Origin of the sequence: Paenibacillus sp. YIM B09110 (assembly GCF_037167145.1) — a bacterium.
Classification (GTDB): Bacteria; Bacillota; Bacilli; order Paenibacillales; family Paenibacillaceae; genus Pristimantibacillus.
Genome location: NZ_JBANSP010000001.1, coordinates 344,089 through 401,759, shown reverse-complemented (window position 1 = coordinate 401,759; position 57,671 = coordinate 344,089). Strand labels below are relative to the sequence as shown.

The window sequence follows — 57,671 nt, the reverse complement described above, 5'->3', positions numbered from 1 at the left end:
TATGGGCTGCAGAAGGATGGAGACTATCATGTTGGAGAGTGCCGCAGAGCTTAAGGCACAGAGAGGGTTAGGCAGCACGTTCGAGAACGCGGCGCTTGCAGAAGAAACAACCCCGTTTAAGTTTTTGTTATCGTTATACAAAGGGAACTTTGGCAATTTGTTTATTTCGTTTGTTTTTTTGCTTGTGAAAAGCGCGCCGATCTATGTGCTGCCGATCGTTACGGCGAATATCATCAATATCGCGACGAATCCTTCGGCACATTCCATGCGCGGTATGTGGATCAACTTTATCGTTGTAGTCATCGTCATTTTGCAAAATATACCGACACACGCTGCATACATATCGTTCCTCAGCCGTGCTGTCCGGCATGTAGAGGCGGGACTTCGCAGCGCAATGGTGCGCAAGCTGCAGCAGCTGTCGATCAATTCGCATCGCGAGCTTCCGGCGGGCAAGCTGCAGTCGAAGGTGCTTCGCGATGTCGAAGCGGTCGAGGCGATGTCGAAGCAGTTCATGCTCGCGCTCGCTCCGGCAGTTGTCAACATCGTGGTCTCGTTCATCATTACGGTGCAGAGCAGCTGGATCGTGTCGCTGTTCTTCGTGCTTACGATTCCGATGTCAATCACCATCGTGACGGTGTTCCGCCGAAAAATACGACGCTCGAACAGCGAGTTCCGCAAGGAGATCGAGCAAATGTCGTCGCGCGTATCGGAGATGGTCGAGATGATTCCGGTGACGCGTGCGCATGGACTAGAAAAAGTAGAAATTGCGCGCATCGATTCCACGCTGCGCAACATTCAGGGCAAAGGCTATAGACTTGACCTCGTTGAAGCGTACTTCGGTGCTTCGAACTGGGTAACATTCCAAATCTTCCAGGTGTTCTGCTTAATGTTCACTGCTTATCTTGCTTACAAGGGCGATATCCAGGTAGGCGACGTTGTGATGTACCAAGGCTTCTTCTCGATGATCTTGGCTTCGGTTACCGGTCTGATTAATATTTATCCGCAGATTGCGAAGGGACTTGAGTCGATTCGCTCGATCAAAGAAATATTAGTGTCTACGGACATTGAGAACAATAGCGGCAAGCAGAAAATGGCGGATGTGAGAGGCGCATTCTCCTTTGAGAACGTCGAGCTCTCCTACCCGGGCAGCGAGCATCATGTGCTTGAGGACGTCACGCTTGAGGTGAAGGCGGGCGAATGTATCGCGTTCGTCGGTGCGTCCGGCGCAGGCAAGTCGACGGTGCTTAATCTCGTCATTGGTTTCCTGCAGGCGACCGGAGGCAAGGTGCGCGTCGATGGCATCGATATGAACGACATCGACCTGCGCAGCTACCGCAAGCATCTGGCCGTCGTGCCGCAGACGAATATCTTATTCTCCGGTACGATACGCGATAATATTACGTACGGATTGAAAGAGATTAACGAGGCGGACATTGCCCGCGTCGTAGAGATGGCGAACTTGTCCGAGTTCATTCAGAAGCTTCCGAAAGGGCTCGATACGATGGTCGGCGAGCATGGCGGCAAGCTGTCCGGCGGCCAACGTCAGCGGATTGCGATAGCGCGCGCATTAATTCGCGATCCGAAGGTAATCGTGCTCGACGAAGCGACATCGGCTCTCGACAACGAGTCGGAGTTCCATGTGCAGAAGGCGATGCAGGAACTCATCAAGGATCGGACTACGTTTATTGTTGCGCATAGGCTGTCCACGATTCGCGATGCGGACAGAATCGTCGTCATGAAGAACGGCCGTGTAGCCGAGATCGGCACATTCGACGAGTTAATGGCAGGCAAAGGCGAGTTTTATAGCTTAAGGCAGCTGTCGTTGTAGCGGGGATGCGCGAGGGTTAAGTTATGAAGAGGCTCACTAATTAATGAACCAAATCTCACTTATTACGGCGTATTTCGGGATATATGGAATTAGAATGAGGCAAACCTCACTGCGCGTGAACCTAGGTTCATGGCGAGTGAGGTTTGCCTCATTCCTTGTTAGTAGGGATTTTATTACATTTAAATTTGTGAGATTAGCCTCACTATTGAGTGAGCAGCTTCACAACTCCCACCACTTCAAGTACAGGAACGGATCGATGGCGGCATATACTGGCGTACGCTTGTAAATGCCAAAGTGCAGATGAGGCAGAAACTTTCCTTCTGTTCCTTCGGGACCGTACCCCGTGCTGCCGACATAGCCGATTAGCTGCCCTGCGGTTACGGTAATGCCTTCCTTGATGCCGGTCGCATACTTGGATAGATGCGCATAATAAAACTCAGTCGATTCATCGACGCGCACCGTGACGCGCCAGCCCCCGTATTCGTTCCATGCGGCTTTGACGATCGTGCCTCCAAGCGCGCTGTATACGGGAGTGCCTTTGTCCGCGAATATATCGACGCCTTCGTGCGAACGAGCAGCCGCTCCTTCAGGCGACCACGTACGTGAGTCCGCGTAAGTATTGGTGAACGGCGTATAGCTTTCTTTTGCAAGCGGAAATACGCCCGTTAAGTAGTTGTCTGGCTTCTTAGGTATGCGAATCTCTAGTCCCATCCATATGTTATTTGGATTCGATAATTGTGGATTGGCATTTATGAGCTTAATAAGCGGGATATTGTAACGCTGCGCTATCTTCCACATCGTGTCGTTCTGCTGAACCTTGACCTGGGTATATTCCGGCGGGTTTGGCACTTGAAGCGTCTGTCCAATCGTCAGATCGTCGGTTGTCAGGCTGTCTCAACCTCTCTCATGTGGAATGATCTTCTATTCCATATTAGTAGAGAAAGCGCTTCATATTTAGCGGTAAATACTGGGCTGCAGCGAAGGGACAGGGTTTACTAGAGGTTTGTTAATGTTCAAATTTTGATATGATATATGAATATTGTACAAGGAATACTGAAATCCAATTGTTTTATAATGTGAATATAGTTCTACTACTACGAAGTGAGGAGTCGACATAAATGCGTAAAAAATTCATTTATTCCCCTCCGGCGAACGGTTATCCCGAATGGAATAACAATCCGGATATTTTTCAGTTAAATCGAATGGATGCTCATGCTTCGTTAATGCCGTTCGACACGGTAGAGGAAGCGCTGAAAGGGGATCATGCGTCATCCGCGAATCGTTTGTTGCTGAACGGTAAATGGAAGTTCGCTTTCGCAACGAATGCAGAGGCTCGTATCGCTGACTTTTACGAGGCTGATTACGATCATAGCGGCTGGGATGAGATTGCCGTGCCCGGTCATTGGCAGTTGCAGGGTTATGATTACCCGCAATATACGAATGTGACTTACCCTTGGCATGGCAACGAGGATGTGAAGGCGCCGTTCGCGCCGACTGAATATAATCCCGTCGGCTCGTATGTACGCTCTTTCATCGTGCCGGACAATTGGCAAGGAAAACCCGTCTTCATTAGCTTCCAAGGCGTTGAGTCAGCGTTCTACGTGTGGTTGAATGGTGAACTGGTCGGCTTTAGTCAAGATACGTTCACGCCATCGGAATTCGATCTGACGCCTTATCTGAACGAGGGTGAGAACAAGCTTGCGGTTGAAGTATACCGCTGGAGCGATGCAAGCTGGCTGGAGGACCAAGACTTCTGGCGGATGAGCGGGATATTCCGCGATGTGTATTTGTACACGACGCCGGATGTACATATCTACGACTTCTTCGTAAGGACACAGCTCGATGAGCAGTATCGCGATGCGGAGCTGGTCATTGATGCGAAGCTGCTCGATTATTATGCACGCGATGCGGCTAACGTGACCGTCGAGGCCGTTCTGTATGACGCTGCCGGCCAGCCTGTTCTGGCAGAGCCGTTAACCGTTAGTATTTCGACCATTGGCGAACAACTTAAGGAAATTCAGCTCGGAGCAAGCCTATCCAATCCGCTCAAATGGAGCGCCGAGCAGCCGAACTTATATACGCTTTTGCTGTGCTTGAAGAATGAGGTCGGCGAGCTGCTTGAGGCAGTAAGCTGCAAGGTGGGCTTCCGGAGCTTCGAGCTGAAGGATGGCCTTATGGTGATAAATGGTAAGCGAATTATGTTCAAAGGTGTTAATCGCCATGAGTTCAACTGCGATACAGGACGCTCGATTACAGAAGCGGATATGCGCAAGGATATTGAGCTCATGAAGCTTCACAATATTAATTCCGTCCGAACATCGCACTATCCGAATGACTCGCTCTGGTATAAGCTTTGCGACGAATATGGGCTGTACGTCATTGATGAGACGAATTTGGAGACGCATGGCTCGTGGACTTACGGGCAGCAGGAGCTGCTCGAGACCGTGCCGGGCAGCCGCCCCGAATGGACGGCGGCGGTGCTTGACCGCTGCAACACGATGTTCCAGCGCGACAAGAACCATCCGTCTATTGTCATCTGGTCGCTCGGCAACGAAGCTTTCGGCGGCGACAACTTCATTAAGATGCATGATTACTTACGCCAAGTTGATCCTACGCGGATCGTTCATTACGAAGGAGTCTTCCATTATCGGGCGTCTGAGGCAGCTTCTGACATCGAGAGTCAGATGTATACGTCGCCTGAAGGTGTGGAGCGCTATGCGCAGAGCAATCCGAAGAAACCTTACATTCTTTGCGAATACAGCCACGCGATGGGCAACTCTTGCGGCGGTCTGCACTTGTATTGGGATGTGTTCGAACGATACCCTGTGCTTCAAGGGGGCTTTATCTGGGATTGGATCGATCAGTCGATCCGAATTGTAGATGCGGACGGCACGGTAAAGATGCAATACGGCGGCGACTTCGGCGAATCGCCGCATGACGGCAACTTCTGCGGCAACGGCCTTATTTTCGCGGATCGGACGGTCTCGCCTAAGCTGCAGGAAGTGAAGAAGGTATATCAGAATGTGAAGTTCGAAGCGGTCGACTTGGCTGCGGGTACGATTAAAGTAACGAACCGTCATCTGTTTAACGCGCTTGATCAGTATGCGTTTGTGTGGAGCGTAGCGGTCGATGGATGCAAGGTGGAAGAGGGAACCGTGCCTGCTGCGGTCGCTCCTGAATCGCAAGAGACGATCACGATCGGCTACCAATTACCTATTCTCGCTAGCGCATCCGAGCAAGCGGTGCTGACCGTTCAGTTGCTGCTTAAGGAAGATACGGTTTGGGCAACGGAAGGCCACGAGATCGCGTTCGAGCAGTTCGTGCTGCCGGCGCAAGCCATCGTTCGCGTCGGTCCTGCCGCTGAGAAACCAAACGTCACGTTGAAGGAGACAGCCGAGTTGTTGACGATTACAGGCGAGTCATTCGCGGCAAGCTTCAACAAGGCGAATGGCAGCTTGGCCGCTTATGCTTGGAGAGGCAAGGAACGTCTGCGGACGGCGCTAACGCCGAACTTCTGGCGCGCTTACACGGATAATGACCGCGGTAATAAGCATCATGAACGCTGTGCGACATGGCGCGAAGCGGGAGCCGAACGCTCATTGATAGCGCTGGAGTGGGAAGCGACGGGCAGCATTGCTATCGTTCGGGCGAAGTTTAGCTTACCGACGACAAGAGAGTCGGATCTAAGCATCGTATATACGGTAAGCGGAGACGGTGCAATAGACGTGTATGAGGAGCTGACTCCGGGGAACAGCTTGCCTGAAATTCCGGAGATCGGCATCATGTTCTCGTTGCCGGCAGAGTTCGATCAATTAAGCTGGTACGGCAACGGACCGGATGAGACGTATTGGGATCGTCAGACGGGCGGCAAGCTCGGGCGTTATTCCGGTACGGTGAAGGATCAGCTTGTTCCCTACATCCGTCCGCAGGAGTGCGGCAACAAAACGGATGTACGCAGCGCTGCTATAACGAATGCGCAGGGCGAAGGCATCAAGTTGACTGGACAGCCGCATTTTGAACTGAATGTCCTTCCTTATACGCCTTCCGAGCTGGAGTCTTATGATCATTTCTATAAGCCTCCTGCAAGCGACAAAACAGTCGTACGCGTCAACTATAAGCAAATGGGCGTCGGCGGGAATGACAGCTGGGGACAGAAGGCGGAGAAGGAGTATACGTTGTTCGCTAATCGGACGTACTCGCATCGCTTCTCGTTCCGAGGAATTTAACGCAAAAGGCTTGCCGTTATCCTTATGGGGACGGCAAGCCTTTGTCATTTAATATATACGCCTCCGAATGGAAGCAGTTCGCGCAGCACGCGCTTAATAATTCCTCCGTTGCTCTGCAACTGCTGCATGAGTTCGGCATCGTGAGAACCCGTCTGAATGAGTACCGGTCCGCTTCCGATTATTTCCCACTGCACCTGCATATGCTGGCTGGCTAATTGGTTGCCATATACGGACAGCTTAATGGACGCATGCTCGGGATAAGCGATGAGTGCTCCGGCTTCGACATAAAGCGGGCGATCCTTTTGGAGTTGAATCGCCTTCACGTCGCCAGCCGTGATGACGCCAAGCGTTCCCGGACCTGTGAATCGCATGCGTACGAATTCGCGCGTAATCCAGGCGTTTTTCATTTTCTGAATTCTGGGCTTCAGTTGCATACCGTCAGAGAAAAAAATAATATGCCGCAAATCGAATAATAGGTCGCTATCCTTCTCAATCTGAACCGACTCCAGCGAGCAGCCTGGCGGCAAGCCAAGCACGAATTCGGACGGTCCGCTTAGAAGCGAGCGTATCCACTTCCGCTTGCGGTACAGACCGGCTAGGTCCATGAACCGGTCCTCACGCAGATGAGGCAGTCCTTGATAAGCGATAATGGCTTTCGGATGCAGCACATGAAGCTTGTCCGCCGATTCGAGCGTTACATGCACATGGCCGTATGGAGCGGGGACGGTCGTTTTCATCCGCTAATTCCGCGTGCCGATGCGCTTCTCTGCTTACGCCATACGGCAAAGCGCCAGATGCGAACTGAGGCCAAATAAAGCACGATAAGGGATACAATGACGACCGCCGCCGTGATAAGCTTGCTGACGAGCGATTGACGCTGCTGCTTCATCTGCTCCATCTCGGCTTGAAGGCTGCTGTTCTGCGCGAGCAGCTCCTCATTTTGCTGGCGATATTGCTCGTTCTGTTCGGTCAATTCAGTTTGCTTCTGCGTTAGCTGCTCGGTTACGATCAGAGATTGCTCCAGCTTCTCGGCTTGGCTCTCGAGCAACGCTTGGGCATCGGAGTACTGCTGCTGCAGCTCATCGAGCTTCTCCGGCGTGTTGTATATGTCCTTAATACGGTCGAACATGCCGGCATGGGCGACAGGCTGCGGCAACGATAAGGTTAGTAAAATAGTAAGTGCGATTAGAAGGGAGGACGTATAATAAAGTCGTGTCATGATAAGATCTCCTTTCGCGAATGATCGACAATAGATTGCTGCTGTTTCCATTTTACAGTCTTTTTCGACAGTAGTCACCTTTCATGTTTTAGCCATTCGAATAACGGACAGGGAAGGATTACGACTGTCGGTAACGAAAGCATTGAAGAGTTATTATAGACTCGATTATGTGGTGGGAGGGCAGAATCGGATGGCGGAGATCGTAATTAGAAGACCGAAATCAGCGGAATACCCGCGTGTCCATGCGTTTCAGTGCGAATACTTGGATCGTGAGAGTCTCGAAGCGTTCGACAGAAAGCTGGCTGAGGCGACGGTGCATTACTTGGCGGCGTTCGACGGCAACGAAGTGGTTGGCGTATGCTACGGTTGCCAATCGTCCAGAGACTCCGATACAATGGCGTTGCAGGGCATTGCGGTCAGTTTAGATACGAGCAACAATTACGCGAGGACGGGAATAGGGTCTAAGCTCAATGCGGCCTTTGAACAGAGTGCTCGGAGCAGTGGTTATGCTCGAATTGACCTTGGCTCGGCTGACGATCTGAAGGTGGAGCGGTTTTATTTGAAAAACGGTTATGTACCGTATGAGCTGGTTGCCAAGGATGCGTACTATGAAGAGCTAACACGCGTAGCTGTCGACGATTATGCGAGCGGCAAGGAGTTGCAGCAGCAACTGCGGGATCAATATCGAAGCGCGAGCGAGGTTATATTTATATTCCACAAAGGTTTGGTCTAAAGATAAAAAAAGGCTGCTTTAAGCGTCTCAGCGGACGCCTCAAGCAGCCTATTCATTGCACTTTGACTAGGATCTTACATACAGACGGCTTGTCTCTTCCCAGATGCCGCCCGGCTCAAGCGATACGAGACCGATCTGATCGGCTGGCAGATTAACGTTCGGCGCATTGACCAGGTTAAGTTGCGGCTCAGGGCAGAAGAAGCCCGACGTCGCGCCATTGTTCCAAATCATCCATTGCTTGTAGGCTGTACCGACATCGTAGACAAGCGTAACGCCCGCGCGCGAATCGGTAAGTTCCATTGCATTGCGGCCGTTCTGCGGTTCGCTTGTGTAGTGATTGTCCATCGACTCCCAGATCGGGGACAGGCCAGTCGTCTTCATTGCTTCCTCTTCTGCGGATAGCGGTTGGTAGCTGCCTGTCGGAAGCATGCGCTCGTTAAGCTCCCAGCGCTTGCCTGTCGTCAGCGTGAAGCGGCAGTCGTCCACTGTGCTGTTCGATGCGAAAGGCGCATTGATTGCCGTATGGAATGCAATCATGCAAGGCATAGCATCTGTTCCTTCGTTATGAACAAGCACATTCTGCTGCAAGCCGAGATCGCTAAGCGAGTAGCGAAGCTTAATAGTGAATTTGTGAGGCAAGTAGGTATAGATAGGGTGGTTCTCATCAATTGAAATATTAAGAGCAACGTAGCTCTCCGTCTTCGTTACGCCGAAATCCTCCACAGACCATTCTGCCGTATGGAAGAAGCCGTGCAGATGGTTGCCGGTCTTCGCTTCATTGACCGGGAATTGATACGTTCTGCCGTTCCAAGTGAAGGTGCCGTCCTCGTATCGGTTCGGAGGGAATAAGACCGGAATGCCGTGAATGCCAGGGTTTGCTTTGAAGCTTTCCATTTCGTCTGCCGCGGGCTCGCGCAGGAAGGTATAATTATTCGTTGTATCGCGGAATGCGATCAGGTTAGCGCCAACCTTCGGCAACACTGCCGCTTCATAAGCGCCCCATTTCAGCCAAACGGCCGGCTCTTGGTGAAATAATTGCTCGAATGCTTGTCCTTGAGTAGACATAAGTTCCTCCTAGAATAATATTGAGAGTTATGTAGCGATACGTCATATTCAACCTAAGAATAGCAGGACACGGCACAACAAACAACCGCCTTATTCCGCTATTCGCGGAAATAAGGCGGTTGTGTAGACATCATGGCGTCTGGCGTAATTGGCTGTCAGCCGAACGCTGTCTGAACAATTCCTGAATGACGTATTGTTTGCGGCGATTTACGGGTAGCTGTTTCGATTCGGAACAGTCCGTTCCGAAATAAATGGTGCCGCCGGAGATCGATTTGATTTTGCCAAGGTTAATGTAGCAGTTGGAGCTGATCTGATAGAAGCTGCTCTTGCCAATTAGCTGAGTGATGAGCTCGGCAGTCATTCTCTTCTTTATATTGTAGTTTCTGCCGTGGAAGCTGACGAGTCCTTGCATTCCGATTCTGAAATAGAGCACATCCGACTCCAAATCAAAATCCTCATAAACATTCCTTTCGCTCAGTGCTAAATTCATCATTCCATCGTCCCCCTTCAGAAATGTGAACACCTGAATTGTTAGCGCTTACATTGTATCACACATTGGATGGGTTTGGGAAGTATATTCTAAAAGTCATTGTTTGAACGTAAACCTTGTGCTATGTTCAAATTATTGGCAAGCTGACGAAAGGGAAGTGAACGCAATGAGTAAACGGCAAACAGAGCTTTTTTCAGGAATGGTATATATCGGATCGTATGGGAGTGTCGATGAAACGACGGTGCGAGTCTGCCGCTTCAACGGTGTCGATGGGAGCTTGCAAGTGACTGAGGCATTCGAAAACGCCGAGAATGCGTCTTACTTGGCGCTTCACCCGCAAGGAAACAAGCTTTATGCGGTAAGTGAGACGGAATCAACAAACGGCGCAGTCGGCGGCGCAGTCATTGCCTATGAAGTGGATTCTGTTACGGGCGGCCTGTTGGGACAAACGAGCAGAGCGTTGACCCATGGCGCACATCCTTGTTACATAAGCGTTGATGCAGCAGGACAATCGGCTTTCGTTGCTAACTATACGGGAGGCAACGTTGCTTTGATTTCGCTTAATGCTGAAGGCGAGTTAACCGGGACTGCTGCCGTCGCGGAGGACAATGGGCAGCTTGGACCGAATGCGGCTAGGCAGGATGCGCCCCACGCTCATTCTATTGTACCGATTCCAGGCACCGCATACGTCAGCGTGGCGGATCTAGGCATTGATGAGGTCATCGTATATTTAGTTGATCAAAAGAGCGGCTCACTAACGAAGCATAGCAGCTGTTCCATTCATCGCGGCGCAGGGCCTCGCCATCTCGTATTCCATGGGGGGCTGCCTTTTGCTTATGTCATGAACGAGCTGGATTCGACGATCACAACGCTGAAGGTTGATGCAGAGCAAGGCACACTAACGGAAATCAAATTTGTATCGGCACTTCCGCAAGGGTTTGACGCCTATAACGATGCGGCGGATATTCATATCGCGCCTTCAGGCCGGTTCTTGTACAGTTCGAACCGCGGGCATGACAGTATTGCGGTATTTGCCATCGATCAGAGCACAGGAGAATTGACGCTCGTTCAACATATCGGAAGCGGCGGAGGAGCTCCGCGCAACTTCGGGTTAACGCCGGATGGAGCGTATTTGCTTGCGGCGAACCAGAAGAGCGGCAACATTGCAGCATTCAGCGTCGACGAAGCGAGCGGCGAATTGACTGCTATCGGCACGGTGCTGGAAGTGCCAAGCCCCGTTTGCATCCGCTTCGGGAAGTCGCTGTAGCTCGAAGTACGTAACTATGAAAGGCAGGTCCTATCATCATGTCTGGGCAGCAATCGCAAACGGGCGTTAAGTCTGATGCCGTTAGATCGGCCACCGTATATTCCATTTTGTTCGCTATAAGTTCGGTACACATGTTAAACGATTCGATGCAAGCGGTCGTCTCGGCTTTATTTCCGATATTCGAGGATTCATTGAATTTGAATTATGGGCAGATCGGCTGGATTGCTTTCACCCTTAACATGACATCATCGGTCATGCAGCCTGTAGTCGGGCTCGTCTCCGACAAGAAGCCGATGCCTTGGATGCTGCCGCTCGGGATGGTATGCAGCATGATCGGGATGGCGGGTCTTGCTTTCGCCCCCAACTTCTGGCTGCTGCTGCTGTCGGTCGTGTTCGTCGGCTTAGGCTCAGCGGTATTTCACCCGGAAGGCTCGCGAGTCGTGCATCTTGGAGCGGGCAACCGCCGGGCGTTTGCGCAATCGATCTACCAAGTTGGCGGCAACTTCGGCAGTACGCTTGCGCCGCTCATGACGATCTTCATCTTCGTGCCGCTAGGGCAACGCGGCGCTGCGTGGGGCATGCTGCTTGCGGCTGCCGCAATCGCCGTGCTATTCAAGGTTGTGCCTTGGTATTCGGCACAGCTTGCCGCTCATGCGAACCAATTGCCTAAGAAGAAAGGCCATGCGGCTGCAGGCAGTGCAGGCTTGGCTCCAATCAGCCAGCGAACGGTAGCGTTCGCGCTGACGATATTGTTCATCGTTGTATTCGCCCGTTCATGGTATGCGGCGGGTATCGGTACTTTTTATCAATTCTATGCGAAAGAGCAATACGGACTGTCGACCAAAGATGCGCAAGTGCCGCTGTTCCTGTTCATGGCGGCCGGCGTTGTAGGCACATTTTTCGGTGGAATGATCGCAGACCGGATTGGCCGTAAAAAAATGATGCTGATCTCGTTGCTCGGCGCCGCTCCGATCGCGCTTGTTTTACCGCATTTGCCGCTTGGCTGGGTGTACCCCGTTATTGCGGTGCTAGGGCTCGTATTGCAATCCGGCTTCTCGGTCAGCGTTGTGTACGCGCAGGATCTTATGCCGAACAAAGTCGGCACGGCCTCCGGACTTATTACTGGCCTTGCCTTCGGGATGGGGGCGCTTGGCTCGGTCGTGCTGGGGCATTTTGCAGTCGTATACTCGCTTGAAGACGTTATTGTGGCAAGCAGTGCGTTGCTTATGCTAGGTTTGCTCGCAATTATGTTGCCGAAAGATCGTAAATCGATATAAGTTAATGATGGATAATATGTGAGTTTAGGTGAGGACCATCTTCGGCCGGAGTGTTGGCTGAGGATGGTCCTCTTACGTATGCGCGGAACTGAAAAATCTAGACGTTGGACGAATGTGTCTTGATTATCGCTAAACATAATTATATAATGTCTATAAAATAACTAGATAAACCTGTGAGGTGTTTGGTGATGGAACTCAACGAACGATTCTGGTCGGCTACGCTTAACGATATGAAGCAAGGTTATGTATACGATGAGGCTGCCGCTGCTTATATTTGCCTTGTATGCGGAGAAAGCTTCGAAGATGGCGAAGTGTTCGCCGTGCCTCAATCGAATCGTTGGTTTGAGGCGCGCAAGTTCGCTGCGCATCACGTTCAGACGGTACATGGCACGATGCTGACCTATTTGCTCGGCCTAGACAAGAAGGCGACCGGACTGACTGATCTGCAGAAGGAGCTCGTGCGCGATTTTGCCGAAGGGCTGTCAGATAACGAGATTGTGAAGAAAACGGGCGCAGGCAGCGCCTCAACGATTCGCAATCACCGCTTCGTATTGAAGGAGAAGGCGAAGCAAGCGAAGCTGCTGCTTGCCATTATGGAACTGATGGATAGCGGAGCGGTCGATGCGCCAAAGTTCGTGCCGATTCATCGGACGGCGACCCAAGTCGATGAACGATACGCGATTACCGAAGCGGAAAACGCGAGCTGGATGAAGCAATATTTTCCGAATGGACCAACCGGACCGTTGGCCTCGTTCCCTCGTAAGGAGAAGCGGAAAATTGTGATATTACGGCATATTGCCTCATTCTTTAAGAGTGGCGTGAAGTATAAGGAGAAGGAAGTGAACGCGCAGCTTCGCGTATTTTGGGAGGATGATTATGTAACGCTGCGCCGTTATATGATTGAATACGGTTTTCTAGACAGGGAAGACGATTGCAGCGAATATTGGGTGAAGGAATAGGCACAATTAGGAAGGGGAAGAGATAGCATGGAACGAAATAAAGAAAAGCGCAAGCAGCTCGTATCGGAGTACCAGGAGCGGGAGCGCAAGATGGGTATATACCAGATCAAAAACGAGGATAACGGAAAACTCTTCATCGGAGGATCGACGAATTTGGAAGGTCTTTGGAATAAGGAAACGTTTATCCTCGATCTTGGATCGCATATGAATAAGGAGCTCCAGCGTGAGTGGAAGCAGTTCGGTGCGGAGAAGTTCTCTTTCCTCATCCTTGAGACCATCAAATTCGATCATGAGGTTCGTTACGATTACAAAGACGTATTCTTGGCCGAGGGAGCGGATGCAGGCAATGTTGTCCGCAGTTACAAGCGAGAGATTGACCGGTTAAAGGAGAAGTGGATAGGAGAGCTCCAGCCGTACGGAGAAAGAGGCTACCACAAGCAAGTGGAAGGGACCTAATCGAGGCCTCTCTACGGATGCAGCTGTTAGCAGTGTATTTATATTGACAGACAATTCCAAGTGAAGTAATATCGGTGTAGATAAAGCAATTATATGGACGAAGAATAGCGAAGCACGCTTATTCCCTCGGATGAGGGAGAAGCGTGCTTTTTTTTGTGGTTGTTTGCGGTTGGGCTATGTCGAAAAAGCAATTAATTTACAATCATAAGCTATTGGGCGGGGAGGAGTTAGTTGTGATGAGGAAGAAATGGTATAAAGTTCCTCTGTTGAGGATGTTGCTAGCGTTTATTTTTGCAGGTAATGTGCTCCATTATAGCGGGGGTACGGGTGCAGCAGCGGAGGAAGTTGTTATTACAAAAACGTACGAGCTGCGTGAAGATGCAGCTTATATATCATTTGCGCTTGTAGGGGACACTGGAAGCTTTGCATCGATTATGACGATGCCGAATGGCAAAGCGATAGGGAGTGCGAAGAGTACGAAAAAAACGGATGCTACCGGCAAGGCAAGCTGGTTCAACGTCTATGCCGTAAAGTCTGCTCCGAAAGGGAAATATGTGTTTACGATACAAGCGCCAAAGATGTCGTATTACAACCTCGTGATTGATTTGCCGCTGTTCTCCGATACTTCGAACCATTGGGCTCGGGCAGCGATAGAGACTTTCGTTGAGAAAGGAATCGTATCGGGGTACGGCAACGGTTTATTTGGCCCGAATGATCCGGTTACGGGTGAAGCGATCTTGAAAATGCTGGTGCTATCGCTAACGGAAGAGATGCCGAACGGGCAACGGCAATGGTTGAAGTCGTTCCGCTGGCGAGTTACGGATCAAGACCTAAGTACCGAGCTTGGAATTAGCCAGTATAAATTCATAAGTGTTGGTTCTGAACATTGGGCGAAACCTTATATAGCAGCTGCTAATGATCTCGGTATAGTAGCTAGTTGGAAGGATATCGACTTCGCCGGGTCATTTAAACGAAAAGATGTAGCGCTGCTAGTAGCGAACGTTATGCGAATGGTCAAGAAAGAAGACAAGCTGTCAAGCTTCACTGATATACAGCGGCTTTCGGTGGATTATCAGAAAGCGATTGGACTAGTCAGCAATTATAGCATTTTTAACGGTTATCCGGATCGTTCGTTTAAGCCGGAGAACCAAGTGACAAGAGCAGAAGCGGTATCGATATTGTCTCGACTTGTTGATTTTTTGAATGAATAAGGGGGAATCGGAATGTTTAGAAAAATGGTTAATCTCGTAATTGCGCTATCGCTTATTATCGGCGCTGGATTCATTGGAGCAGATTCTGCGCCGAAAGTCGAGGCCGCTGAAACGAAACTCCCGTTTAAGGATATTGAGAAGCATTGGGCCAAGGATAATATTATAAGCGCCTATAATAGCGGTTTAATCGAAGGCTTCCCTGACGGCACATTCCGTCCGAATGACGTGGTGAAAGCGGATCAGTTCGTGGCCATGATGCTTAAGGCGTTTTCCAAAACGACAGACGGGAAAACGGAATTTGATGAAGATTGGATTATGGAGTTGGCTGACAAGAGACCGGATACAGCGATGAAGCTTGGTTTACTTGTACGAAATGGTTTTGACTTTAAACCAGCAAAATCAGGGTACTGGGCTAAGCCGTTTATTGATTTGCTTTATGAGGTAGATTACTTGCCAACTTTTGATGAGATTTTCCCGAAGAACTACGATGTGTATAAAAAACAAATAAAACGTGAACAAGCATCCTACCTTCTTGGTGAATGGTATACACAATACGATAATACGCTCGATCCTTATTACGCAGATTTTGTTACTACTCACAGCGGACTAAAAGACTTTAATACGTTTACGAATACATCGGTCAAAAACTATCGTGCTCATGTACTGTTAGCTGGGATCATGACTGGTTATCCGAATGAGAATTTCTATCCTCATCGCTTCGTAACTCGTGCCGAAGCACTTACGTTGGTACAACGATTATGTGATAAAACACTTCGTACACCATACCAACCAGATCTTACTGGACAATATTACGCAGAGGTTCAAGGGAACATCTACCTCATAAGCGACAAATTCAAATACGACATGTATAACAGCATGGCTGAGCTTGCTAAAAAGCACGTTACGAATGGATACATCAGTCAAGATGGGCTAGGCTTTGCGGTGCTTGATAGTAAAGAGACCGCGGATAAAAATGATTTCTTATTTCGCTTGGGTGATTACGAAAAATTAGCTCCAGTCGATCTATCTGTTGGTGTAGGGGCCAGTACGACAAGATTATTAATGTTGGTGTATCCGATTAATAAAAAGATGCCGTATGCAGCTTCGTATTTTGATTCTTTATTAAATTTGTTTACCGGTAACGATAAAGGTACTGAATTAAAAGCTAAAATTATTTCAATTGAGAAGACCGTAGGTACTAAGCCAGTTGAATTCATATTCAATAATAGGAAGTTTTCATTATACGCAGAAGGTGAGATTTTTACACTCGCCATGAAATACTAACACTTGAAAGTAGGTATTCTATTGAAAAAACGAAAAAGAATGGTTTCACTCGTAATCATATTGTGCTTGATAGCATCATATAGCACTGTAATAATTATTCCGGATCACGTTGAAGCAGCTACTACTCCGATACCTGAGTATTTGAATGGTCAAAAAAACACATGCAAATATAATCCAAATCCAGATGTTGACGGACCAATTCCAGTAGAAATTTCTCCATGTAATAGTAATAATTTTAAGTTCAACTCAAAGTTTTATCATCAATCATGGGCTGTGTATAGTGCGTCTAATGGATCTACCCCTGTAAGTAATACTGGACAAATGAAGTTTATTATTTACGGGAATCCAAAATCTGTTCCATCAAATGCACAGTCTTTTTCAAAAGGGTGGCAACCAGGGGATTACAGTACGGTAAGAAAAAATGAAGGTCATTTTTACGGTGAAGATGCAGATACAGGGAATATGGCTTGGGGGGAATACCGTTTCTTAGGTTATACGCAAGACGGTTCACTTTACTCCAACAACTGGCTAGTACGTGATGATTCAACGAGCACGAAACTTGTAGATAAACATTGGATTTATCAACCATGGGAAAACTTGCCATTAAGCTATAAGTACAAACCCGAAAGTCCAGGATATGTCTATAGGAATAAGCAACTTGGACAACTTGAAAGTGTAATGTTAGATAAATTTTTACAAATTAGAAACAATATAAATCGCTCAATCGACTTCCAGATTTATAAAGGTGTGTCTTACTCCAATCGATATGAAGTCTTGCCTAGGAATGAAAGCAACAACGACCCGCGCAACTACTTCGCCATCGAACAAAACCCGACGACTAGGGAAGCAGGGGTTGGGAGGTTGTTCCATTTTAGCTGGGATACGGATTCGGTATGGTATCAATCGTTTCCGATGGAAAAGCTTGACCCGCTAGAAAAACTGCCCTCAGCAGCAGCCTGCAAGGTAGAATCGCTAAACGGCGAGCCTATCCCGCTTGGGAAAGAGAGAACGGTGAAGGTACAGGTGAAAATCACCGGGACGCTTGATGACACGACGAAAATTGGGGACCTTCAGTACGAAACGATCTACTATACGCGGAAGGACATCGCATTTTGGCATTTATCAGTGATGGATCAGAACGGCCAAGAGCTTAAGCTATCCTCATCGAATAAAAATAGTGGAGTCGTTACGAAGGATAACGCGGCCAGCGGGATCGTAACGATGACCATCGATACGGACAAGCTTATAAAGACAAATCCGGACGAGTGGGTGTACGGTACAAATAACGATAAAGAACTTAACGCCAAAGCTGCGGTCTACTACAATAATCATACATCGGCAAATCCGTCTAGCGCGGAGAAGGGCTGTCACTTCAATTTAAAGTTCAAGCCAACGACCGGACCGATGCTTTCAGATTTTAGTGTTGCGCCGCAAATCCAGTTCGTCAATAAATCCGCTTTCCTGCAATCTCAGATCATGTACAAAGATATGTCTTACGGTAAGGATGTGGATTACTATACGTTTGAGGTTAAGAATATTGAAGACGGCACGAAAGTGACAAGGACATTCAATCCTGCGATCCCGGAAGTGAAGTCGCCGAATTCAGGTTACTTGGATCAAACAGCCGTGACAAAGTTTTTGTACGATTTCATTGCTGCGAAGTTTCCGAACGAAGTGGTAGATGAAGCTCCAGTCTATCGATCGTTTCAAATTACACAGACGATTATCGATAAGGATCAAACCGTTAACAACAGCTCTTTTGCGGTGAAAAATATTAATGTTAGTCAGTTACCTGCTTCAAACCCAATAATAATTGGATGTCCTGCAATGTCGCCTGAGACCGATACCGGTCCAGATCCACCTCAATATATAATGCCGAATGTGGAATTTGCCTTTGATTGGTACGATGTTGTGCCAATGCCTGTAACAGAGAAGGAACCTGATTATATTCCTCATAAACCGTGCGATGAAGCTGCAAAGTATGCCGACTTCACCAAACGGGTATTTGTCGCGGGTGCAGAGGTGGATTCTAAAGCGTTTTTTCGAGGTGAATATGTGTTTGGCGAGGAGCAGATTGGTTTGGTGAAGGTGGATATAACGTTCACAGCACCCGATGGAACGGAATCCATCTTTAGCCGCCATGTAGTTGTGCACGAGACGAAGCCCCGTGTTTCCATAGCGCTTGAGGGGCTGTTCAAAGAAAACAGGACGATGCAAGCTTTTGACCGATCGAAGGAAAGTAACGACCAATGGACAGAGAAGCAAGCGCCGCTTACCATCACATCTTTTAGTTTTGTTGACGCCTCAGACCCTAATCTGAAATGTCGGACAGGCTATTGCGAGAATAATCTTAGCGAAAAGATGTACATGTACAAATCGATCGGTAATTACCAACTCAGTATAGCGGCCAAACGCGTCATTGTTCACAATGGCAAAACCTATACGCGCAACAGTGATCCATATATCGTCGATTACGAGATACTCGAAGATCATAAGCCAGCCATTATCGCACATGCTTATGGCGACCAAATCAGCCGTTTGGAGCAGCTGCAGCTCAATTATGAAGTTGAGAGCACCGATGGCGATTACATCGCAGAGAAGAAGCTGCAAGTGTTCTACGACTCGAAGAACCAAGGTGTCTTCGATACGAAGGTGTTCGAGAGTACGGGAGAGGTTGCGGAGCTTCCAAAACTCGATAAGCTTGGACAATACGAAATAGTCGTGGAAACGAAAGAAGGAACGAATGAGGAACGGCTAACGGAATTTATTACAGCGGCGGACGATAAAGCCAATACGTCGAGGACCCATTTTTTCATCGACAACTACGCTCCGGCATCCGACTTGTATATCGATGTTCCGACCGAGAAGCCCGATATGGACATCTTTTTTCTTCTCGACAAGAACCTGGCGCAAGCATCAACGGACTATGTGAAAAACCAAAAGGTAGCGATCACGAATGCTTTTACGCTTAGCAATATGATGAGCAATATTGGCATATGGGATATGAAGACCTACACCTACAATCAACCAGCCAGTACGTCAAAAGCGACGGGTACGGCCTATCCGCCAACAACGCTTAGCTATACGACAAGCGGAGGCTATTCCGGCACTCTGTCTCGAACATCGGTATCCAATAATCCGTATACGCAAGATGATGGGAAATACGTAACGGTCGTGGACTCTACAACAGGAACATACATCTGCAGGAATACTGTTACTACCACTTTTGACGATGCTGGGCAGGTAGTAAGCCAATCCGACACAAGTACATGTAACGGATCCTACGTCATCTCTTCTGGCAATTACTCCGGTACGGTTTACAAGACATCAGCAAACCCGCAAGGGCCAAGCTGCGCAGGAACAATAAGCGGATCTTGCTCTCGCGACTGGGAGGCTAATTATTCCGGTACGCTTTATTGGTCTCACGAAGTATGGGAGCCGAAGATGGTCGAATATAACAGCTACACGGGTTTCTATTCAGGAACGGTGTACAAAGATATAAGACAGCCTTATGATGCTTCCTTCCTTCGGGCAGTGCCGTCTAAGTATGTAATCTATATTTCCGATGGCAAAGTATCTGAGCAATCCGATCTGCAATACGTAATGAGTAAGCAGAATGCAAAGTTAATCCTTGTCGGCAACAATGATATAGCGGCACAGATCCCGCATGAGAAGCACATTCTCCATAATAAGCCGATCGACCAAATAATCGAGGACGTCATTGCCTATATAGCAGACCATAATCCGCAAATACCGAAGGTGCTGAAGCTGCTTGGAGAGCCGATCGAGACGGTGACCGCGACATTTGATTACGAAGATGATCCCACGCCTGCCGATACCGATCTGCTGCAGATTACACAAGATCCGAATTATTACGATAATGCGATGGGATATGATTCATTCGCGGGGCAATCGTTAATATCGGCGAAGCTGGGGAGCAATTGGAGATTATATCAATCGCAAGTGACATTCCAAAAACCCGGCAAGTACGTCTTTTATCGTAAAATCAAAGATTTGCCGACTACTGACCCGAACTTTTCCGGTTATGCTTACAATTCGAACGAAAGCGCAATCGAGGTGTACGTCCATCGCAAGCCGATCGCCGAAGTGACGCTGGACTTCGATTATCTCTCGGCATCGAATACATATCGTACTATATGGATCGATATGAGCTATGATCTGGATCATAACGTGACAAGAGCGGCTTCCGACAGGGGGATTCAAGACCGCACGATCAGGTTCGCGAATCAAGAAACAGGAGAGGTATTTACTAAGATACCTAATGAATTGCTGCCAGGCACCTATGTATTGGATTATGTAGCGCAAGACATCGAAGGTGTATGGTGTGATCCGATTCAGAGGACATTCGTACTGCCGAGCACGGTTCCCGTCCAATTCAAAAGCAAGCTTAAAACCGCATACAGCGGCTTCTCGCTAGCAAGTATTCCCGCTAGCGAAGGCCTTGTTGCTTATGATCTTTGGACGCGATATCCGTACTCCATATCGCTGGCCATGTCTATGGGTACGCAACTCTCGCGTAATGTCGCTTATTACACGGGGACGAAGTTGGCTAACGATATTAGCTGGGCCAATGAGAGCTTCACGATACCTGCAACGATGCCGGATGGAAACTATTCCTTCGTCATTCGCGCCAACGGTTCTGTAGCGGGCTCGACGGCAGCCCATACGTACAGCGTCAGAGTATGGACGCCGATTGATTTAACCGGGCGTTTAGATGCTGTTACTGGAGAACCGGCTGCGAACGATGTCAGCACGCTTGTCGTTAAGGATACGTATCAGCTACTGGCGTCAACGACCAAGTATCCGACAGCTACAACGGTAATCGCGTTCAAAGGAACTTCATACCAGAAAACCGTCACGCTGTCGCCTTTCACTACGAGCACACTTGGATATGGCCAGAAAAACTGGTCGGGAAGCCTTACAGTCGGCACGATGCCAAGCGGTTCGTATACGTTCGAATGGCGCTCCACAACACCGAACGGCAATGTGGAGACGGTCATGAAGACGGTTCAGGTCGTCAATAACCGACCGCCGACTGCGGATTTCGATTGGCTTCCGAAGCCTGTCTACGAAGGCGATACGGTACAATTCAAGTCGATTATTGCAGATGCAGACGGTGATTCGTTGGCAGTATCGTACGAGTTAGTTAGTCCTAGAGGGACAAAAACCAACTACAGTTATACGCTAACCTCTCCATATCCCGCTACTGCGCCATTAATCCGAATGGTCGATCCAGGCTCGTGGACGGTAACGATGACAGTAAGCGACGGCAAAGCGCCGCCGGTTGTGACAGTCAAAACAGTAACCGTGCTTCCGTTAACGGTGAGCGGCTTAGTAAAGCATACGGATCTATGGAACGAGCATCGCCGCAAATTTAATGAGAAGAAGAGTGGCGAACCAGAGTCGCCTCGCGGATATAACTTATTTTGGGCGGGAGAGAAGTTCCTACTGGAGTCCGTGACCACGGTGACCGGAACGGCTACAAAGGCGGATCGTGTTGAAGTGAAGATGGGCGAAACTGTGCTCACTTTGGCTAAAACGAACGGAAGCGGGACTAGTTGGGGCGGCGAGCTGTGGAAGGAGGAGTTTGCGCAGCTTGATGATGGGCCGTTGACCTTCACCTTTACCGCTTCCTACAACAATGGCACAACCAAATCAATCACGGTTACCGTCATTATTGAAGGAGACACGATCAAAATAGTAGGCGTTCACCGAGTTCAGTAGCTCTAAATTTAATTTAAATAAGGCTCGCAGCGGCAACGCAGCGGGCCTTATCGTTGTTTGCGCAGCTTTTGATTGGAATTCATCCAACCAAAAGAGCTAAATGGCTCAAAACTTGCAGTTTGATTGGATTTCATACAGCCTAAAGCGAGGCAATTGGCGAAAATGGTCAATATGGGATAATTTGGTTGGAGGATTTCCAATCAAAACAGCCTTAGAAGCCAAACGAGCTGTTTTGATTGGACAAATTCCACTCATGCCATTTAACTTTTAATCTTCGTGAAAAACTTGCTGATCGCGTAATAAGCAGCACCGCGAACCGCCGATTGGTCCTGCAGCTCCGCGAACAAAATAAGCAGCCGTTCGCGGTGGTAGGAGAGCGTTCTGCGGTCTACGGCAGCTTGGACCGACTGCTCCAGCCAAGTCTTCGCCCGGCTCATCCGATTGCCGATAATGACGACATCGGGATTAAAGACATTGACGATGTTCGCGATTCCTGCCCCTAAATAATCCCCGATCGAGCTGATAAGCTCGCGCACCTGCTCGTTCCCTTCCTCTGCGGAGGCAAGCAGATCCTCCAAGCTGTCGAAGCCGAGCGATGCAGCCCGTTCCAATAGCGCATTCTCCGATGCGTACAGCTCCCAGCAGCCTTGATTGCCGCAGCTGCATGGCTTGCCGTTGTATTCAATCGATAGGTGGCCAAGCTCTCCCGAGAAACCTGAAGCTCCTTTATAAAGCTCCTTGTTCAAAATAATGCCCGTACCGATACCGATGCCCACGCTGACATAAATCTGATTGCGGATACCGCGGCCCGCGCCGTATTTCTGCTCGCCCTGCGCGCCGGCATTCGCCTCATTGTCTATCGTAACGGGCAGTTCGAAGCGCTCCTCTAGCAAGCGCTGCAGCTCGACTTGCCGCCACTTCAAGTTCGGAGCAAACAAAATGCTGCCATGATCGTCGACAATTCCCGGTACGCCTACACCGATGCCAACAATACCGTAGGCGCTCTCCGGTGCCTTCCCCATGAGTTCCTCGATACAGCTCGCAAGTTGTTCCAGTGCGAAGTCGGGATCTTGGCGCTTCATACGCCGTTGCAGCTCCGAGACGACATTTCCCTCCAAGTCGGAGAGAACGCCTCGAATATAGTTGACGCCAAGGTCGATGCCGACCGCATAGCCGGCTGTACCGTTGAACAGCAGCATGACCGGCTTGCGACCGCCGCTTGATTCGCCCGGACCGATCTCGAGCACCAGATTGCTGTCAATCAAGTCTTGAACAAGACTGGACACGGTTGCCTTGTTAAGTCCAGTCAGCTCCGATATTTGAGCCCGAGACAGCGGTGCGTGCTTGATTACGGCTTCGAGTACGATTGATGTATTCATTTTTTTGATTAGCGCTAAGTCTCCGGTTGGTTTCTGTTTCAATCAAGTAAGCCTCCGTCCGCTTGACAATAACTTCTATTGTATCATGTGTGATGAAAAATCGAATATACAGCTTGGCTGAATCGCATACTGAATAGGGTGAAAATGAGAGTAAGCAAAGTTTTAATCAGTTTAACATAAAAACTTAGTTTGTTTAATAGACAAACTAAGTTAAGGCGTGTTATTCTGTGAATAGAACGTTTTCAAAAAAAATTATCGAATTTCGTGAAGGAGGATTTTGTTCTCAATGACTTATTTCAAAGGCATCGACACAATCCAGTTTGAAGGTAAAGGTTCGGACAATCCGCTAGCATTTAAACACTACGATCCAAAGCAAGTCATTCTCGGTAAAACAATGGAAGAGCACCTGCGCTTCGCGGTTGCTTACTGGCATACATTCAACGCTAACGGCTCAGATCCGTTCGGTAACGCAACAATGGTTCGCGGCTGGGATCAATACAACGGTCTTGACCGTTCCAAAGCTCGCGTAGAAGCTAACTTCGAATTCATGAATAAATTGAACATTCCTTTCTACGCGTTCCATGACGTAGACATCGCTCCTGAGGGCGCTACACTGCAAGAAACGAACAAAAACCTTGACGTTATCGTAGCTTTGCTGAAGGACAGCATGAAAGCTTCCGGCAAAAAGCTGCTTTGGAACACGGTTAACATGTTCTCGAACCCTCGCTTCGTACACGGCGCAGGCACAACTTGCAACGCTGACGTATACGCATACGCTGGCGCTCAATTGAAAAAAGGTCTTGAAGTCGGCAAAGAGCTAGGCGCAGAAAACTATGTATTCTGGGGCGGCCGCGAAGGTTACGAGACGCTTCTTAACACGGACATGGGCTTCGAGCTTGACAACCTTGCTCGCTTGTACCATATGGCTATCGCTTATGCGAAAGAAATCGGCTTCGATGCGCAATTCCTGATTGAGCCTAAGCCAAAAGAGCCAACGAAGCACCAATACGACTTCGACGCGGCTACAACGATTGCATTCTTGCAAAAATACGGCTTGAAAGATCACTTCAAGCTGAACCTTGAAGCTAACCATGCAACGCTTGCAGGACACACGTTCGAGCATGAAATCCGCACAGCTGCAATCAACGGCATGCTTGGATCGCTTGACGCGAACCAAGGCGACTTGCTGCTTGGCTGGGATACGGATGAGTTCCCGACCGATCTGTACTCCACGACGCTTACCATGTTCGAAGTGCTTAAAGCCGGCGGTATCGGCCGTGGCGGCGTTAACTTCGACGCGAAAGTACGTCGCGGTTCGTTCGAAGCAGAAGATCTGTTCTTGGCGCACATCGCAGGTATGGACAGCTTCGCTTGGGGCTTGAAAGCTGCTGCAAAACTGATCGACGAGAAAATTCTCGACAACATCGTAGACAACCGTTACCGCAGCTTCAAAGAAGGTATCGGCGCGGAGATCGTATCCGGCAAAGCGACGCTTGCATCGCTTGAGCAATACGCGCTTCAAAACAACCCGATCAAAAACGAGTCCGGACGCCAAGAGCGCATCCGCCTCATGCTTAGCGAAGTTATTTTCAGCGTATAAGCTGGGGAGGTTCTCTTACGAATGAGCTATGTTATCGGTATAGATCTAGGGACGAGCGCAGTTAAAGCGCTGCTCGTCGACAAGAACGGCACGGTGGCAGCGGAAGCATCCCGCAGCTACCCGCTGTTCCATGAACATTCCGGCTGGAGCGAACAAAAGCCGGATGACTGGGTGGATGCTACGATTGAGGCGCTGCGCGAGCTCGCCTTCTCCTCCAGCATCGATGCAACACAAATCGAAGGCATCAGCTTCTCCGGACAAATGCACGGCCTCGTGCTGCTGGACGGCGAAGGCAATCCGGTTCGCAATGCGATATTGTGGAACGATACGCGCACGACGGAGCAATGCCGTGAAATCGAGCGCACGCTTGGCGACAAGCTGCTCAGCATTACGCGCAACCCGGCGCTTGAAGGCTTCACGCTGCCGAAGATTCTATGGGTTCGTCAATACGAGCCGCAAGCCTTCGAGCAAGCGAAGTTGTTCTTGCTGCCGAAGGATTATGTACGCTATCGGTTGACGGGCGAGCTTCATATGGATTATTCCGACGCGGCGGGTACGCTACTGCTCGATGTTGCCGGCAAGGAATGGAGTCTTGATGTTCTGGACGCATTCAATCTGCCTGCAAGCTTCTGCCCGGCGCTTGTTGAGTCGCATGGCCTCGTAGGTACGCTTCTACCGCAGGTTGCAGCTGCAACGGGTCTCGCCGAGGCAACGAAAGTATTCGCAGGCGGCGCAGACAATGCTTGCGGAGCAATCGGGTCAGGTATCCTGTCCGAAGGGCTTACGCTTTGCAGTATCGGTACGTCCGGCGTTATTCTTTCCTATGAAAACGACAAATCGAAAGACTTCGCAGGCAAGGTGCATTTCTTCAACCACGGCAAGCAAGACGCCTTCTACGCGATGGGCGTTACGCTAGCAGCAGGATACAGCCTGAGCTGGTTCAAGAAAACATTCGCGCCGAACGAATCATTCGATCAGTTCCTTGAAGGCGTAGGCGACGTTCAGCCTGGCGCAGGCGGCCTGCTCTTCACGCCGTACCTCGTCGGCGAGCGGACGCCTCATGCGGACGCCGTCATTCGCGCCAGCTTCGTTGGCGTTGACGGTGCGCATGAGCGGAAGCATTTTGCCCGTGCGGTTATGGAAGGCATTACGTTCTCGCTTAACGAGTCTGTCGACATGTTCCGCAAAGCCGGCAAAACGGTTGATACGATCGTCTCGATCGGCGGCGGCGCGCAAAATCCGGTATGGCTGCAAATGCAAGCCGATATATTCGGAGCGACAGTCGTAGCGCTTGAGAACGAGCAAGGTCCGGGACTTGGAGCGGCTATGCTCGCTGCATTCGGATCTGGTTGGTTTGAAAGCTTGGAGGCCTGTGCCGACAAGTTCGTGAAGCACGCGGATCGTTACGAGCCGCAGCCCGAAGCGGTCCAAACCTATGAAGGCATCTTCAAGGTGTACCAACAGGTGTACGCTCAGACGCGCAGCTTGAACGAGGCATTGGCGCCTTACCGTACGAAATAACAAAATAGGTAGAAGATAGGGCAGCAGTCGAGAACGTCTCGGCTGCTGCTTCTTTTTGTGCTATTTTTCGACAAATGCTGAGAAAGGGTCATTTGATTTAATATTTTAAACTTTTATCCGTAAGGATTGAGAAATCGATATACGGACAAGGAAACTATGCCTCTAGTCCCCATTTCATAACCTGTATACGTCTTTGGTCTCATCGCTATGTGAGATATACTGACATAAAGGATTGTGGAATTGGAGCGACATTCATCTAAGGGGTGCTCAATATGAAAGTGAAAATGAAAGTGAAGAGCTTCAAGTTCAATCTAAGTATGACGGTGAGCCGAAAGCTAACGATTTCATTCTTGACTATTTTTATTATATTGATGGCTAACGGTGTCCTGGTATTCAAAATGACGAAGGAGATGAATAGCCAAACGGCGCATATTACCGATACATGGCTTGCCAATATCGACACGATTCATCAGATCAATTATATGATGGAGCATATTTATACGCTGCAGATGCAGGTGGCGCGCACAAGCATAGCGATTAAGAAGGAAATGCTTCTGGCTGAAGGCGATGCCGCGATAGTGGAGATCGACAAACTGATGAAGGATTACAGCACGAACAAGTCGGAGGGCGAGGACGAGAGTATGTTCCGATCGCTCGACGGTGAATGGAAATCGTATATCGCGATTTACCGTAAGGTAATGCTTGAAGCAGCCAAGTGGGACAACGAGGTGAAGATTGAAGCGGCGCTGGCCGAGTCGGATCAATCGTTTAATACGATGATGACGTATACGAATACGCTGATTCGCACAAATAATGAAGGCGCAGAAGCGGCGAAGCAGATTAGCAAGGAGACGTACGACAGCAGCAACATGTCGATCTTGATTGGACTTGTGATTGCCGGCGTTGTCATAGTAATGTTCATTCTGTACATAAGAAGGGCAATTTCTTCTCCTATTCAGAAGACGGCTTTGGTGCTGGCAGAAGTGGCAAAAGGCAATCTGCAAGTGAAAGTGCCTACGGTTCGTAATCGTGATGAAGTTGGACAGATGGTGCAGGCTGCGGATACGATGCTGAGTGCGTTGCGCGCTTCGATGAATGCGGTCCAGCACGCTTCGCTGAATATTACAGGCTCATCGGATGCTCTAATGGCCGTATCGGGCAATAACCGGTCCTCCTCCAAAGCGGCCGCAGACAGCTTCAAGGAAGTTGCTGCAGGCTCAGAGCAGCAGATGCATCGGTTCGAGGAAATTAGCCGGGCAAGCGAAGAGGTGGCCGCCTCGGTATCGCGGATTGCGGAATCAAGCTCATACGTATCGGAGATGTCGGCAGCTGCGACGGAACAAGCGAAGGAAGGCAGTCGAACAGTTCAAAATGTCGTCTACAAAATGACGTCGATCGACGAGACCGTTCGTCAAGCGGCGGAGCAGGTCCATCGGCTTGAGTCTCATACGCGCAGCATCGGAGTCGTCTCTGATCTGATCGGCAGCATCTCGAAGCAGACGAATCTGCTCGCCTTGAATGCAGCGATTGAAGCCGCAAGGGCAGGCGAGCATGGCAAAGGCTTTGCGGTTGTAGCCGAGGAGGTACGCAAGCTGTCGACGCAATCTGCTGAATCGGTTACACGTATAACGGAGCTTCTTGGCAAGGTCATGGAGGATACAACCGTGACGGTTCAAGCGATGCGGGCGAGCGAGCATGAGACGAAGGAAGGGCTTGCGAGCATGAAGGAAGCAGGAGAGTCGTTCGAGCAGATCTCGAACGCTTCGATGAATGTGCTTAGCAAAATTCAAGAGGTTGCTGCCGCATCCCAGCAGCTTGCGGCAAGCTCGGAGGAAGTAACCTCCTCGATCATGCACATGACTGATATTGCGAGAAGGACATCGGATATTGCCGGTGCCGTTGCCGAATCGGCCGAGGAGCAATACAAATCCGCAGAGGATATATCCTCTGCGGCGCAAGATCTAGCCGATATTTCGGTTCAAATGCAGCAGGTCGTTCAGCAATTCAAGCTGTAGTTACCGTTTGAAGTTGCTCCATATCATCTCAGGTCTAACCCCAAGCTCGCCGGCGATCAGCTCGGCGGTGAGCCTCTGGGGTTTTTTTATTTTTCCATTGCGAATCTTGGAAATTGTCGTCAGCGATATAAGCGTGGACTGCGCCAGCGAGGTGACGGATATGTTCTTGCTCAGCATCAGCATGCGCAGCTTGTAGGAAGGATCCTCCTCTTGGGAGCTAAGCTGCATGTTCATAAGTATAACGACGAAGTTCTTGAAGCCTCGGTTGCCGTTATAGAAAGGCTGAATGAGAGCGCTCGTGGAGTAGCTGCGGTCGCCTAGCTTGAGCTGGAAATCGATTTTTTCGGCCGTGCGATTGTTTTTGGCGTATTCGAATACGCGCTTTGCTTTGCTGCGATCATGCTCTTGAACCATGTCGTAGATGGAAGTACCGATATACGACGAGGCTGGTTCTTGAACGGGAGCATAATAATGCTTCAATGTCTTGATGTTATATTTGTCATCAACGATGGTGGATATCATAATTTTGTTCTGAACGATATAATCGTCAATCCACTTCGTTTCTCTAAGATCTTTGCAAATAAGGACGTAGAAGGTAAGACCGTCGCTTTGAAGCTTGCGGCTGGATAAGCGAATCGGGGCTGGCGTAGATGATTTGGTAACCAAAGCGCATTCTATCGAAGGCGATGACCATTCATCCTCGGAGAGGCTATGAATAACATCGTAGAAGGAGCTGCCTGTATTAGCGGTCGAAATGGCCGAAGAAGGATCCAAGTGGAGCAGATCGGATTTCTTAAAGCCCGAGAACTCGGTAAATGCTTGATTAACATCGCGAATATACAGGCGGGATTCCTTTATTTCAATGATAAGCATCGGATCCGAAAGTAAATAAAATAAATGATTCATCGATAACGTCCTCCCATCAGTTCACATGTTTCAAACATAATCATAACTAATTATGTCATAAAAGCTAACATAAAGACATAGTTAAATTTGAAATATTGATGTCCTTAGCAAAAAACAACAATTGAAACATGATTACCGTACAAATAGGCATACTAATGGAAACGCAGGAAAGGAAGATGAATTTGACCGATCAATCCGCTATTTTGTTCGAATTCAGCGATGCGCGCAGCGCGGCGCTTGCCTCTGATACGCTGGAGGAGCTTGGTTATGCACCCGTATTACATGATAATAATCGTATACATATTCACATTGAAGGCAGTGATTTAACTTCGGCTTTGGAGATTGCGCAAGCGAATGGAGGTAAGCTGGTGGAGCAGTCGCATATTGAGGAGTGGGCAGTAACGAGCAGCGCTTATGCACTTGATGCGGTTACCATTCCAGCACATGTTGTTAATGAGGATTGGGTGGATTCCTACGCCGCCGGAGGGCAGGAGGAGGCTGATCTCCTCCGCAACCGTGACGATGATGCTGATTATGACGATGAGTTTCTGCCGGATGCGGGAACGTACGATCATTTCTCCGGCGATGTGCGGATCTAGCTTAAGTCATCCGTTCCAACGCTAAGCGCGGCGTTCGTGCCCGCATTGTAGCCGGTCGTAAAGGCAGCTGTAATATTATAGCCGCCCGTATAACCGTGTATATCTAGTACTTCTCCGCAAAAATACAATCCAGGCATGAGCTTGGATTCCATCGTGCGCGGATCAATCTCCTTCAAATGGACGCCGCCGCCTGTGACGAAAGCTTCTTCTAGCGATAACGTGCCGTTGATCGCTACGGGGAAGCTTTTGATTTGCGCTGCGAGCGCAAGCCAAGGCTCCTTCGGTATGTTGTCGTACGTAATGTCGCCGGAAATGCCGCAACGCTCCAATAGAAACTCGAGAAGCCTTTCTTGCAAGTAGCCGCGCAGGACGTTACGGATCGCTTTGCGGGGCTCGAGCTTCGCCATACGAAGCGTTTCTTCGTACACCTCGGATTCGGTGCTTCCCGGAAGAAGGTCGATTGTTAAGGAAACGGTTGCTCGTGCAGCATTGCTCGGGTCGGCTGCCTTCGTCTGCTTCAATTCCTTCACGACGAACTGACTGCATCTAAGCGCGGTCGGACCCGATAATCCGAAGTGAGTAAAGATCATATCCCCTTCATGCGAGACGAGACGTTTGCCCTTATGGCTCCATACGGTAAGGATGACGCCGCGAAGCGACAGTCCTTGCAATTCCTTGGATCGAATCCAAGGTTCGGATGATGTAAGCGGCACTTCAGTGGGATATAACTCCGTAATCGTATGCCCAGCTATCTTCGCCCAAGGATATCCGTCGCCTGTTGAGCCGGTATGGGGTACAGATTTGCCTCCAGTAGCAATAATGACCGCCTTCGCTTTAATCGTTTCACCGCTTGCAAGTCTAACTCCGCTTACAGCGCCCTCCCCATAAAGCACCTCATTGACGGGTGACAGCGTTCTTACCGTAACGCGCTGCTCCTTCACCTTGCGAATGAGCGCATCAACGACCGTTTTTGCTTTGTCCGAAACGGGAAACATTCTTCCGTTATCCTCTTCCTTAAGCGCGATTCCCATATCTTCGAAGAACGTGACGATGTCACGATTGCTGAATGTATTCAGGGCGCTGAATAGAAAACGGCCATTGCCGGGTATATGTCTAACAAGCTCATCAAGCTCCTTCGCATTTGTCACATTGCATCTGCCGCCGCCGGATATGCCAAGCTTCCTGCCCAGCTTGTCTCCTTTGTCGATGAGCAGTACGTCTGCTCCCCCGCTGCCTGCGGCTGCTGCTGCCATTAAGCCGGAAGGGCCGCCGCCAATAATAATAATGTCGTACATGTTGCACGCTGCCTTTCTGTCTGATCCGTCGGATCGTATCATTTCTTCATTGTATCATTCTTTACCGCATAGGTATGCGTTATAATGAAGCCAAATGAAAAGTTAAGAAGGGCGGCGATGCGGATGCTGCGATTGGAAAGGCGTTTGAAAGGTGTAGGTGAAGCACAATTATACGTGAGGGAGTGGTTGCCGGATTCTGCCGATGACACTGAGGTCAAGGCTGTCGTCTGCGTGCTGCACGGCATGGGGGAGCACGGCGAGCGCTTCTCGCATGTTGCCGAGAGGCTGACGTCCCATGGCTTCGCTGTTGTGGCCATGGATCAGTTCGGCCACGGACATTCATCAGGCAAGCGGGGCCATATGCTGTCGATTGAAGCGACTATCAGCGAGGCAGGGCTTATGATCGCCGACGCAGGCTCGCGGCATCCAGGGCTGCCTCTGTTCTTATATGGGCATAGCATGGGCGGCAATATTGCGCTGAATTGCGCGCTTCGCCTTCATCCGAAGCTTACAGGACTTATTCTGTCCAGCCCATGGCTGCGACTGGCGTTTCAACCACCGGAAGTGAAGTTGTGGCTCGCTCGCAGATTGGCGTCGATAGTCCCGGCGCTGCAGCAGTCAACAGGGTTGAAGACTGGGGACTTGTATCGAAGCGGCAATCCGCATGCAGCCTCCATCGTCAATGACGAGCTATATCATAAGAAAATTACAGTTCGAACTTTTAATGAAATACAGCGGGCTGGGGAATGGGCGATCGAGCATATCGATGAGATTGACGTTCCTGTGCTGATTATCCACGGTACGGCGGATCGAATAACGTCCTTTCAAGCGAGCAAGGAGCTAGCGGCACGGCTCGGGGAACGATGCGCTTGGCTTCCGGTCGAAGGCGGGTATCATGAACTGCACAATGATATCGATGGGGAACATACAATTGTTCAAATGATAGACTGGATTGACCGTAGATGTCAAAACAGGTAGTTTATGTTTTTTGGGAATGATAGTATGATAGTTTATGTCACGTTGCGACCGATGGTAACGACATGCTTAAGACATTCATTCGAATAGCAGTTTAGACGCTTAGGGGGATCTGATTGTCTGTGTTGAAGGAGCTGCTGCTACAATTCATCTTATCCTTATTGCCGGTGTTTGCTTATCAGCTTTGGTATGACAAAGATCGCGGCAGCAAAGACACATCGCTTATTATGTCGCTGCTGGGCGGAGGCGCAATGGCTCTATGCATGATTACTTCGCAGAGCGTGCACGGCTACGAGCTTGATTTTCGTCTCATTCCTTATACGGTTGCTTCACTGTACGGCGGACTGCCGACCTTAGTTGTATTGACCATCGTATATGCTGCATTCCGCATACCGATGCTTGACAACCTGTCCGAATTCGTAATTTTCAGCGTATTCATCATTATTTTCATGATGGGGATATCGGCGACACTGCGTCATTTTCATCGAGTGTCCTCGCTTCGCAAGAAACGGATTGGGCTCTTCATTATGTCATTGGTATGCGTCTATTATTCTTTAACCTTCATCTTTTACTTTTCACTTCAGCAAATTCAATTCAACGCAGAGCTTATAAGTTCATTATTATTAAGCATTGTTGGAACCTTGATTGCGATGTGGTTGTCTATCTATATGATCGAAAGCGTCAGAGAGAAGAAGCTTCTATATGATGAAGTTACCCGTGTATCAGCCAATTATCGCAATGAGGTCGAGAAGCTGCAGCAGTTCATTGATGAGACATCCTTCGCAGTTGTGCTGCTCGATCGGGAGGGCATTGTTACCCATGTTAATGAATTAGCCATCAAGCTTCTTAGAATGAAGCCGGAGTACGATAACGTGAAGCTATTGCTTGGGGAATCATACCGCGATATATTCGTACCTGAGTTAGCAGCGGCGTGCGAGGAGCTGTTGCAGAAAGCATTGAACGGCGATAGAGAAACGCTTCAACCCTATATAGAAGGCGATAAAATATTGCTCAAAACCGCGTTCTCGATCCGATCTACGGTTAACGAACAGGTCGCTGGGGCTGCCCTGCTTGCGCATGATGTTACCGAAATTAATCAATTGCGCGACGAAGTAGGCCGTATGGAGCGCCTGAGCCTTGTCGGCCAGATGGCCGCAAGCATAACGCATGAAATTCGGAATCCGATGGCCGTGATTCGCGGTTTTGTTCAACTCATCCAGGAGCGCAGCGGACAGACCCATCATGATTATTTCCGGATTGTGATGGAGGAGCTGGATCGCGTCAACAGTATTATAAGCGACTTCTTATCGCTCGCGCAGAATCGTGCACTCGCAATGGAGATGTGTTCACTTAATGACATCATTAGCGATATGAAGCCGCTGCTGGAAGCCGATGCGAACTTACGCGGCCAGACGCTGCTGGTTGAATTAGGCGAGGATATGCCGCCGATTATGGTGAACGATCGCGAAATTAAGCAATTGCTGCTCAATCTTGCACGAAACGGTATGGAGGCCATGGACGAGAAGGGCATTCTCACGATTACTACGGAATATAAAGACAACGTTATCGAGCTTAGAATCGTCGATGTTGGCGTAGGGATCCCGCAGGAGAAGATGAACAAGCTGTTCGAGCCTTTCTTTACAACAAAGACGAGAGGAACGGGACTCGGGCTGCCGCTATGCCTTAGCATTGCAGAGCGGCATAACGGCCGAATCGATGCTTATTCCACAGAAGGCAAAGGTACGACATTCGTTGTGAGTTTCAATATACATACGCAAGAGGTCGGTATAACAACATAAGGTAAGCAGTCAATGCGCATACTAGCTTCGAAACCAACAGGACTGGCTTGAATGATCTCGAGCCGGAAGCTGGAAGGAGGAGAGCAAGCATGGCGCAAAACAATAGGGGCGACAAAGGCAGCTCACGCGAGCAGCGGCAGCAAGCAGCTAATAATACGGCGAAATCCGTCAAGGCTGCTGAAGAAGCAGGCTACGATAAGAAGCTGAACGGCCCGAATCGGCCTTCGATCTAGCAGGGAGGCGCTTGCGAATGGCTGATGAAGAGCAGCAACGTCATCCCGAACTGAGCGCGATGAAGGATGATCCCGCGCTTGATCCGTATGAGATCGAGTTTCTGCCGGAATTCCGTGAAGGAAGAGGCGAACGAGCCCCTTTCGTCAATGAACATGGTGTTGTGATCGGCGATCACAATTATGAATCCGATCAGTCTCCGTTGTCGCAATGGAGCGTGGAGACGGATCCTGCCATCATGGCGGGGGATCAGTGGGTGCATCCATTCAAGGACGTAGGCTTCCAAACGGCAGAGAACCGAGATTATTTCGAACGGAGAATCGCTCCGCAGGCAGGCATTTTTATGCATCTTGACAAAAATGCGGCTTACGGTGCGGGAGAGCCGGATAAATCGGCGGATAAGGCGATAAATGAGCAACCGGAGTGATGAGCTCCGGTTGCTTTATTTTCGTAAGGGACGGTATAATAGTAGCTAAAATCATGTAATTTAAGGGAGTGTTCTACAATGTCTATGTCCTTCGAAAGATATATGTTAGATATGGTTCAACCGATGCGCGACGATCTTACTCGTATCGGCATTCAAGAGCTTCGTACACCGGAGGAAGTTGAGGCAGCCGTTCCGAACGCCAAAGGAACAGCGCTTATCGTAGTCAACTCCGTATGCGGCTGCGCAGCAGGCCAATGCCGTCCAGGCGTAGCAGAAGCGCTTCAGAACGAAGTAACGCCTGACCACCTGTACACGGTGTTCGCAGGTCAAGACAAAGAAGCAACGGCGAAAGCACGCGAATACTTCGCGCCATACCCGCCGTCTTCCCCTTCGATCGCCCTGATGAAGGACGGAGAGCTTGTTCATTTCATTGAACGCCACCAAATCGAGAACCGCTCGGCAGCAGACATCGCAGCAGATTTGACCGATGCATTCGACCGGTTCTGCAAATAAGAAACGGAGACGATACTTATGAGCTTGCAGCGCGAAATCATTGAACGTCTTGGCGTAAAGCCGGAAATTGAGCCGGAAGCGGAAATCCGTAAACGGGTCGACTTCCTGAAGCAATACGTCAAGCAATCGGGAACAACAGGCTTGCTGATCGCGATCAGTGGCGGCATTGACAGCGCAGTAGCGGCAGGACTGTGCAAACGCGCCACCGACGAGCTCAGCGAGGAGTCGGGCCAAGAATACATTACGCTCGGCGTCTTCCAGCCGTATAGTGACCAAGCGGATATTCACGACAGCTACGCCGTAGCGGAAGCTTTCGGGCTTACGCATAAGGTGGAGACGAATATCGGCGAAGCGGTTGACGAGATCGCGCTCGAAGTCGAGCATGGCTTCAAGTCGCTGGGCATTCACCGTCATCTTAGCCGCGGCGGCAAAGGCAATGTGAAAGCAAGAACGCGCATGGTTATGCAATACGCGCTTGCATTCGATATGAATTTGCTAGTCGTTGGCACCGACCATGCTTCGGAGGCTATCACCGGCTTCTATACGAAGTGGGGCGATGGAGCTGTAGACGTTACGCCGCTTAGCTCGCTGAACAAGCGCCAGGTTCGTTCGCTGGCATCGCATCTCGGCGTACCGCAAAGCGTCCTCGACAAGGCGCCGACCGCAGGTCTATGGGACGGCCAGACCGACGAAGACGAGCTTGGCATTAAGTACGATGAGAACAGCGCATACCTCGAGGGCAAGGAAATTAGCGAAGAGGCGCGCGAGAAGCTTGAGAAGCAATATTTGAAAACCGAGCATAAACGGTCGCCTATTCCAGGCATCTAATTTGGTTGCAGCATATAGAGAGAAGGCAGCAGAAAACGCTATTCTAGCGTTTCTTGCTGCCTTCTTTCTCATTGTAAGCTATATGCGATACCAAGCTAGAAAGGCTTCAGCGATGTCCGCTCCCGCTCTGCCGTTCGGATGAGGGTCATTGCCAGGACTCATATATTCGTCCTTGAGCTTGTTCTCATGAGGAGCAGCCTGCCCAAGCACCTTCGCGATATCGAACACGCGCTCCACGCGCGACGGCGCTTGCTGCCTGATCCATTCATTAACGGTCCGCCACACTTCTTCATGAGCGCCTTCGAAGTTGAAGGCCGGCAGGGTGAAGAGAATGAGTCTTGTATCGTGATTAGCAGCTTTCAATTGCTCGATAATTGAGGTTAGGTCGCCAATTAATTGCTCTGCGCTGCGATTGCCCGTGCCAATGTCGTTGACGCCAAGACATATCGCGACCTCATTCCCCTGCTTTGCTTTAGATAGCCACGGGCTTTCCGGGGTAAGATCATAGGCGCGGGCCCAACCGCTGCCGATATTCCACACGCCGATGGATGGCGCCAAACCCTCCGCGATTCGAGCCGACCAGAACGAGTAGCCGTCCTTTTCCGTACGTACGCCTTGCGTAATGGAATCGCCGAGAAACACGAGACGCTTATCCGTCGCCCGTTCGTAAGCGATCATGGATGGCAACACCTGCCGATTGCCGGCGGGCAAGAATCCTTCCGCGCTATGTTGCGCCGCAAGATTGCCGGCAGCTTCATAAGCAGAGGCTAGCAGCGTCTCTGTATTGTAAGGAATACCGTCCTCTGGACCGTTCGCTGCAATCGCCCATGTAAATACAAGCGAATGCCCCTCAGGAATGAATAGGTCTACCGGATCGCTCCAGAAGCGCTCGCCTGGCAGCACCTGCTTCGAAGCGTCGCCATTGAAGGTGATCGTGTGAAGGCTGCCAGTTTGAGCTGCACCGCCTTGGTGCAGGCCGCCATCGCCGATCGTACAGCTCTCGATTCGCCAAGCGCCGCCTTCATCGGAAGCCTTGGATTCAGCGCCGTCTGACCAAGTGGAATCAACGGCGTTGCTATGCCATAATTTCAAGCGAAGCGCGCCATGCTCGCGCGGCTTCACAAAGGTTCGGAAAGTAATCGTTGTCTCGCCGGCCGGTCTGTACATAAAGTTGGCTGCAGACGACAAGGCAGTAACGGATGTATAAGTACGGGTCACGCTGTTCAACTCCTAGAGTCATTATAACTGCTGCTAACTCAAACTATCATTTTTCGAATGTTATGTCACTATTACAGTTATAACCCATACATTCCCAAATTACGGGTAGCGCTTTCATAGTTGAAATGATATGATTCGGTTACATACATCATTCGACATTAAGGGAGCTGTTATCGATGCAACGTAAACCAACAATTGGATTATTGACGTCCTTCCTAGGCGGCAATTACCTTGGTGAAATGATGAATTCGATCCAAAGGGCAGCTTTACAAAATAAAACAAGATTGGTTGCTATTCGAACAGCGGGTAAAAAATTCGATTGTCCGATTGCGCTTGACTACGTGGACGGCTGGATTATATTGAACAATGCCGCTACAGACTCCTATATACAGCAATTGTCGAATGAATGGAGCAAGCCGATTGTAGGCGTAGCGAAGGATCTTGGCGTGCTGAATGTGAATGGACAAACGGTGATCTGCGACAATGAAGGCGGGATTATGGCCGCGGTGCGGCATTTGCATGAGCATGGTCACCGTTCCATCGGATTCGTGGGCCATCTGTCGCTGGACGATATGAAGTATCGATTGAATGGTTATAAGAAGGGGCTTGAAGCATGCGGGCTGCGCTTTGATCCGCATTTCGTAATCGATCCGGACGATTTGAGCGTAGACGGAGGCAGGCGGGCAGCGGAGCAGATTGCCCAAGCGGGATTTCCCTTCCGCGCCGTGGTTGTCTGCACCGATATGATGGCGATTGGCATGATTAAGCGGTTCGAGGAGCTTGGTGTTCGCATTCCCGAGGATATGGCGATAATCGGCTTCGATAACACGATTGCAGCTAGATCGCAGCGAAGCGGACTTTCCAGTATAGATCAGAATATTGCGCATAAAGGCCAGATTGCGGTCGAATTGCTGCTGCGCCAAATTAACAATCCAGCGGGTTCCATTCCGTCATCCGTCCATCGGATTGAGTGCACGCTTATTGCACGCGGCACATGCGGCTGTTCAACGCATCTTGAGCGGGAAACGACGACGAAGCAGATCCTTGAAGATCACCGCGATGATAAAAAAAGAGTAACGCAGCTAGGCGTTCACTATGAATTCAATAAATTTATTCTTAATTACAACATTAAGCAGCTGAAAAACTTATCTTGGGCGCTAGCGCCGCATTTCCAGTGGGGCTGTCTGGGGAAATGGAACTTTGATGCTTCTCCCGGGGAACATGTATCGTTAAGCGAGCTCTATCATTTCCAGCGCGATGAGCAGCGGCTGCATGCCGGCAGCATGCCGGTAGAGAGCTTCCCGCCTCTTAAGCTTATCGAAAGCATTCAGAAGGAAGAAGACAGCGAGATGATCTATATCATCCCTTATCGGACTGAACCGGACAACTGGAGCGTGCTTGCGGCAGGCACGCGGCTCTCTGATACGGTAGAGAATATGGACGATTATATGTCAGTCGTTCATTATCTGGACCTTATTGGGAATACGCTCGATAAGCAGGCTCTGCTTGACGAGGTCAGAGAGCAGGGCATGCAATATCGCCAAATTGCCGAGCAGCTTGAGATCGTGTCGAGAACGACTAACGATGGCATTTGGGAATGGGATCTAGTAACGGGAGAAGTAGCATGGAACCAGCGTTTCTATGACTTGCTGCAGCGCGCGGACGCGCGGACACTGGATTATTTTGTACATAGTGAGGACGAGGCCTATTATAAGCTGGCGCTACGCGCTCATATTAACGAGCATATTCCCTTCTCCGTTGACGTGCGGCTCCGCAAGCATTCGGGAGAATATGTATGGACTGCGATATCGGGTGAAGCTTTATATGACTCCAGTGGCACTGCGATTCGTATGGTTGGTTCGGTTAGAGATATTACGGAACGAAAGCAGTCAGAGGAAAAAATGAGGTTCTTAGCTTATCACGACACGTTGACGGGATTGATGAACCGACGCCGTTTCTTCGAGGAAGTGTCGTTAGCGGCGGCGCATCCCGATCAGCCGTTCGCGCTTATCGTTCTTGATTTGGATCATTTCAAAAAAATGAACGACAGCTTCGGCCATCAGATGGGTGACCGTCTGCTCCAGCTTGTCGCTGATGGACTAAGGGAGCTTGTGCGGGAGGGGAATCATATTGCTAGATTCGGCGGCGATGAGTTCGTGGTTCTCCACCGCTTCCGGCATATAGACGAGATCGAGTCGTTCATTTGCGCATTTGCGACCTATTTGTCTGCGCTCATATTCGATGAAGGCGTTAATCTGACCATTTCAGCAAGCGCAGGCATTAGCTTGTTCCCGCGCGACGGGACGGATGCGGATTCGCTGTTCAAGAAAGCGGATATTGCGATGTACCATGTGAAGCAATCGGGCAAAAATCATTTTGAAATTTTCTCGGAGCAGATGATTGAGCAAAGAATGTGGCGGCTTAATCTGGAGAACGAGCTGAAGCAGGCGGTGCTTGGCGATGAGTTCGTGCTGCATTACCAGCCGCAGATCGATATGGAGACAGGCCAGCTTTATGGCTTCGAGGCGCTGCTGCGCTGGAACTCTCCGACGCTTGGATGTATCTCGCCGATGACGTTCATTCCGCTGGCCGAGGAGACGGGGCTTATCGTTCCGATTGGCGAATGGGTGCTGCGAGAAGCCTGCTCACAGAACGCCAAATGGCTTGCAGCCGGGCATCGGCCGCTCAAGCTGTCGGTGAACATATCCGGACGCCAGCTTAAGCAGGCTGATTTCATCGAGTCCGTGAAGTCTATCGTCAATGAGACAAGGATGGATCCGAACTATTTATGCTTCGAAATAACGGAAAGCACCGTCATCGACGATCTTGATTACACGATCTCTTTGTTAAGAGAGCTGGAGAGCATCGGCATTCAGATTGCGATGGACGATTTCGGAACGGGTTATTCATCGTTATCGATGATTAGGAAGCTGCCGCTTAACAGCTTGAAGATCGACAAATCCTTTATTCAAGAATTATCCTGCGATCGCCAAGATATCGATATTGTGAAAGCTATCATCTCGATCTCGAATAGTCTTAATCTGCGAATTGTCGCCGAAGGAGTCGAGCAAGCTGAGCAATATAAGCTGCTTCAGGAGCTAGGATGCCACTACATGCAAGGCTTCTATATTAGCCAGCCGTTGCCGGCCGATCAGCTTGAGTCATTTCTTTACTCCCGCACATAGCAAGCTAGAGGTTTGTTCTTGTTCATACATCGTTCACAAGCGTATAGCCCGAACGAGTCATGCGCCTATCGACCTTCGTTGATACAATTTGGACATCAAATCCAAATCGACGGAGGTTGTTTTATTTTATGAAGAAAACATTGCGTTTCAGAAAAAAACTTGCAGGCGCGGCTCTCGCTGCCGTATTAACGCTCGGAGCGGCCGTTCCCGTCTTCGCGCATGACGGTTGGTCGCAGACGAACACGCCAATCGTCGCGCCGGGACAAGTATCCTATGTCGAACTTATGCTTGGCAATCACTCGAACGATCATAAAAGCTACCGCATTGCCGGTCAGTGGAGTCCGGATACGACAAAGGTGTTCGTAACGACACCGGCTGGCGTTAAGTCCGACATTACAGGTACGCGCTTCTATACAGGGGAAGCGGCAACGGAGACAGAGCCGGCAGTGAACAATTATTTTGTCACTTCATTTAAGTCGAATGTGCCGGGAGCCTATATTGTTTCTGCTGAAGGTGATACTATATTCGCTCATGGCGGCGTTGCCAGCCGAACGCTGCGAAGCGCCAAGTCGTTCGTAGCGGTTGGCGATATTCCGGTCGCCGAGCGGGTGAAGTCGTTGACAGGGTTCTCTAAGCAGGTTAGTCCGGATCGCGCGGAGCTTGTTCCGCAATTTAATCCGGCCGCCGTTGCCCCTTCGGAGCAGGTGTCCGTGCAATTATTGCTGAAAGGCAAGCCGCTGGCGGATACGGCCGTTGATCTTATTCGCCGCAGCAACTCGGAATCGCTGGAATTGACGACCGACGCTAAGGGGATTGTGACGTTCACGACGGGAGCGGCGGACTATTACTTGCTTCGCGCTAAGCCTGTTACAACAGAAGGCAAGGAAGGCGAGTACACGAGCACGAACTATGAAGCGACGATGACGTTCACGGTTCAGAATCGTTCACCGAAGCTGCCGGGAACAGCAGCGTCCGCCGCGCCGCATCTTTATGTGAACGGCAATGCAGTGACTGATGGGACAGCAGCCTCCGTAACGGTGAAGAAAGGCACAACAATGGTCGATGCATCGTTCATCCGCCAATACGTGAACGCTTCGTTCAAGGGCAATGGACTTGTTGCGCTGCGCGGCTCTGTTGAAGGGGCTGGAGCAATCGTTGAATATTTCCCGGCAGTCGGAGATAATCGTGCAGCTATTGCGATCTATACGAAGTAATGGTTCGAAAAGCGATGATTAAACGACTTAGTGTTATAACGATAACGATTTGGTTCATGTGGGCATGCTTGCCGAGCTTCGTCTCGGCGCATGCCTATCTTTCGCATTCGACGCCGCTGCAGGATGCGGAGCTGCAAGCTTCTCCAGAGGCGATTAAGCTTACGTTCACGGAGAAAATCGATTCGAAGCTTAGCAGCGTCACGCTTACGAAAGCAAGCGATGGCAGCAGCATAGCAGGCAAGCTGAGCGCAGACGGAGAAATGACGCTTGTCAATACGATACCAAAGCTGGAAAGCGGCGAGTATAAGGTAGTGTGGCAAGTGTTGTCGCTCGATACGCATATTACGGACGGTTCGTTCCGCTTCGCGATCGGCGGCAAGCTGACGCAGACGAAGCCGGATGAGACGGCTTCGCTTGATGGCGGCGGGCAAGCTGGAGCGGGGAATGGGCAAGGCAGTACGGATGGCGGCGGTGAGAAGCCTTCAGCCAGCAGCAAGCCGTTGCCGACTGCGAAGCCAAAGCCTACGCCTAGCGACACGATAGACAAAGACGTGGGCGTTTCGGCTAAGCCGTCTGCAACGTCTCCGCCAAAACAAAACGACAATACGAGCGTTGGCTCGGCGGAGGCGGACGGTCAGGAGACAGGTTCAGCGATAGCGACTGGGACACCGCAGGCGAATGGTGATACGAACAGTGAACCAACTAGTACGCCGCCAAGCAGCGAACCGACGGCCCCCTTAACTTCAACGAGTTCCGCGGAAGCCGACACTTCGGAAATCGAGCAAGAGATGCTGGGAACGGACACGGAGGATGGCGATGGCGAGCATAACCATGCGGGCGGTCAGAAGCTAATGTCAGCGCTTCGGGTTGCGGATGTGCTTGTGTCCGCTATACTTGCGGCGCTGCTCTTCTTCCGCTACTGCATATGGAGAGATTACGCGGAGGATGCTCCTCCCGGTTTCACTCTGCGAGCAGAACGGATCGTGATGGCCGTTGCCGTTGCCGTGTGGCTGGCTACGGGAATATGGAGGCTGACGATGCTTTCGAACGATCTTGGCGGTATCCCGATCGGACAGATTGCTAACGGAACGATGGTTGGCAAGATTGCCGTTCTCCGTCCCCTGGCGGCAGTGCTCTTGCTGCTGCTTGCATTCGCTCCCGTTCGCGAGCAGCGCTTCGCGAATATCGTGAAAGCCGCGGCAGCGGCGGCGACCATAGTTACGTTCCCGCTGACGAGCCATGCATATGCAGAACTGACGGACGCCGGTTTGGCAATCCTTGCGCACGCGGTTCATATGGGATCGGCCGCTATCTGGCTTGGCGGTCTCGCCGGACTTGCCGCGCTTACTTATCGAAGGCAGGCGGCAGCTCCATTGAAGATCTCTGCAGAGCGATTCGCGGCTTGGGCTTTGCCAAGCATGATGCTTATCATAGTGAGCGGTGTATGGCTGTCCGTTAAGCAGCTCGATTCTTGGAAGCAGCTTATTACTGAAGATTACGGCAACCTTATCCTAATCAAATCGGGCTTACTGCTGCTTGTGCTAGTCCTTGCAGCGCTGCACCGCCTCGTCTTCATGCCGAAGCTGGCGCAGGCGGAGGAAGCGGGGGGAGGCAAAGCGGCGACAGCTTTGAGAGGGCTGCTGATCGGCGTCCGAATTGAAATTTTGCTAGCGGTAGCTTTGTTCCTATTAGCTGGAATGCTCTCGACAACTTCCCCGCCATCCGCAGCGGCAGAGCAATCAGCAGGTATCCCTTTGTATTGGCATGTGATGGGGGAGCAAGCTCATATGACGCTGCGAATCGACGAGGACAGCGACTCCAGCTCGAGCAGTCAGAAGGCGATCCTATATTTATGGCTGCCGGAAGACAGCGGGCCTCCAAGTAAGATTAACGTATCGACTGCGCCGCAGTCGGATGGAGAACCGAATTCACAACAGCTTCAAACCATTCCGTTCGAGCCGCAGCCCGCTGATTCGGATGCCGATTCGTATCCCGGCTTTGTGAAATATACGTATAAGGCAACCGGAGCTTTAATCGACGTTTCGGTCAACAACGTGATTACGGTGGATGTAATAGACGGATTAGGCCATTCTATTCATTTTGAGCGAGAGACAAGTTCTTGACTTCCCTACCTGCATCTGCTAATCTCACCATCATATAAAGGCAGGTGTGAGGATGATCATTGGCATTGGACATGATCTAACGGATATAGGTCGAGTTAAGCAAATAATGAACGGACGAACCGGCGCGAAATTCGTAGAGCGCGTACTCACGGAGGAAGAACGGGAGCTGTCGGCGGGTTATTCGGGGGAACGGCTGGAGCAGTTCACGGCTGGCAGATTCGCGGCCAAAGAAGCGGTGGTGAAGGCGCTAGGCTGCGGAATAGGCCGGGCGGTAGGTTTTACCGATATGACGATTGGTAGAGACGGTTGCGGCAAGCCTGCATGCGTATTATCGGAACAGGCTTGGAGACGTCTCGGTTTGTCGGCAGCAAATATTCGCATTCATGTGACGATTACGCATGAGCGGACGCTTGCTTCGGCTTTCGCGGTGGTGGAACGCATATAGCTGTAACCTTTTGCCCATACTTGGAATGTAATATACCAAGCTTATGCGGTGAGAGGGAGTTGACGGCGATGAGAGAAGATCGGCAGCAGAAAACAAAGCGCAGATTCAAGACCGGACAATGGGTTCAATATGATGGGCTTTATTCCGACGATTGGGGCGGCGATCTTGTGTTGATGCAGGGCGAGCTGTTTCCTTCGCATCCGCAGATGGGCGATACGAGCTGGACCTACACAGGTCCGTCAGTGCTCGACTACGGCGGCAAAGCTCCGAAGCTGAACGGACATCACATCGGATACTAGTCATGAGAGAGTGTTGATTCATTCGTTTAAGCTGAATTTATTTACTAGCCTTTTGAGAGTGGATTTTGTGCAGTCAAAAGGCTAGTAACGAGACGATATCAGAGTTTGATTGGAAATTATACAGTCAAATGGACGTGGGAAAGCTACTGAGGGCAAGAATGCCGGATTTGACTGTATGTTTTCCACGCAAAAGTCGCTTGCCAGGCTATTGGGCCTGATTAGACTGTATGAAATACAGGCATGAAGAGGCTTGGCACGAGTGCCAAGCCTCTTTTTTGATATACAGCCGTTTACGCTTGCCGTATCAGCTATTTCTTACCCGCCAGCCATTCCGCCAACCCGTTGATTTCCTCCGCGGTTAGTCTCTCCTTGAACGGCGGCATTGAGCCTTCGCCTTCTTCGATCTGGTTTACAATATCGGCTGCTTCCATTCGAGCGCCAACTTGCTGCAGGTTCGTCACCGGCCCCATGCGTCCTTGCAGCTCGGTGCCATGGCAGCTGACGCAATTCGCTTTGTAGACAGCTGCGACCTTAGGCGGCGCATCTCGAAGGCCGGCTCCTTTATCATCCCCGCCTCCGCAAGCTGCCAGTGCAAGCGGCAAGGCTGCTGCAACAGCTATTTTACATAGGATAGCGATCCTTTGAAGTTGTTTACTCATGCTGTGTATCCCCTCTCTATACTTTCCAATTGCCAATACGTTAACATTCATATGCATTTATTGCGTAAATCCGTATAATAGATAGGTAGTCTTTCAGCTATATCTAAAAATATACCAAAGTATAAACATCTTATACATACTTTACTGCCAAAATCATTTGCCCGTTCTTTTCTCTCCGGGTTATTTGCGGTATAGACAACAGGAGATACAATGAACCCGACAATCGCAACCATTATGCAAAATCAATTAAACCGCATTCATGCCGACGTGCTTATGACGGCTTATTCCACGAGCAACGTAGGATGGTGTCAGAACAACACAGAGCCTGACTTCTACCGCTTCTGCTATATAGATAAGGGCGAGGGTTGGCTGGAGATGGATTCGATCAGCTATAGCGCGACGCCCGGTAAGCTGTTTCTGATGCCGGCCGGCAAGGTGCAATCGTTCGGGACGAAGGGCGACGAGTCGTTCGGACGTTATTGGTGCCATTATCGTCTGGATCCGGCGGATATGCAGTTCATTGAATTGCAGCAATTGCCTGCCTATATAGAGATTAAGGATGACGAGTATGTGCAGCAATTGTTCATGAAGCTCATCCAGCTCCAAACGACGCAAGGCGTGACTCGCGAGCTTAGGATGAAGTCGGTATTGCTGGAGCTTCTCGCCTTATATTTCGAGGAGAGCTACAGCCAGAAGGAGCAGCAGAGCGAAGCGAGCTCCGATATCAAATGGAATGAAGTCGTGGCTTACATTGAGGAGCATTTGGACCGCAACATTCAGATAGAAGAGCTGGCTAAGGTTGCTTTCCTGCATCCAAACTATTTTATTACCTCGTTCAAAAATATGATGGGGTGCTCGCCGATTCAATATGTGACGAATCGCCGGTTGGCGCTTGCGAAGCAGCTGCTTGCCGAGACGGCAGAGCCGATCGCCGAGGTTGCCCGTCAAGTAGGGATGCAAAATCATTATTTGTCCCGACTTTTTAAACGGTACACAGGCATTTCGCCTATTCAATATCGCCGTATTGCAAAGTCAAGCGCATCTGGCAAGTCCGCTGCGGAGCAGCAGCACATTACACATCATGAAAAGGGGGATTTAAGTTAATGACAGAAATGGAGCAAGCAAGTTCATATTTCAGCCGCGAGCTGCTCGTCTGGTATCGTCGTCAGAAGCGCGATCTGCCGTGGCGTCAGAACCGCAATCCTTACCGGATATGGGTGTCCGAAATTATGCTGCAGCAGACGCGGGTGGATACGGTTATTCCATATTACAACCGGTTCATGGACAAGTTCCCCACCGCTGAGGCGCTGGCTTCAGCACCTGAGGAAGAGGTTCTGAAGTGCTGGGAAGGACTTGGCTATTATTCGCGTGCGCGCAATTTGCAGGCTGGAGCTAGAGAGGTCGTTCAAAAGTACGGAGGCGTTGTGCCTGATGACAAAACAGCGGTAGCCGGACTGAAGGGTGTCGGTCCGTATACAAGCGGGGCAATCATGAGCATCGCGTTCAACCGCCCCGAGCCGGCGGTAGACGGCAACGTTATGAGGGTGCTGTCGCGCTACTTCTGCTTGGAGGATGACATTGCGAAGCCAGCCACGAGAGTATCCATCGAGAAGCTGGCGGTATCGCTTATTCCCGAAGGAGCTGCCGGCGACTTTAATCAGGCGTTAATGGAGCTTGGTGCGCTCGTCTGCACGCCGAAGTCGCCAGGCTGTCTGACCTGTCCGGTGATGGAGCATTGCAAGGGCAGGCTGGAAGGCCGCGAAGGCGAATTGCCGATTAAGACGAAGGCTAAGCCTCCGCGACCAGAGCAACGCGTTGCCGCAATCGTGCTCGGAAGCGGGTCGAATGCGGGCAAGGTGCTCGTAAGAAGACGTCCGGATACTGGACTGCTGGCGCAAATGTGGGAGCTTCCGCATCTGCTGCTATCCAAGGACAAGGCAGGGCTGCTGAACGATGGCATGCCGAAGGAGCAGGAGGCGCTGGCCGCCGAGCTTGGCGGAATGCTGCTGGTTGAGACCGGGCTGCTCATTCGCCCGCGCCGCTGGTTCATGGATGCCGATCACGTATTCAGCCATATACATTGGAAGATGCGCGTATACTTGACCGACTTGGGCGGAGAAGGCCTAACCGCCGATACGGCGGAGGCTTACGGCATTGCTGCCGAAGCGGCAAGCGGGTATATGGATCAAGAGGGCCTGGCTTCAGCATTCGGTAATGGTACTGCCGGTACAGGAAGCGGTATAGCCTCAGAAGTCTCTCAAGCCTACGCTTATACAGCCCAGGCTGTAGCCGAGCAGGAGCTGCCAAAGGAATATGCATGGATTGGGCCGGAGGATATGGATATACTTCCGTTCCCGAACTTGTTTTTGCGGATTTTGCGTGAATTTTGGGAATAGATGAATAGAGAGCGGAGGAACAAGGATGAGCGAAATGCTTGATTTGCTGCTTAAGCACAAAATTGTGGCTATATTAAGAGGGATTGAGAATAAACACGCGGATAATGCGGCGCAAGCTTTGATCGACGGCGGCATTCATATGATGGAAATTACGATGAATACGGACGGAGCGGCAGCGATGATCGAACGGTGGCGGCACAAGTTCGATGGCAAGGCGGCTGTAGGCGCTGGAACGGTGCTTGACGTGGAGCTTGCGAAGCTAGCCGTTGACGCCGGTGCGCAATTCATCATTTCTCCCAACCTGGACGAGGAAGTCATCGCCTTCGGACGCGAGCGCGGCATCTCTGTTTGGCCCGGCGTCATGACGCCGACGGAAATCGTGAAGGCGGTGAAGGCCGGCGCAGAGGCGGTTAAGCTGTTCCCGATGGGAACGCTCGGAGTCGGCTATTTAAAAGAAATCCGCGGTCCTTTGGATTCAGTTCCGATTATGGCGACAGGCGGAGTGGATCTGCATAACATCGCCGAATACTTCAAAGCCGGAGCGAATGCGGTTGGGATGGGGGGCAAGCTAATCAATCTGGAATGGGTTCGAGAAGGCAAGTTCGATCAAGTGACGGAACGTGCGAAGCTGTTGGCGGACGCCGTTCGTCAGTTGGATTAATAGGCGGAGGCCATACGTATGGGAGCCGAAGTATGGATTGTCATTGTAGTTGTTATTGTTTTGGCGTTGGCGGTTTTCGTTATTTGGAGCATTGGCGCGAAGAGCCAACAGCCGCGCAAGCTGGCGAATGCAGAGTCGCCTGATGTGGCGACGAAATGGCAGCCGTTATCGTTCGTCAGCGGAGGCTCGCGCATCGAAGGCTGGCTGCTGCAGCCGACTACGCTAAGCAAGTCAGGCGAAGCAGGATTGCCGGTCGTTATTGTGGCACACGGCTGGGGCTCTAACCGGACGCGCGTGCTGCGTTATACGAGGCCGCTATATCAAGCGGGCTTCGCTGTATTCATGTACGATGCGCGCAGCCACGGTAACAGCGAATCGATCAAGGCGCCGTCGGCGCTTATGTTCCGCGACGACATGCTGGCGGCTATCGCCGCGGCGAAGGGAACGCCGGGTCTCGACGCCGAGCGCCTAGCTGTACTTGGCCATTCGCTTGGCGGTTTTGGCGCGCTGCTTGCATTGGATCATGGCGCGGATGTATGCGCCGTCGTGACCGATTCAATGCCCGTACGCTTCGATACGATGCTGAAGGCCGAGCTCAGAAGAAAGAAGATGCCGATCTTCCCGCTCGCATATGCGATACCTTCGATTTGGCTTATTCGCGCAGGCATTTCGAGGCAGCAGTTCAAGGAAGCCGACATTAAAACCGTACTAGAGAAGCATGCGGGGGACAGTTCAGCCACGGCCGGCACAACGAAAGGCATGAAAATGAAAACCCCGGTGCTTATGATTCATTCGGAGGGCGATGATTTCATCCGTTCGGAAGACCTGAAGCAATTACAGCGCGAACTGCCGGCGGGTACCATCGAGACATTGTTCGTGCAGTCAAACGGACATAGCGCCTCCGAGCAGGACCCTGCTTTCTGGCACGCTGTGTTGCCTTTCTTAGATGCCAACACAAAGTGATTCGTAAAAATAGATCTAACCAATAACCGTCTTCGTAACTTTTCACAGGTTACGTTAGGCGGTTTTTTACATCTTAATCTTTCCGAAGCAGCTGAGCTTGCTTACTTAAGCGGGGTTTTACATCCTACTCTTCGACTGTGAGAAATATTGAACGGCTTGCGTGGTTTACGTGGAGAAATAAGATGTGTTTTTCATAATAACCCTCGTGAATTGATTCATGGAGCTTGAAATAAGCCGTATTTTCAATCCTATTCCTATGATAACGAGGCATACTAAAAAAAGACGCCTGCGGCACGAAGCCGCAGGCTACAAGAGATAATATATAATAAGGGGGGTCATGGGATAAGTATATAGGCGCAAGATGAAAGCTACCTGAGAGAAATATTACAGTTTGATTACAATAGGTTATTTAAATTAATAAGATCTAGCTAGTATTAGTGGATAATGCTCCGTCGAGGACTGCAAGCTCGTCCATGATATGCAAATTTTTAAAACTACTGTGCCATTTAATACATCGGTAAAGTGAAAGGGAAGTCGGATTTGTCCCATTGTTACGCAAATTAACAGAAGGGTATAATAAAACATTACAATGTGTCTATGAATGGGGATGGCAATGAAGCTTACACATCGCATTTGGCAATCATCGATTTATAAACGTTTGTTTATAGCCTTCATTGCAGCGACGATTCCGATCTATATTCTTGCGGGAATATTATATAGTTGGGCGTCCAGCCTGCTTAGGAAAGATATCGTGGACTCCGCCGAAACCCAGTCCGAGAACTACATAAGTGAGCTTAACGGTACTCTGGACCGCTTTAATTCACTCCAATATGACATGCTAAACGATACGTATCTGATTCAATTGGTGAATGCGTACGACATTCTAGAGCCCTATCGCAAAATCGAATTGATTCATTTTTTACGGGCAAAACTTGTGTCCATCCGGAATAGCAGCGACTTGATCGTAGACACACGACTGTATCTGTCAAAAATCGGAATAGAAATTTCGGCTGTCGATGGTTATGGCTTGATGGAGGAGAACAAGGTTACTCCTGCGAAGCTTAATGATCCCTATAACGTTATTTCGTATAACGATAGTCTGCTTATCGTCGCATATCCCCTTGAGAGTGAATTTATTGAAACTCCTGAAATTATCGTTGAAATCGAATTAAGATCTAGCGAATTGAAGCGGGGGGTTCAAGCGGCATTAGAAAAAGAATTTACGGGTGCGCTCGTTCTTGGACTGGGCAGCAATGCCGAAAATATAATAGTCGTTGCGGGCGATAAACTAAAGCAACCGATTGAGGAGCATTATGGAAACCTGGCACAGTTCGAGCCAGACTCATCAAACAAGCTGCCCCTTGCCGATCTGGGAAAAGACTATATCTTCGTTCACTCGGCTTTGACGGAGAGCCATTTATATGTGGATCACTATTTGTACAAGCCTACGATGTTTCGGACGATTTCAGAATACATTAAGTGGTTCTGGCTGTTCTTTGGGGTTACCATCGTAATGGTTGCGCTCTATCTGTACTATATCAACAGAGTGATTAATAAACCGATGGTGAAGCTTGTTCGTGCCTTTAAGCGAGTGGAGGAAGGTAATTTCGAGCTTAATATCCGCCATGACAAGGCTGACGAATTCGGATATTTATATGAACGATTCAATGAAATGCTTATCAATATGAAGGTATCCATCGATGAGGTGTACAATCAGCAGATTCATCGGCAAAATGCGGAGTTAAAACAACTCCAATCACAGATTAACCCGCATTTTCTCTATAATTGTTTATTCAGTATTATCCGACTTATTAAGATGCAGAAAGACGAGGAAGCTGTACAGTTCACGAATCAGCTCGCCAAGTATTTTCAATTCATCACACGCAATAAGAGAGATACGGTGCCGCTTGAGAATGAAGCTTCGCACGCTCGCAATTATGTAATGCTCCAGCTTGCAAGATTCTCGGACAGGGTGTCCGTCGAGTTTGGTGAAGTGCCAGACAGCCTCAAGCCATTATCGGTCCCCCGTCTTATTATCCAACCATTAGTGGAAAATGCATTCGTGCATGGTTTAGAAAACGTGACGGAAGGCGGTATGCTCAGAGTAAGTTTTCTGGATGAAATGGAAAGAGCCGTCGTTGTTGTGGAAGATAGTGGGGAAGACGGTGAGAATGGGTTGGCGAAGCTGTATGCTCTTCTATCGGGTGACCAAGAAGCTCAGGAGATTACAGGGATTTTGAACGTGCATAAGAGATTACAATATAGCTACGGACTGGGAAGCGGATTGCGGGTCAGCAGAAGTGAGCTTGGAGGCATAAAAATAGAATTGATCATCGAGCGGGAAGGTGCGATGGCTGATGTATCGAATGTTAATCGTGGATGACGAAAAGCTTCTGCTTGACGGTTTGCACGAACTATTTCAGGAAAATGAAGGCCACCGGCTTGAGCTATACAAGGCATCCAGCGGGCTGGAAGCGATCAGGGCCATGTCGGAGAAGCGCATCGACATCTTGCTGTCGGATATAAAGATGCCCAAGATGTCGGGCTTGGAGCTCGGAGACCGGGTCAAGCAAAGCTGGCCGGAGTGCAGGCTTATCTTTCTAACGGGCTTCGACGAATTTGATTATGTACATCACGCGATTAAGAACGGGGCCGAAAACTATATACTGAAGTCCGAGGGAGACGAAGCGATAGTTGAGGCGGTTCGCAAAACGATAGCGGAGCTCGAGGAGCAGCAGAAGATGGAGATGCTGATCAAGCAAGCACGAGAGATCCAGCGGCAGCAAGCGGGTCATCATCGCGCGCTGTTCTTATCCGACCTGCTGGAGGGATTACAGCCCCAAGAAGAGCTCACTTCGCATACTTTGGAGAGACTCGGAATCCGACTTGCTATCGACCGACCGTTCATCATGGCGGTTGCTAGAATGGATTTGGCCACGACTGCTATAAGACTGCCTGAAAAGGAGATATTGTTCACGGCTCTTCACTCTATATGTGTTCGTTTTCTGTCCTCTTATGTAGATTACGCAGATGTTATTTATAATCGGGAGTATTATGTGCTGTTCATCCAGGCTCGCGAGAACGCCTTTCAAACGCAGGACAGGCTTATAACCTTTCTGCAAGGTTCGATTGAAACGATCCAGCAAACGGCAGAGAAATCTACGGGACACACATTCTCGTTTGCGCTTATGGATAAGTTCATAGAATGGGGTGACACATCCAAACAGTTCACGATCCTCAAAGCATTCTTGTCCCGTTATTATGATGCGAAGCAAATTATCATAACGGACAAAAATTTGCCGTTCATGGCCAAGCAGGATGAGGAAGATGTACGAGGATTCATCGAGGTGTTCCACAAACGAGCTAATGCGCTGGAGACTTACATCGAATCGGGACGAAAGGAAGAAGTGCAGTCGATCCTAAGGGAACTCGAATCCTACGCAAAGTGGGAGGCAATCGACGAGTTGAGGTATATGGAAATGTATTGTTCGGTCGCACTGCGGCTTCTGACGGCTGCTAATAAGTTCGGATTGGACCGTGACTCAGCTGCCGCTCTTCATATTGCTAAGCTTCTCCAGCCTGCGACCTTTCACTCGCGCAAGGAAAGCATAGCGACGCTTGAGCACATCGTTAATTTATTCGATCATTATCATGCGGCTCAGTCTTCCAAAATGAGGGGAGACGTGCTGGGGAAAATCATTTATTATATCGAAACCCATTTGGATGGCGACCTTTCCGTAACGAACCTAGCGGAGCAGGTATACCTGAATCCGGATTATTTATCTAGAATGTTCAAGCAATCGAAGGGCATTACGATATCCGAATATATCGCCGCCTTGAAGGTTCAAAGAGCCAAAGAAATGCTTTCTGAGCCGCAAAGACTCGTGCAGGATATTGCCAAAGCGCTTGGCTTTACGTCTGCCGGTTATTTCAGTCGCTTCTTCAAGAAGGAAACGGGGCAGACACCGCAGGAATTTCGGACAGCATAAGGAGGGGGACGGCTTTGAGGGGGCTAAAAATGGCACGACGAAGCATGAAGGCTGCCTCCATACTTCTTGCGGCATGTATACTGGCCTCATGCGCCGGCCAGACGGGCGATTCCGGCGTGGCGGGAGACCAAGCAAGCGTTCCGCCTGATAGTCGCGGAAGTGTGGTGATGACGACCGGAGTCGGGATCGGAGACGTCATGTCAGACTTTACCGAAGAGAAGTGGGAGGATAGCGTATGGTTACGCGCTTATCGGGACGAATTGGGCATTGATATGAAAGCTGCTTGGTATGCGAAGGGAAAGGAAGCGATCACGCAAAAGGTGAGCGTTGCGATCGCGTCCGGCAAAATTCCCGATTTGTTGGCCGTTAACAGTGAACAATTATCCTCGATCTCGAAAACGAACTTGTATACGGATCTGACGAGCATATATGAAAACTTTGCGACACCGCTGACCAAGTCGATTTTGAATGAGGACGACAAGCGTTCGCTCGCATCCGCTACGTTTGACGGAAAGCTTATAGCGATTCCAGGGCTTAACTCCGCTATTGACGGAGCATCATTCATGTGGATTCGCCAAGATTGGCTCGACAAGCTCGGGTTGAAAGTACCGGAAACGGCGAGCGAGCTGGAAGAGGCCATGAGAGCTTTTGAGAACCGAGACCCGGATGGCAACGGCAAGGCAGATACGATCGGTCTCGTCCTGAGCAAAGATTTTTTGAATCAAGGCTTGGCGGAAGCTATCGGTTTGTTTAACGCTTTTGACGCTTATCCGAAAATTTGGGTCAAAGACAAAAGCGGGAATCTAGCCTACGGAAGCGTTCAGCCAGAAGTGAAAGATGCGCTCGTTTTTTTAAACCGCTTATATAAGGAAGGTTTCATTGAGACCGATTTTGCAGCGATGGACACACATACGGCAGCAGAACTTGCGGCGAATGGAAGGGGGGGCATCGTATTCGGAGCGATGTGGAACGGCATGTATCCGCTGCAAGGAACGAAGGATAGATTCAAGGATTCTGACTGGAGGGCCTATCCTATAGTGTCCAAGGATGAACAACGCGCTCATCCGCAAATTAAGCTGAATGTGGAGCAATATTACGTCGTTCGAAGCGGCTACGAGCATCCGGAAGCTTTAATAAAGCTAATAAACTTTTGGACGGAGCTCAACTACGGAGATGCTGGGCAAGATAGGTACAATCGTTTTCTTGGTCTGCCTCCGGCTCCCGGACATCATTATGCTGTAGCCAAAGTATGGAAATCAAATAAAAACCTGCAAGCTTATTTGGATATTAAAGACGCTCTCGAGACGGGAGCGCTATCCAAGCTGAACGCCGAGGAAAAAGGCTACTACGACAATATTCTCAAATATAGCGCGGGCGATGATTCTTTTGCCCAATATGAGAAGGTATTTGGCAAGACAGGTTCATACTCTGTCATGAACGATTATGTACAACGTGACTTATTCAAAATGGACGAGTTTTACGGCGCTTCAACGGAAGCGATGAGGTCTCGTTTACTGACGATTGATCAGATGATCTCCGAATATTACACAAAAGTGATTATGGGGACAGAGCCTCTTGACCAATTCGATGCTTTCGTCGCCAATCTTGGCCAGATCGGGCTTGATGAAATAACGAAGGAAGTTAATTTGTGGAAAGAAACAGACCGTGCAATACTCTCCAAATGAAGGATATGGAGCTGCACGGTCTGTTTTTTTTGTGAAAGTCGGCAGAGTGCAAGGATTCTCGGAATTGTGAAATCGTTTTCTTCTCCTTGGGACGATAAGCTTATTTTGTAAGACATTTAGAACGACAGGGGGAACAAGCATGACAAATAACAAAAATAAAGTACTTACATCAGCTGCGGCAACGCTTCTGAGCATCTCGCTTCTGGCGGGGTGCAGCTCTAACAGCGGCAACAATTCACCTAACGGGCAGCCAGGCGGGAGCGGAAATAATGGCTCGAATGCAGCAACCGAGGCTCCGGTTGATCCGACAGCCAAGTTCGATCCGCCTGTTGAATTGACAGTTGGCGTATCGATCGGCGATCCAATCGCTGATGGATTTACCGAAGAGAACTGGGAAAACAGCGAATGGATTAAAGCTTATAAGGAAGAGCTTGGCATTATCATTAAGCCTCTATGGTATACGAAAGGCGCAGACGCTTCGAAGCAGAAGATGAGCGTTGCCATTGCTTCCGGCGACATTCCCGATCTGATCGGCGTCAGTCAGGAACAACTGGCATCATTGTCCAAAACGAATCTATACGCGGACTTAACGGACGTATACGAGAAATTCTCGACCCCATTGACGAAGCAGATTATTACGGAGGAAGGCAATACAGCGCTCGAATCGGCAACCTTCGGAGGCAAGCTGATTGCGATTCCGGGAACGAACTCCGCGATCGACGGCGCGTCCTTCCTTTGGGCTAGGCAGGATTGGCTCGATAAGTTGAGTGTTCCGGTTCCGAAGACTACGGACGAGCTGTATAACGTAATGAAAGCAATCGTAGAGCAGGATCCTGACGGCAATGGCAAGAAGGATACGGTCGGCCTCATGCTGAGCAAAGACTTCCTTTCTCCTGGCGTTGCCGAAGCGATCGGCCTATTCAACGCATTCGATGCTTACCCGAAAGCGTGGGTTCGCGGCGCGGATGGCAAGCTCGTATACGGCAGTGCGCAACCGGAAGTAAAGGACGCCCTTGCGTATTTGAACAAACTATACAAAGAAGGCTTGATTGAGAAGGACTTCGGCGCCAAGGATTCAGGCAAAGCAGCCGAGTTAGCCGCCGCTGGACTTGTCGGTTTTAACTTCGGCGCGATGTGGAACGGCATGTACCCGATGCAGCAAACGAAGGACAATTTCCCGGATTCCAACTGGATGGCCTATCCGATTGTTTCCAAGGACGATCAATATGCCAATCCGCAAATCAAGCTAAACGTGGAAAACTATTTTGTCATGCGCAAAGGCTATGAACATCCTGAAGCGATTGTGAAGCTAATCAACTTCTGGACGGAGTTGAACTACGGCGATACGACGCAAGAGGAATTCGATAAGTTCTTAGGACCGGCACCTGCTCCAGGCCATCATTATGCAGTCGCAAAGGCATGGAAGGCACAGAAAAACTTGCAAGCCCATCTTAAGGTAACGGAGGCATTCAAGACAGGCGATGCGTCTAAGCTGAATGCCGAAGAAAAAGGGTATTACGATAACATCCAAAAATACAAAGACGGCGACAATGCCAATGCGCAATTCGAAAAGGTATTCGGTGAAACAGGCTCCTTCAAGTACATGAACGAGTATGTGAACAATAACCTGTTCAAGATGGATGAATTTTATGGGGCTTCTACAGACGCTATGAAAAACCGTCTGAAAACGATCGAACAGGCTGTGATCGAGTTCTACACGAAAGTCATTATGGGCTCTGACTCCATCGACAACTTCGATAAATTCGTCACCCAGCTGAACAAGCTCGGACTTGAAGATGTTACGAAGGAAGTCAACGATTGGGACGCGGCTAAGTAATGACTAGAAATAATTAATGTAGTAATCAGAAAAGGAGGGACCTCGGTCGTCCCTCCTTGTTCTATATAAATACGGATGGAGCGTGCATGATGGAGATGAAAGGGACCCGCAAACGTCGGTTTTCTACTGGAGCTTATCATATGATGCTGCTGCCGGCGGTCATCCTGGTGCTTATTTACAGCTATGGGCCGATCGTAGGCATCGTCATCGCTTTTCAAGATTTTATTCCTTCAAGCGGCTGGTTCGGCTCGGATTGGATTGGCTTTGACAACTTTAAGTACGTATTTGGCATGCCGGATACGATGCAGGTGATTGGCAATACGCTATTAATTTCATTAATGAAAATGGTCGTCGGTATCGTGTTCCCTCTTGGACTGGCGATATTGCTTAACGAAGTGAAAAGCGCAGTGTTTAAGAGAACCGTTCAAACCGTCGTCTACATGCCTTATTTTATTTCGTGGATTATTTTATCCGGCATTCTGATTGATATATTGTCGCCTTCGGGAGGCATCATTAACAATCTATTGCAATTTTTAGGATTCGAACCGATTTACTTCCTCGGAAGCGGCCCTTGGTTCCGCTTTGTCATCGTCGCTTCGCATATCTGGAAGGAACTCGGCTTCGATACGATTGTTTATTTGGCGGCTATTCTTAGCATCGATAAATCGTTGTATGAAGCTGCCGCGCTTGACGGTGCGGGGCATATGAAGCAAATGTGGCATATTACGCTTCCAGGCATGAGGCCTATTATTGTGCTGCTCAGCGTCCTAAGTCTTGGAAATATTTTGAATGCGGGCTTCGACCAAGTATTCAATTTATATAGTCCTCAAGTCTATTCCAGTGCGGATATTCTGGATACCTACGTATATCGGATTGGCATGGAGCAAATGCAATACGGCGTAGCGACAGCTGTCGGGTTGTTCAAGTCGTTCGTATCCTTTGTCTTTATTTGTACATCCTACTTGCTCGCATACAGGCTCGCCAACTATAGGATTTTCTAAGGAGGTAACACTTAATGATCGAACGGCGCACGCCTTCCCGGCTACTATTTCTGTATGCCAATTATGTTTTTCTTACTCTATTCGCGTTAACCTGCTTGTTCCCGATTATTCATATGGCGGCAATGTCGCTGAGCAACAATGCGGCCGT

Annotated in this window: 45 protein-coding genes (1 of these 45 running past the window's edge); 35 read left to right on the top strand and 10 right to left on the bottom strand. The window is 49.8% G+C overall.

Going from position 1 to position 57,671, the window contains the following annotated elements:
• Positions 1-16 precede the first annotated feature (16 nt).
• Positions 17-1,828: an ABC transporter ATP-binding protein gene (locus tag V8F51_RS01760; protein WP_337098310.1), complete on the top strand. Its 1,812-nt coding sequence runs from the start codon at positions 17-19 to the stop codon at positions 1,826-1,828.
• 219 nt (positions 1,829-2,047) lie between these two features.
• Here V8F51_RS01760 and V8F51_RS01755 read toward each other — a convergent pair whose 3' ends face one another.
• Positions 2,048-2,626, bottom strand: coding sequence for a M23 family metallopeptidase (locus V8F51_RS01755; RefSeq protein ID WP_442956388.1), 579 nt, complete (start codon positions 2,624-2,626; stop codon positions 2,048-2,050).
• Positions 2,627-2,946: 320 nt separating this feature from the next.
• Between V8F51_RS01755 and V8F51_RS01750 the strand changes: the two genes are divergently transcribed.
• Positions 2,947-6,054: a glycoside hydrolase family 2 TIM barrel-domain containing protein gene (locus tag V8F51_RS01750; protein WP_337098308.1), complete on the top strand. Its 3,108-nt coding sequence runs from the start codon at positions 2,947-2,949 to the stop codon at positions 6,052-6,054.
• 44 nt (positions 6,055-6,098) lie between these two features.
• Here V8F51_RS01750 and V8F51_RS01745 read toward each other — a convergent pair whose 3' ends face one another.
• Both V8F51_RS01745 and V8F51_RS01740 read right to left on the bottom strand, forming a co-directional pair.
• Positions 6,099-6,791 (bottom strand): AIM24 family protein, encoded by a 693-nt coding sequence (locus V8F51_RS01745; RefSeq protein WP_337098307.1) that lies wholly within the window; start codon positions 6,789-6,791, stop codon positions 6,099-6,101.
• A complete protein-coding gene (locus V8F51_RS01740; RefSeq protein WP_337098306.1) occupies positions 6,788-7,273 on the bottom strand; it encodes a hypothetical protein in 486 nt (161 codons plus the stop codon). The genes V8F51_RS01745 and V8F51_RS01740 overlap by 4 nt, the downstream gene beginning before the upstream one ends.
• Positions 7,274-7,463: 190 nt before the next feature.
• On the opposite strand from V8F51_RS01740, the gene V8F51_RS01735 reads away from it, so the two are divergent.
• Complete coding sequence (locus V8F51_RS01735; RefSeq protein ID WP_337098305.1) at positions 7,464-8,006, top strand: GNAT family N-acetyltransferase; 543 nt, start codon at positions 7,464-7,466, stop codon at positions 8,004-8,006.
• 66 nt (positions 8,007-8,072) lie between these two features.
• Here the strand turns inward: V8F51_RS01735 and V8F51_RS01730 are convergent, their stop codons facing one another.
• Together V8F51_RS01730 and V8F51_RS01725 are read right to left on the bottom strand one after the other, a co-directional pair.
• The gene (locus V8F51_RS01730; RefSeq protein ID WP_337098304.1) at positions 8,073-9,071 is read right to left on the bottom strand and encodes an aldose 1-epimerase; all 999 of its coding nucleotides are present in this window, start codon (positions 9,069-9,071) and stop codon (positions 8,073-8,075) included.
• A gap of 130 nt (positions 9,072-9,201) precedes the next feature.
• Positions 9,202-9,564: a LytTR family transcriptional regulator DNA-binding domain-containing protein gene (locus tag V8F51_RS01725; protein ID WP_337098303.1), complete on the bottom strand. Its 363-nt coding sequence runs from the start codon at positions 9,562-9,564 to the stop codon at positions 9,202-9,204.
• A gap of 163 nt (positions 9,565-9,727) precedes the next feature.
• On the opposite strand from V8F51_RS01725, the gene V8F51_RS01720 reads away from it, so the two are divergent.
• From V8F51_RS01720 to V8F51_RS01690, 7 genes are all read left to right on the top strand, one after another.
• The gene (locus tag V8F51_RS01720) at positions 9,728-10,828 is read left to right on the top strand and encodes a lactonase family protein (RefSeq protein WP_337098302.1); all 1,101 of its coding nucleotides are present in this window, start codon (positions 9,728-9,730) and stop codon (positions 10,826-10,828) included.
• Positions 10,829-10,866: 38 nt separating this feature from the next.
• Positions 10,867-12,105: an MFS transporter gene (locus tag V8F51_RS01715; protein WP_337098301.1), complete on the top strand. Its 1,239-nt coding sequence runs from the start codon at positions 10,867-10,869 to the stop codon at positions 12,103-12,105.
• A 188-nt stretch (positions 12,106-12,293) separates the two neighbouring features.
• Complete coding sequence (locus V8F51_RS01710; RefSeq protein WP_337098300.1) at positions 12,294-13,064, top strand: DUF2087 domain-containing protein; 771 nt, start codon at positions 12,294-12,296, stop codon at positions 13,062-13,064.
• 27 nt (positions 13,065-13,091) lie between these two features.
• On the top strand, positions 13,092-13,520 hold the full coding sequence (locus V8F51_RS01705) for a GIY-YIG nuclease family protein (RefSeq protein ID WP_337098299.1): 429 nt from the start codon (positions 13,092-13,094) through the stop codon (positions 13,518-13,520).
• A gap of 236 nt (positions 13,521-13,756) precedes the next feature.
• Positions 13,757-14,731 (top strand): S-layer homology domain-containing protein, encoded by a 975-nt coding sequence (locus V8F51_RS01700; protein ID WP_337098298.1) that lies wholly within the window; start codon positions 13,757-13,759, stop codon positions 14,729-14,731.
• A 12-nt stretch (positions 14,732-14,743) separates the two neighbouring features.
• Positions 14,744-16,015 carry an S-layer homology domain-containing protein gene (locus V8F51_RS01695; RefSeq protein WP_337098297.1) on the top strand — a complete coding sequence of 424 codons (1,272 nt, stop codon included), beginning with the start codon at positions 14,744-14,746 and terminating at the stop codon, positions 16,013-16,015.
• A 39-nt stretch (positions 16,016-16,054) separates the two neighbouring features.
• Positions 16,055-21,760, top strand: coding sequence for an Athe_2463 domain-containing protein (locus V8F51_RS01690; RefSeq protein WP_442956391.1), 5,706 nt, complete (start codon positions 16,055-16,057; stop codon positions 21,758-21,760).
• A 260-nt stretch (positions 21,761-22,020) separates the two neighbouring features.
• Here the strand turns inward: V8F51_RS01690 and V8F51_RS01685 are convergent, their stop codons facing one another.
• On the bottom strand, positions 22,021-23,181 hold the full coding sequence (locus V8F51_RS01685) for an ROK family transcriptional regulator (protein ID WP_442956387.1): 1,161 nt from the start codon (positions 23,179-23,181) through the stop codon (positions 22,021-22,023).
• A gap of 244 nt (positions 23,182-23,425) precedes the next feature.
• Here V8F51_RS01685 and xylA point away from each other — a divergent pair, with 244 nt between their 5' ends.
• From xylA to V8F51_RS01670, 3 genes are all read left to right on the top strand, one after another.
• Positions 23,426-24,739 carry a xylose isomerase gene (gene xylA, locus V8F51_RS01680; protein ID WP_337098295.1) on the top strand — a complete coding sequence of 438 codons (1,314 nt, stop codon included), beginning with the start codon at positions 23,426-23,428 and terminating at the stop codon, positions 24,737-24,739.
• Positions 24,740-24,760: 21 nt separating this feature from the next.
• Positions 24,761-26,260 (top strand): xylulokinase, encoded by a 1,500-nt coding sequence (gene xylB / locus V8F51_RS01675; RefSeq protein ID WP_337098294.1) that lies wholly within the window; start codon positions 24,761-24,763, stop codon positions 26,258-26,260.
• A gap of 272 nt (positions 26,261-26,532) precedes the next feature.
• Complete coding sequence (locus tag V8F51_RS01670; RefSeq protein ID WP_337098293.1) at positions 26,533-28,275, top strand: methyl-accepting chemotaxis protein; 1,743 nt, start codon at positions 26,533-26,535, stop codon at positions 28,273-28,275.
• Here V8F51_RS01670 and V8F51_RS01665 read toward each other — a convergent pair whose 3' ends face one another.
• The gene (locus tag V8F51_RS01665) at positions 28,276-29,181 is read right to left on the bottom strand and encodes a helix-turn-helix domain-containing protein (protein ID WP_337098292.1); all 906 of its coding nucleotides are present in this window, start codon (positions 29,179-29,181) and stop codon (positions 28,276-28,278) included. It lies immediately after the preceding gene.
• 176 nt (positions 29,182-29,357) lie between these two features.
• Between V8F51_RS01665 and V8F51_RS01660 the strand changes: the two genes are divergently transcribed.
• The gene (locus V8F51_RS01660; protein ID WP_337098291.1) at positions 29,358-29,780 is read left to right on the top strand and encodes a hypothetical protein; all 423 of its coding nucleotides are present in this window, start codon (positions 29,358-29,360) and stop codon (positions 29,778-29,780) included.
• On the opposite strand, the gene V8F51_RS01655 is transcribed toward V8F51_RS01660, so the two are convergent.
• Entirely contained in the window at positions 29,777-31,075 is a 1,299-nt protein-coding gene (locus tag V8F51_RS01655) for an NAD(P)/FAD-dependent oxidoreductase (RefSeq protein WP_337098290.1), read from the bottom strand. The genes V8F51_RS01660 and V8F51_RS01655 overlap by 4 nt on opposite strands.
• Before the next feature lie 132 nt (positions 31,076-31,207).
• Between V8F51_RS01655 and V8F51_RS01650 the strand changes: the two genes are divergently transcribed.
• The 6 genes from V8F51_RS01650 (at position 31,208) to nadE (ending at position 35,848) form a co-directional block, all read left to right on the top strand.
• On the top strand, positions 31,208-32,053 hold the full coding sequence (locus V8F51_RS01650; RefSeq protein ID WP_337098289.1) for an alpha/beta hydrolase: 846 nt from the start codon (positions 31,208-31,210) through the stop codon (positions 32,051-32,053).
• Between the two features lie 119 nt (positions 32,054-32,172).
• Positions 32,173-33,849, top strand: a complete 1,677-nt coding sequence (locus tag V8F51_RS01645) for an ATP-binding protein (protein ID WP_337098434.1) — start codon at positions 32,173-32,175, stop codon at positions 33,847-33,849.
• Positions 33,850-33,938: 89 nt separating this feature from the next.
• Positions 33,939-34,082: a hypothetical protein gene (locus tag V8F51_RS01640; RefSeq protein ID WP_337098288.1), complete on the top strand. Its 144-nt coding sequence runs from the start codon at positions 33,939-33,941 to the stop codon at positions 34,080-34,082.
• Between the two features lie 17 nt (positions 34,083-34,099).
• Positions 34,100-34,507 carry a DUF3905 domain-containing protein gene (locus tag V8F51_RS01635; RefSeq protein WP_337098287.1) on the top strand — a complete coding sequence of 136 codons (408 nt, stop codon included), beginning with the start codon at positions 34,100-34,102 and terminating at the stop codon, positions 34,505-34,507.
• A 78-nt stretch (positions 34,508-34,585) separates the two neighbouring features.
• Positions 34,586-35,020, top strand: coding sequence for a BrxA/BrxB family bacilliredoxin (locus tag V8F51_RS01630; protein WP_337098286.1), 435 nt, complete (start codon positions 34,586-34,588; stop codon positions 35,018-35,020).
• An 18-nt stretch (positions 35,021-35,038) separates the two neighbouring features.
• Positions 35,039-35,848, top strand: coding sequence for an ammonia-dependent NAD(+) synthetase (gene nadE / locus V8F51_RS01625; protein ID WP_337098285.1), 810 nt, complete (start codon positions 35,039-35,041; stop codon positions 35,846-35,848).
• Positions 35,849-35,926: 78 nt separating this feature from the next.
• Here nadE and V8F51_RS01620 read toward each other — a convergent pair whose 3' ends face one another.
• Entirely contained in the window at positions 35,927-37,066 is a 1,140-nt protein-coding gene (locus V8F51_RS01620) for an SGNH/GDSL hydrolase family protein (RefSeq protein ID WP_337098284.1), read from the bottom strand.
• A 176-nt stretch (positions 37,067-37,242) separates the two neighbouring features.
• On the opposite strand from V8F51_RS01620, the gene V8F51_RS01615 reads away from it, so the two are divergent.
• The 5 genes from V8F51_RS01615 (at position 37,243) to V8F51_RS01595 (ending at position 44,332) form a co-directional block, all read left to right on the top strand.
• Positions 37,243-40,251 (top strand): EAL domain-containing protein, encoded by a 3,009-nt coding sequence (locus tag V8F51_RS01615; protein WP_337098283.1) that lies wholly within the window; start codon positions 37,243-37,245, stop codon positions 40,249-40,251.
• A gap of 128 nt (positions 40,252-40,379) precedes the next feature.
• A complete protein-coding gene (locus V8F51_RS01610; RefSeq protein WP_337098282.1) occupies positions 40,380-41,465 on the top strand; it encodes a DUF4198 domain-containing protein in 1,086 nt (361 codons plus the stop codon).
• Positions 41,466-41,479: 14 nt separating this feature from the next.
• Positions 41,480-43,588 carry a copper resistance CopC/CopD family protein gene (locus tag V8F51_RS01605; RefSeq protein WP_337098281.1) on the top strand — a complete coding sequence of 703 codons (2,109 nt, stop codon included), beginning with the start codon at positions 41,480-41,482 and terminating at the stop codon, positions 43,586-43,588.
• A 52-nt stretch (positions 43,589-43,640) separates the two neighbouring features.
• Positions 43,641-44,033, top strand: a complete 393-nt coding sequence (acpS, locus tag V8F51_RS01600) for a holo-ACP synthase (RefSeq protein ID WP_337098280.1) — start codon at positions 43,641-43,643, stop codon at positions 44,031-44,033.
• A 68-nt stretch (positions 44,034-44,101) separates the two neighbouring features.
• Positions 44,102-44,332, top strand: coding sequence for a hypothetical protein (locus V8F51_RS01595; protein ID WP_337098279.1), 231 nt, complete (start codon positions 44,102-44,104; stop codon positions 44,330-44,332).
• Positions 44,333-44,640: 308 nt separating this feature from the next.
• Here the strand turns inward: V8F51_RS01595 and V8F51_RS01590 are convergent, their stop codons facing one another.
• Positions 44,641-44,991 (bottom strand): c-type cytochrome, encoded by a 351-nt coding sequence (locus V8F51_RS01590; protein ID WP_337098278.1) that lies wholly within the window; start codon positions 44,989-44,991, stop codon positions 44,641-44,643.
• A 210-nt stretch (positions 44,992-45,201) separates the two neighbouring features.
• Here V8F51_RS01590 and V8F51_RS01585 point away from each other — a divergent pair, with 210 nt between their 5' ends.
• From V8F51_RS01585 to V8F51_RS01540, 10 genes are all read left to right on the top strand, one after another.
• A complete protein-coding gene (locus tag V8F51_RS01585) occupies positions 45,202-46,095 on the top strand; it encodes an AraC family transcriptional regulator (RefSeq protein WP_337098277.1) in 894 nt (297 codons plus the stop codon).
• 8 nt (positions 46,096-46,103) lie between these two features.
• Positions 46,104-47,387, top strand: coding sequence for an A/G-specific adenine glycosylase (gene mutY, locus V8F51_RS01580; RefSeq protein WP_337098433.1), 1,284 nt, complete (start codon positions 46,104-46,106; stop codon positions 47,385-47,387).
• A 25-nt stretch (positions 47,388-47,412) separates the two neighbouring features.
• Positions 47,413-48,048: a bifunctional 4-hydroxy-2-oxoglutarate aldolase/2-dehydro-3-deoxy-phosphogluconate aldolase gene (locus V8F51_RS01575; RefSeq protein WP_337098276.1), complete on the top strand. Its 636-nt coding sequence runs from the start codon at positions 47,413-47,415 to the stop codon at positions 48,046-48,048.
• 18 nt (positions 48,049-48,066) lie between these two features.
• Positions 48,067-49,011: an alpha/beta hydrolase gene (locus V8F51_RS01570; protein WP_337098275.1), complete on the top strand. Its 945-nt coding sequence runs from the start codon at positions 48,067-48,069 to the stop codon at positions 49,009-49,011.
• Between the two features lie 613 nt (positions 49,012-49,624).
• Positions 49,625-51,394, top strand: a complete 1,770-nt coding sequence (locus tag V8F51_RS01565; RefSeq protein ID WP_337098274.1) for a sensor histidine kinase — start codon at positions 49,625-49,627, stop codon at positions 51,392-51,394.
• A complete protein-coding gene (locus tag V8F51_RS01560; RefSeq protein ID WP_337098273.1) occupies positions 51,369-53,000 on the top strand; it encodes a response regulator in 1,632 nt (543 codons plus the stop codon). Before V8F51_RS01565 ends, V8F51_RS01560 begins: the two co-directional genes overlap by 26 nt.
• A 29-nt stretch (positions 53,001-53,029) precedes the next feature.
• Positions 53,030-54,685, top strand: coding sequence for a hypothetical protein (locus tag V8F51_RS01555; protein ID WP_337098272.1), 1,656 nt, complete (start codon positions 53,030-53,032; stop codon positions 54,683-54,685).
• 139 nt (positions 54,686-54,824) lie between these two features.
• Positions 54,825-56,522: an extracellular solute-binding protein gene (locus V8F51_RS01550; protein WP_337098271.1), complete on the top strand. Its 1,698-nt coding sequence runs from the start codon at positions 54,825-54,827 to the stop codon at positions 56,520-56,522.
• A 95-nt stretch (positions 56,523-56,617) separates the two neighbouring features.
• Positions 56,618-57,523: an ABC transporter permease gene (locus V8F51_RS01545; RefSeq protein ID WP_337098432.1), complete on the top strand. Its 906-nt coding sequence runs from the start codon at positions 56,618-56,620 to the stop codon at positions 57,521-57,523.
• A 14-nt stretch (positions 57,524-57,537) separates the two neighbouring features.
• Positions 57,538-57,671 carry the beginning of a carbohydrate ABC transporter permease gene (locus tag V8F51_RS01540; RefSeq protein ID WP_337098270.1) on the top strand. Its footprint extends 751 nt past the window's final position, so only the first 134 of its 885 coding nucleotides appear in the window; it begins with the start codon at positions 57,538-57,540; its stop codon lies beyond the right edge, outside the window.

What these genes read in the sequence shown, in the direction of transcription:
- V8F51_RS01660 (WP_337098291.1), top strand. Translation starts at nt 29,358, where the DNA reads ATGAATTTGACCGATCAATCCGCTATTTTGTTCGAATTCAGCGATGCG.
- V8F51_RS01550 (WP_337098271.1), top strand. Translation starts at nt 54,825, where the DNA reads ATGACAAATAACAAAAATAAAGTACTTACATCAGCTGCGGCAACGCTT.
- V8F51_RS01715 (WP_337098301.1), top strand. Translation starts at nt 10,867, where the DNA reads ATGTCTGGGCAGCAATCGCAAACGGGCGTTAAGTCTGATGCCGTTAGA.
- xylA (WP_337098295.1), top strand. Translation starts at nt 23,426, where the DNA reads ATGACTTATTTCAAAGGCATCGACACAATCCAGTTTGAAGGTAAAGGT.
- V8F51_RS01545 (WP_337098432.1), top strand. Translation starts at nt 56,618, where the DNA reads ATGAAAGGGACCCGCAAACGTCGGTTTTCTACTGGAGCTTATCATATG.
- V8F51_RS01735 (WP_337098305.1), top strand. Translation starts at nt 7,464, where the DNA reads ATGGCGGAGATCGTAATTAGAAGACCGAAATCAGCGGAATACCCGCGT.
- V8F51_RS01665 (WP_337098292.1), bottom strand. Translation starts at nt 29,181, where the DNA reads ATGAATCATTTATTTTATTTACTTTCGGATCCGATGCTTATCATTGAA.
- V8F51_RS01720 (WP_337098302.1), top strand. Translation starts at nt 9,728, where the DNA reads ATGAGTAAACGGCAAACAGAGCTTTTTTCAGGAATGGTATATATCGGA.
- V8F51_RS01560 (WP_337098273.1), top strand. Translation starts at nt 51,369, where the DNA reads ATGTATCGAATGTTAATCGTGGATGACGAAAAGCTTCTGCTTGACGGT.
- V8F51_RS01570 (WP_337098275.1), top strand. Translation starts at nt 48,067, where the DNA reads ATGGGAGCCGAAGTATGGATTGTCATTGTAGTTGTTATTGTTTTGGCG.
- V8F51_RS01740 (WP_337098306.1), bottom strand. Translation starts at nt 7,273, where the DNA reads ATGACACGACTTTATTATACGTCCTCCCTTCTAATCGCACTTACTATT.
- nadE (WP_337098285.1), top strand. Translation starts at nt 35,039, where the DNA reads ATGAGCTTGCAGCGCGAAATCATTGAACGTCTTGGCGTAAAGCCGGAA.
- acpS (WP_337098280.1), top strand. Translation starts at nt 43,641, where the DNA reads ATGATCATTGGCATTGGACATGATCTAACGGATATAGGTCGAGTTAAG.
- V8F51_RS01670 (WP_337098293.1), top strand. Translation starts at nt 26,533, where the DNA reads ATGAAAGTGAAAATGAAAGTGAAGAGCTTCAAGTTCAATCTAAGTATG.
- V8F51_RS01595 (WP_337098279.1), top strand. Translation starts at nt 44,102, where the DNA reads ATGAGAGAAGATCGGCAGCAGAAAACAAAGCGCAGATTCAAGACCGGA.
- V8F51_RS01655 (WP_337098290.1), bottom strand. Translation starts at nt 31,075, where the DNA reads ATGTACGACATTATTATTATTGGCGGCGGCCCTTCCGGCTTAATGGCA.
- V8F51_RS01640 (WP_337098288.1), top strand. Translation starts at nt 33,939, where the DNA reads ATGGCGCAAAACAATAGGGGCGACAAAGGCAGCTCACGCGAGCAGCGG.
- V8F51_RS01745 (WP_337098307.1), bottom strand. Translation starts at nt 6,791, where the DNA reads ATGAAAACGACCGTCCCCGCTCCATACGGCCATGTGCATGTAACGCTC.
- V8F51_RS01590 (WP_337098278.1), bottom strand. Translation starts at nt 44,991, where the DNA reads ATGAGTAAACAACTTCAAAGGATCGCTATCCTATGTAAAATAGCTGTT.
- V8F51_RS01610 (WP_337098282.1), top strand. Translation starts at nt 40,380, where the DNA reads ATGAAGAAAACATTGCGTTTCAGAAAAAAACTTGCAGGCGCGGCTCTC.
- V8F51_RS01585 (WP_337098277.1), top strand. Translation starts at nt 45,202, where the DNA reads ATGAACCCGACAATCGCAACCATTATGCAAAATCAATTAAACCGCATT.
- V8F51_RS01725 (WP_337098303.1), bottom strand. Translation starts at nt 9,564, where the DNA reads ATGATGAATTTAGCACTGAGCGAAAGGAATGTTTATGAGGATTTTGAT.
- V8F51_RS01750 (WP_337098308.1), top strand. Translation starts at nt 2,947, where the DNA reads ATGCGTAAAAAATTCATTTATTCCCCTCCGGCGAACGGTTATCCCGAA.
- V8F51_RS01695 (WP_337098297.1), top strand. Translation starts at nt 14,744, where the DNA reads ATGTTTAGAAAAATGGTTAATCTCGTAATTGCGCTATCGCTTATTATC.
- V8F51_RS01555 (WP_337098272.1), top strand. Translation starts at nt 53,030, where the DNA reads ATGGCACGACGAAGCATGAAGGCTGCCTCCATACTTCTTGCGGCATGT.
- xylB (WP_337098294.1), top strand. Translation starts at nt 24,761, where the DNA reads ATGAGCTATGTTATCGGTATAGATCTAGGGACGAGCGCAGTTAAAGCG.
- V8F51_RS01575 (WP_337098276.1), top strand. Translation starts at nt 47,413, where the DNA reads ATGAGCGAAATGCTTGATTTGCTGCTTAAGCACAAAATTGTGGCTATA.
- V8F51_RS01700 (WP_337098298.1), top strand. Translation starts at nt 13,757, where the DNA reads ATGAGGAAGAAATGGTATAAAGTTCCTCTGTTGAGGATGTTGCTAGCG.
- mutY (WP_337098433.1), top strand. Translation starts at nt 46,104, where the DNA reads ATGGAGCAAGCAAGTTCATATTTCAGCCGCGAGCTGCTCGTCTGGTAT.
- V8F51_RS01705 (WP_337098299.1), top strand. Translation starts at nt 13,092, where the DNA reads ATGGAACGAAATAAAGAAAAGCGCAAGCAGCTCGTATCGGAGTACCAG.
- V8F51_RS01710 (WP_337098300.1), top strand. Translation starts at nt 12,294, where the DNA reads ATGGAACTCAACGAACGATTCTGGTCGGCTACGCTTAACGATATGAAG.
- V8F51_RS01630 (WP_337098286.1), top strand. Translation starts at nt 34,586, where the DNA reads ATGTCTATGTCCTTCGAAAGATATATGTTAGATATGGTTCAACCGATG.
- V8F51_RS01565 (WP_337098274.1), top strand. Translation starts at nt 49,625, where the DNA reads ATGAAGCTTACACATCGCATTTGGCAATCATCGATTTATAAACGTTTG.
- V8F51_RS01690 (WP_442956391.1), top strand. Translation starts at nt 16,055, where the DNA reads ATGGTTTCACTCGTAATCATATTGTGCTTGATAGCATCATATAGCACT.
- V8F51_RS01635 (WP_337098287.1), top strand. Translation starts at nt 34,100, where the DNA reads ATGGCTGATGAAGAGCAGCAACGTCATCCCGAACTGAGCGCGATGAAG.
- V8F51_RS01615 (WP_337098283.1), top strand. Translation starts at nt 37,243, where the DNA reads ATGCAACGTAAACCAACAATTGGATTATTGACGTCCTTCCTAGGCGGC.
- V8F51_RS01755 (WP_442956388.1), bottom strand. Translation starts at nt 2,626, where the DNA reads ATGTGGAAGATAGCGCAGCGTTACAATATCCCGCTTATTAAGCTCATA.
- V8F51_RS01730 (WP_337098304.1), bottom strand. Translation starts at nt 9,071, where the DNA reads ATGTCTACTCAAGGACAAGCATTCGAGCAATTATTTCACCAAGAGCCG.
- V8F51_RS01605 (WP_337098281.1), top strand. Translation starts at nt 41,480, where the DNA reads ATGATTAAACGACTTAGTGTTATAACGATAACGATTTGGTTCATGTGG.
- V8F51_RS01760 (WP_337098310.1), top strand. Translation starts at nt 17, where the DNA reads ATGGAGACTATCATGTTGGAGAGTGCCGCAGAGCTTAAGGCACAGAGA.